Raw genomic sequence first — 57,671 nt, 5'->3', positions numbered from 1 at the left:
CTCGCGGACCTAAGGCGAAAGGTGCCATCCGAGCGGCCGATCTGCGCGAGGAATGGTCGCCCGCCTCGGAGTCCTCGGCGGAGGTACTCGAACATCTGCTCGCCGAAGGGGTGGAGGGCAAACGCGTCGCCGTGCAGCTGCACGGCGCGACCACCGAATGGGAGCCTGTTCCCGACTTCTGCGAGGTGTTGCGCTGCGCAGGAGCCGAAGTGGTTCCGGTGCCGGTGTACCGCTGGACCGCGCCCGACGACCAGAGCCCGATGGACCGCATGATCGAAGCCGTCGTCGTCGGCGATCTCGACGCCCTCAGCTTCACCTCGGCACCGGCGGTGGCGTCGATGCTGATGCGCGCCGACGAGAACGGCGTGCTCGAACCTCTGCTGCAATCCATGCGATCGAGGGTGCTGCCGGTGTGCGTCGGACCGGTCACGGCCGCGCCCCTCGAGCAACTGAACGTGGCCACCACGCAGCCCGCACGGGCGCGTCTGGGGGCACTCGCGCGGCACATCGCCGAGGAACTGCCGAGGCGAACCGGCCGGCTGCATGCCGGCGGGCACGTCGTCAGCGTCCGCGGTAAGTGCGTGGTGGTCGACGGTGAAGTTCGACCGGTGTCCCCGGCAGGCATGGCACTGATGAAGACATTGGCCCGCAATCCCGGACGCGTCGTCTCCCGTGAGGACCTGTTGGCCTCGCTGCCGGGCGGAGGCGGCGACACCCATGCGGTGGAAACCGCGATGACCAGACTCAGGTCATCGCTCGGCGCGCCGAAAGCGATCCAGACCGTGGTCAAGCGTGGCTATCGCATCGCACTCGATCACATAGAGACCGAAACGGACTGCGATCCCGACGAGCCTGCCGTGCACGCACGTGCGGCCGTCGTAGAAGGGGGAAAGTACTGATGACACCGACTTTGGTGTTGGTTGCACACGGCACCCGGAACCCTCGTGGTGTCGAGATGATCGCCGCACTCGCCGATGCCGTGTCGACGCAGATCGGTACCACGCGCGTGGCATTCGTCGACGTACTCGGGCCGTCCCCGGCCGAGGTGCTGCGTGACACCCCCGAGTCGGCGGTGGTGGTTCCCGCTTTCCTTGCGTCGGGTTACCACGTCCACACCGATGTGCCGCGAGAGATCGCCGACAGCGCCCACACGTCGGTGGCGGTCACCCGCGCTCTCGGACCCGACCGGGTGCTGGCCGAGGTCATGCTGGACCGATTGCGCGATGCAGGATGGCAGGCGGGTGACTGCATCGTGCTCGCTGCCGCAGGATCTTCCGACGCCCGTGCGTTGGAAGAACACCGGCGCGCGGCAGCGATGCTGGCCGACGTCGCTCGGGTCCCGGTACGGATCGGGTACGTCGCCACCAGTACTCCCACCGTGTCCGACGCGGTGTCGACTCTGCGCGAAGCCGGGCACACACGTGTGTTCGTGGCGTCGTATCTGTTGGCGCGCGGGCTCTTTCACACTCGTTTGGGTGACGCCGGGGCCGACGGCGTCGGTGAACCGCTCGGAGTGCATGCCGCGATCGTCGATCTCGTTGTCGCTCGGTATCGCGAGGGTGTTCGCTCTCTCGGTGGATCTAGCGGTGCGGCAGCGGAAGAATTGTCACCGGCTCGTCGGCGCTGACCTCGGCAGGAATCACAGCCAGTGCGTCGCGGCCGACGAGGTGACCCAGGTGCGCCGTGCGGACCTGGGTATCTGCTCGCCACCGCGTGCCGTCCGCGGTGACCGGGACGATGCGGGGAGTCGCGGACCGAACCTCGGCGGCGTTGGACAACAGGCCGATCCGCGATGGGCCCACCGTTCTCCCGGTCAGGGCATCGACGATGGCGGGCGCGGTGAGCATCGCGGTACCGACGGCCGCCAGCGGGTTCCCCGGTAGGCCGAGCACGACCGTGCCGTCGGGCAGTGCCGCGGTGATCTGAGAACCGCCGGGACGCATGCGCATTCGTCCGACGACGGTTTCGGCATCGATGCCGGCGAGGGTCGCGCGGAGCTGATCGGCCGCCCCGCCTCCGGTTGCCCCGACGACGACGATCACGTCCACGTCCTGGGTTCGGGTCAGCACGTCTCGAAACCCCGTCGCAGAGTCGTCGAGCAGCGTCACATCGACGACGGTGATGCCGCAGTGTGCAAGGTACTCCGGCAACACCGACCCGAGAACGTCCCTGGTCTGGCCGGGAGCGAGTGGTCCGGTGGATCGAATCTCGTTGCCGCTGATGATTACTCGTCCGCGTACCGGACCGCGCACCGCCACCTCGAACACCTCGGCACTGGCGGCGAGTGACCTTACGGCCGCATCGATCGGGGTGAATGCTGCGACGAGTTCGGTCCCGGGCAGCCAGTCCTCGCCGCGCCGACGCGTGTCGTCGGATTGCGGTGCCGTCGGAATCCGCCGAGCCGAATGGTCGGACTCGCGGGTCATGTGTTCGTCGCGAACCACCGACGTCGCTCCGGGCGGAAGCGCAGCGCCGGTCGCGATGCGCACGGCCGTTCCTTCGGTGAGTCTGGCGATGTCGGCGCTACCGGCGTACGCGATGTCGGACCTGAGCGTCCATGGTTCGGTGCCGCAGACCGCGTACCCGTCCATCGCGGAGATGTCGACTGCGGGCAACGCGGTCTGGGATACGAGGGGTTCCGCGAGGACGGTTCCGGCGCTGTCCTGCAGGGGAATTCGCCTGATCGGCAGGGCGGGGATCCGGCTCCGAATGCGGTGGAGTGCGTCGCCGAGCTCGAGTGTCTCCGACGGCCGTGCGGCCAGGCGGGCGGCGAGAAGATCGGCGCGGGTGTCGCAGTCCTCGACACCGGAGACTGCGATCACCAGATGATCGGCCGGAAGGATGGTGCGCATGGGCGCGCCATCCACCGAATCCAGCTGTGCCACAGCGGAACGCAACGCGGCATACCGCCAGACTCCCAGCAGGAACTGCGTGCGACCCGCATCGTCGCGCGCGAAGACGGCGTCGGCCTGCGTGTTCTGCATCGAATCGATCAACGAAACGACCGCCTGGGCGTCGAGAAACGGGATGTCCGACGCGATGACCACCACCAGATCTGCAGTGCCCTCCGGATCTGCACGGTCGTCGAGTGATCGCAGTCCCGCGGCGAGAGCGGCGACGGGCCCACCGCCCGCGGGGGACTCCCGAGTCTGCACCACGTACTCGGGTACTCCGGTACGGGTCGGGCCCACGAGAACCGTTCTGCGGCAGACCGATACGGCGTCCACGGCAATGTCGACCATGCGACGACCACCGACGGTCATGGCAGGCTTGTCGACCTCCTGCGGCGCAGTGGGGTGCTCGGGATCTGCCATCCTGGATCCTCGGCCGCCGGCGAGGACGATCGCGTCGCAGACCGGCTGTGTCACGGTGCGAGCTCTGTCATGTCGGCAGCGGCACGTTCTGCAGGCGAACCTGCCCGCGTGCAATGACTTTTCCGCTGTCCGAGGCGGTGATCGTCACCAGCCACAGTTGCTGAATTCTGCCTTGCTGCAACGGTTCCGCGACAACGTCGACGCGGCCGCCTTTGCTGGCGCGCAGAAAGTCGGTGCCGTTGTGTACGCCGACCGCGAACTCGCCACGATCCTTGACCGCTTCGCTGGCACCGATGCTGGCGGCGCTCTCGACGGCAGTGGTGTAGACGCCGCCGTGGACGACGCCCCACGGCGTGAAGTGCTCGTCCGTCAAATCGATGTGCCCCGCCACTCTGGTACCCGAGACCTCGTCGACGACGAGACCGGCGGAGGCGACGAAGGTGCTCGCCTTCGACAGCGCGAACTTCGCCGTGGGGCGTGGATCGAACTGCTCGAGTGCGTCCCTGATGTTCATTCTCCGAGATTAGTGGTCGGTGCAGGTGACGGTGGGAGCGCCCCGAAGTCGAATCGAATCGAGCTCACTGGCACCCGCCCGTCGTGAATCTGCACGCCTTCGCTGCGCAGAGTCTCGAGCTGCCTCGAGGCCAGGTGCGGGGCGGGTCTTCCGCTTGCGCCGAGGACTCGATGCCAGGGCAGGTCGGCGGAATCGGTGCGCATGATCCATCCGACGATGCGAGGGCTCGACAGGTCGGCAGCGGCCGCGATGTCTCCGTACGTGGCGACGAATCCCGAGGGAATGGACGCGACCAACGCGCGAACTCGCTCGACCTGGTCTTCGGTGATCGGGGCCATCTAGAGCACGGATCGCACCAGCTCGGCCACCTCGACCGGCTTGGCCTGGCCGACCATGTGATCGCAGTCGAGTTCGACGGTACGCAGGTTATCGCCCAGTCGATCTCGCAGCGCCGAGAGAAATTCCTCTGTGACATAGGGAGGTTGGACGCGCATGGCCCGCACCACGATGGTCGGGACGGACTCGGCGGGGACCACGATCGGACGTGCGAGCTCGCCCCATGTCGCGACGATCGCCGGAATCGACATTCGCCATGCGACCTTGCCGCCGTCGGCGGGGACCAGGTGATCGGCGACCTCGCGGTCGAGCAATTCGGTCGGTACATCCGCCCACGCCCCGTGGATCTTCTCCGAGCGCGCCTCGTCGGCGTCGGTGTAGTCGGGGGATTTCGCGGTCGCTTCGGCCACCTCGAGCAATTCCTCCGGCGGCAACGCGATCGCGGGATCGAGCAGAACCAGGGCACGTACCGCTTCGGGGAATCGCTGCGCGAGATGTACGGCCAGCGCGCCGCCGTACGAATGTCCGAGGACCACGACCGGGCCACGTGCATGGGCGTCGAGCACGGATTTCAGAGCAGTGACCTGCGCGTCGATGTCCCAGGGCGGAGTGGACGGGGAATGCCCGTGGCCGATGAGATCCGGAGCCAGAATCCTGGCTTCGGGGAGGTGATTGTCGGCGAGGTCCCACCAGCGGGCACCATGGCCGGTCACACCGTGAACGGCGAGGATTTCGGGACCGTCTGCGGGTCCGAACGTATGCAGATTCAACTCGGGCACGCCGACCACTATGCCGTACGGACGGCCGCGACTCCGGTCCGACGGGTATCGACGACTGCCGTGGTCCGGTCTGTCGGTGGCTCGTGATTGCATCTGTGTCATGAGCTCGGACGGCAGACACGGCGCGACGGTGACTCTCGTCCGTGCACCCAAGGTCGCTCGCCCGGCACGTGAGTGGACCGGCTCGGCAGCTCGGCTGCTGTCGTCGATACCCGACTCGGCAGCAGAAGCCGCGAAAGGCGCTCCACGATGGAATCCGTGGCAGATCCTGGGTGGCCCCGGCACGGGTAAGACCTCGCTCGTCGCGGACTACGCCGTCTCGCGCATCGTCACCGGTGATCCGGAGTCGGTTCTGGTGCTCACGCAGTCCAAACGGGCGGCAACCGCGGTGCGCGAGGTCATCACCTCGGGTCTCTTCAGCGGCGATCACGCACTGCGGGCGACTCGTGAGCCGTTGGTACGCACCGTGCACTCCTACGCCTTCGCGGTGCTGCGGCTGCAGGCCTCCCTGTACGGCAATCCGCCACCGCGATTGCTGACCGGTGCCGAGCAGGACGCCGTGGTGCGCGAGATGCTGCGCGGCGATCTCGAGGACGGGGCAGGCGACTGGCCGGAGCGGCTGCGTCCGGCACTGGGCACCGCGGGATTCGTCACGGCGGTGCGAGACATGATGCTCAGGTCCGCCGAACGCGGGATCGGTCCGGAAGACCTCGTCAAACTCGGTCGCAAACACGGCAGGCCCGAGTGGGTTGCCGTCGGGAGATTCGCTGCCGGATACGAGCAGGCCATGTTGTTGCGCGGTGCCGTCGGAGTGGAAGCGGCAGGAGCGACGGCACCGGGTCTGGACGCCGCCGAGCTGATCGGTGCCGCGCTGATGGCGTTCGCCACCGATCCCGAACTGCTGCGCAGCGAACGCGCCCGCATCCGGCACCTCGTCGTCGACGACGCGCAGCACCTCGATCCGCAAGCGGCACAGCTGGTTCGGCTGATCGGCACCGATACCGAATCCACCGTCGTCGCCGGAGATCCCGATCAATCCGTGTTCACTTTCCGGGGTGCTGATCCCGCCTTCGTGGCCGACCTGGTCGAGGTGGACTCGCCGCGCCGCGTCGTGCTCACTCGCAATCACCGGTCCGTGCCCGAGGTCGCGGAGCTGACCGACATCATCGCCGGACGGCTGCCCGGGCTCGGTCGGCACCGCTGTCCGGAACCGGTGGGCACCGCCCGCTTCGGTGAACCGACAGCGCGAGTGCACGTCGTGTCCTCGCCCGCGAAGGAAGCGGCGATCATCGCCGACGCCATGCGTCGTGCCCACCTGATCGACGGCATGCCATGGTCCGAGATGGCGATCGTGGTGCGTTCCGTGCCGCGCACCCTCGCGCCGTTGCGTCGGGCTCTGCACGGCGCAGGGGTGCCGATGATCACCCCGACCTCGGAGCTACCGCTGCACCGCCAGCACGGGGCCGTGGGTCTCCTGCTGGTACTGCGGGCGATCTCCGACCCGAGCTTCGACGGTGAAGATGCACTGGCGTTGCTCTCCGGGCCGATCGGCGGAGCCGATCCGGTGGGTCTGCGACGATTGCGCCGGGGCGTGCGCAGGCTCGAACTCGCATCGGGCGGCGAGCGCGACTCGGCCGAGCTGCTCAGAGTCGTCCTCACCGACGACGCGCGGGGGAGCGCCGGGTGGACCGGCGGACTCTCGGATGTGGAGTCCGCCCCGTTGCGCAGAGCCCTGGGTGTGATCCGGAAGGCACGAGCGCTCGCCCGCGCGGGCCGCGGTGTCGAGGACGTGTTGTGGGCGGCGTGGCAGGCCTCGGGGCTCGAGCGGCGTTGGTCCACCGCGTCCGCCTGGGGTGGCTCGGCAGGTACTCAGGCCGACCGCGACCTGGATGCGGTGGTGGCGCTGTTCGACGCGGCGGCAGCATATGTCGACAGGTTGCCGCGGGCTCAGATCGGTGGATTCCTCGATTACATTGCGCAGCAAGAGATTCCCACTCTGAATTCACACCGCCCCACGGTCCGGGCCGACGCGGTGACGCTGCTGAGTGCGCATTCTGCTGCGGGTCGGGAATGGGAGCTCGTCGCGGTTGCCGGGGTGCAGGAAGGGCTGTGGCCCGGCCTGCGGTCGCGTGGCAGCCTCCTGGGCACCGACACCCTGGTCGACCTCGTATCCGGCAAGGTCGATGCGGCTGCGGCGCTCGACGGGCGACTGTCGAAGTCGGCACCGCTGCTGGCCGAGGAGCGCACGCTGTTTCTGGTGGCGTGCAGTCGCGCTCGATCGATCTTGCTCGTCACGGCCGTCGATTCCAGTACCGGAGATGCCGACCTGGTCCGGTCTCGATTCGTGGACGAACTACGCGGCATCGACGGCGGAGGCGAGTCGGATCCGGCACTCGAGCTGCCCGGGCCGGAGCCTGCACACCGAGTGTTGGCGTTGCCCATGCTGGTGGCCGAACTCCGGAGTGTGGTGTGCGATCCCGTTGTCGCCGAGCAGGATCCGGACAAGCGAGCCCGAGCGGCGCGGCATCTGGCCACACTCGCCGCGGCCGGTGTCCGCGGCGCGCATCCCGACGAGTGGTTCGGGGTGGCAGGGCCGAGCACCGACGCGCCGCTGTGGCAGCTCGGCGACGGCCCGGTGCCGCTGTCCCCGTCGACGGTGGAACAACTCACCACCTGTCCGCTCCGGTGGATGCTCGAACGTCACGGCGGCAACGACGGCACCAACACCCATGCGGTCACCGGCACGCTCGTGCACACTCTCGTCCAGGCGGTGGCCGGTCGGATACCTTCGGAGCAACTCCGTCGCGCTCTCGAAACAGCATGGGATGCAGTGGATCTCGGATCGCAGTGGTACTCACGGCACGAGCTCGACCGAACCGGGGCGATGCTCGAGACGTTCGAGACGTGGTTGCAGGGCAGTCGAGGCGAGCTCACCGAGGCCGGAGTCGAAGTGCGCGTCGACGGCATACTCGAGGCTCGCTCGGAGGACGAGCCGGCGGTGGCGTTGCGCGGTCGCATCGATCGGCTCGAGCACGATCCCGACGGCCGACCGGTGATCATCGACGTCAAGACGGCCAAGACCGTCATGTCCAAGGAGGATGCCCAGGGCCACCATCAGCTGGCCACCTACCAGGTCGCCGCGGCAGCCGGTGCCATCGAGGGCGAGCCTGCGGGCGAGCCGGGCGGAGCGCGGCTGGTGTTCGTCGCCAAGCCCCACAACAAGGACGGGGCCACGCAGCGTGTCCAGGAAGTGCCGACACCGGAGAAACTCGAGGAGTGGCGAGACACCGTGCACCAGGCCGCATCGGCAACACAGGGACCCACGTTCGAGGCGCGGATCAACGACGGCTGCAGGCACTGCCCGGTCAAATCCAGTTGCCCGGCACACGAGACGGGTAGACAGGTGACCGAGCAGTGACGTCATCGACGAAGACACGGACCGGTTCGGTGCGGGTGTCGCCGGTCGAGCTCGCCCGGGCGCTCGGGCAGAAGCATCCACCGACCGACGAACAAGCCGCGGTGATCGCAGCGCCGCCCGGCCCGACACTCGTCGTCGCGGGGGCAGGTGCCGGCAAGACCGAGACCATGGCTGCCCGCGTGGTGTGGATGGTGGCCAACGGTTTCGTCGACCCGGATCAGGTTCTGGGTCTGACCTTCACCCGAAAAGCGGCACAGCAGTTGACCTCTCGGATCAGAGCTCGGCTGGCTCGGCTGGCCGGATCCGACCTGGTGCGCGCACTCGACCCCAGCCTGGCACTGCGCGAGCGAATCCTCGGTGCCGAGCCGGAAGTGAGTACCTATCACTCCTATGCAGGTCGACTGCTCACCGAGCACGGTTTGTTGTTGCCGATCGAACCGTCCGCGACACTGCTCTCGGAAACCGAACTGTGGCAGCTGGCCCACCGTGTCGTCAGTACCTGGGACGGCGACCTCGACACCGACCGCAACCCCACGTCGGTGACCGAGGCCGTACTGGCACTCTCCGGTCAGTTGGCCGAGCATCTGGTCGATCCCGAGGATCTGCGCCACGCGCACGTGGAGCTGGAGAAATTGGTGCACACTCTCGGGCCGGGGCCGCGACAACGCGGCGGCCCCACCAAGGAATTGCTGAACATCCTCGACGCGCAACATCAACGAATCGGGTTGTTGCCGTTGGTGGAACGGCTGGCGCAGACACTGCGGCGCGAGGGCGCACTGGATTTCGGCTCGCAGATGTCGATGGCGGCGCGGGTCGCTGCCGAGCATGCCGAGGTGGGAATCGCCGAACGGCAACGCTTCCGGCTCGTGTTGCTCGACGAGTACCAGGACACCGGGCATGCCCAACGCGTCCTGTTGTCGTCTCTGTTCGGTTCCGGCAGCGACCCGCAGTTGGCCCTGACCGCCGTCGGCGACCCGATGCAGTCGATCTACGGGTGGCGCGGCGCATCGGCAGCAAATCTGCCTCGGTTCGCCACCGATTTTCCGAAGGCCGACGGAAGTCCGGCACCTCGACTCGAGCTGCTCACCAGCTGGCGAAATCCGCCCGAGGCCTTGACGCTGGCCAACCTGATCACCGACCCACTGCGCCGCGTCGGTGTGCCGGTGCCGACCTTGCGGGCCCGGCCGGGTGCGGTTCCCGGCGATGTACGACTGGCCGTCACCGACACCGTTCTTGACGAACGAGAGTGGATCGCCGACCGGATCGCGGGGGAGTACCGCGCTGCCCTGGAGCAGGATCGCACCCCGCCCACCGCCGCGGTTCTGGTGCGCCGCAACGCCGATGCCGAGCCGATCGCGGAGGTGCTGCGCAGCCGCGGGTTGCCGGTGGAGGTCGTCGGGCTCGGTGGATTGCTGCACGTTCCCGAGGTGGCCGACATCATCGCGATGCTGCGGCTGGTGGCCGACCCCACTGCCGGTAGCTCGGCGATGCGCATCCTCACCGGCTCTCGGTGGCAGATCGGGCCGACGGATCTGCGGGCACTCTCGCAGCGGGCCCGAGAACTCGAGATCCGCGGCGGTTACGGCACCGCGGGGCGCGTCGACGACCCGGAGGCACTCGATGCGGCGCTCGGTAGCGCCCTGCCCGGCGAGCAGTCGGAGCAGGCCGGCCTGGCCGACGCGATAGCCGATCCCGGTCCGGCCGAGCGGTACTCGGAGGTGGGGCATCGCCGGATCGTCGCCCTGGCAGGCGAGCTGCACCTACTGCGCGATCGAATCGGTCAGCCGCTGACGGAATTGGTCGGCGACATCGAACGGATCATGGGCATCGGTGTCGAAGCTCAGGCCCGCACACCGATCAGCACCGACGGTGCGGTCGGTCGTGAACATCTCGACGAATTCGCCCATGTGGTGGCCGATTACGCCGACAATCCGTCCGCCACGGTCACCGGATTCCTGTCGTTCCTCGCCGCTGCGGAGACGGTCGAGGACGGCCTCGCCCCCGGAGAGGTCGATGTCGCCCCCCATCGCGTGCAGGTGCTCACCGTCCATTCTGCGAAAGGCCTCGAATGGGAGTTGGTGGCGGTCCCGCACGTGGCGAAGGGCGTGTTCCCGTCCTCGAACGCATCCTCGACCTGGCTCGGGGCGATGGCCGAGCTGCCGCCGTCGTTGCGCGGTGACCGCGCACTCGACGGCGAAGGCTCGGAAGGGGTTCCGGTTCTCGAACTCGACCGGCTGCACAACCGCAAGGACCTCGAGGACGCCGTCAAGGGTCACAAGGATGCGCTGGCGAGGCGTCGACTCGCCGAGGATCGCCGACTGTTCTACGTGGCACTCACCCGAACCGAACGGGTGCTGCTGGTATCTGCGCATCACTGGGACGAGACCGCCACGAAGCCGCGTGGGCCATCGGAATTTCTCGACGAGTTGCACACGCACATCGAGCAATTCGCCGACACAGCAGTGATCGAGCAGTGGGCCCCGGCCCCGGACGACGGGGCGTCGAACCCGCTCGGGGCGGTACCGCACACCGCGTCCTGGCCACGCGATCCACTCGGTCCCAGACGCGGAGCAATCGAGAGCGGTGCGCAGGAGGTACTGCGCGCGCTGGCAGATGTCTCGGCCACACCGAGCGAAGAGCGTGACGGCGACCAGGATCGAACCCAGGACGACCCCGAGAACTGGGCCGCGGACGTCGATACTCTGCTGGCCGAGCGGGCCGCGAGATCGGTCGCGGGAGTCGACGTCGCTCTTCCCGGCAACCTGTCGGTGACGCAGCTGGTCGACCTCGCGGCGGACCCCGATGCGTTGGCGTCGCGCCTGCGGCGGCCGCTCCCGTTCCCGCCGAACCCGTTGGCGCGTAGAGGAACCGCGTTTCACGCCTGGATCGAGCGGCGGTTCGGCGCGACCCGACTGCTCGACCTCGACGAATTGCCGGGCTCGGCCGACACCGGGGCCTCGGCCGACGTGGACCTCGAAACCCTCCAGCAGGCGTTTCTCGAATCGGACTGGTCGCTCCGCAGCCCCGTCGAAGTGGAAGTGCCGTTCGAGACCTCCGTGGCGGGAACAGTACTGCGCGGGCGCATCGACGCAGTCTTCGCTGACCCGGACGGCGGTTGGACCGTCGTCGACTGGAAGACGGGCGCAGAGCCGACGGCGTCGGAGCGGCGGGCGGTGGCGATGCAGCTTGCGGCCTACCGGCTGGCGTGGGCCGAGCTGATGTCGATCGGGCGCACCGAACCGGTTCCGCTCGATCGAGTGCGCGCAGCGTTCCACTACGTGCGCAGCGGTCACACCATCTCGCCCGAGAACCTGCCGGACGCAACGGAATTGGCCCAGCTGCTCGAGGGGCCGGCCGGGTCCGAGCGGCCGGGGGCTACGGTGCGTTCCGGCGAGCCTTCAGAGCCTCGGTGACCAGTGGGATCTGCAGCGGAAGTCGGGCGAGCATCGCTGCTTTGAGAGCCGGCGAGGTCTTGGGGCTCTGCACGTACTTCCACGCCAGGTTGATGTTGGCGGGGAAGACCACGACGAACAGGGCCGCTGCGAGTGCACCGCCCAGTCGACGGGTCCGCGGTGCGGCAAGCGTTGCGGCCACGGCGAGTTCGGCGACGCCCGAGACCTGCGTGTAGGTCCGCGCCGAGCCGGGCAGGGCCGTCGGTACCTGGGCATCGAAGAACTTCGGCGTGGCGAAGTGCAGAACTCCCGCTCCGGCCAGCAGTCCCGCGAGGCGCAGTGCGGCTGCCTGACTCGATCTCTGTGTCATGCCCATACCGTGCCACACCCAGCGTCGTCGGCACAGAAGCCTGGCATGGGGTTACGCTGCGTGCCGTGAATGATCTCGACTTCGGTGAGTACCTCGGCGGGCGACGTGGCAGGTAGGTTGCGGGCGCGCCTGAGCGACAGTGGCGCGCTGACCGACAAGCCCGACTTCGCGCTCGTGGGAGTGCTCCGGGTACCCGAACTGGAATCGAGTCCGTGGCGCGCCATCTACAAGCGAGTTCTGATGGCGCTGGGGATCCTGTTCCTGGCGGCGTTCGTCGTCTATCTCGATCGCGACGGTTACAGCGACAACCAGAACGGCGAATTGTCCTTCCTGGACGCCTTCTACTACGCAACCGTGTCGCTGTCGACGACGGGATACGGCGATATCGCACCGATGAGCCCGTCGGCGCGACTGGTCAACATCCTGGTCATCACACCCCTCCGGGTCCTATTCCTCATTCTGTTGGTCGGTACCACGCTGTCGGTTCTCACCGAGCGGTCCCGGCAGGCATTCAAAATTCAGCGATGGAGACGCAGCGTGCGCAATCACACCGTGGTCATCGGTTTCGGCACCAAGGGCCGTACCGCAGTCGACGCGATGCTCGGAGACGGCGTGTCGGCGTCCGACATCGTCGTCGTCGACACCGATCAGACGGTTCTCGACGCCGCATCGGCCCTGGGCCTGGTCACCGTTCACGGTTCGGCGACCAAGTCCGACGTGCTCAGACTCACCGGAGCTCAGCATGCGGCGGCCATCATCGTCGCGACCAACCGGGACGACACCGCGGTGCTGGTGACTCTGACCGCCCGCGAGATCGCTCCGAAGGCCAAGATCGTCGCGGCCATCAGAGAAGCGGAGAACACGCACCTGCTGCGTCAGTCCGGTGCCGACTCGGTGGTCGTGTCCTCGGAGACTGCGGGCCGCCTGCTCGGGATCGCCACGTCGACCCCCTCCGTGGTGGAGATGATCGAAGATCTGTTGACCCCGGAGGCAGGCTTCGCCATTGCCGAGCGCGAAGTCGAACGCGACGAGGTGGGTGGATCTCCGCGGCACCTCACCGACATCGTTCTCGGAGTGGTGCGGGGCGGCAAACTGTTCCGAGTCGGCACTCCTGAGGTCGATGCAGTCGAGGCATCCGATCGCTTGCTCTACATCCGTCGCGTGGGTGACTAGGCGAGGCCAAGTAGGGTCGTGCGCGTGCCGAACTTCCAACTCGCCCACCCACCTCGACTGTCCCGATCGCCACTGAACAGGGCAGAGGAACTGCGCCGAGACACCGCAGCGTTGGCAGCGGGTTGGCCGACTGCTCGCATCCTGAACGTGGACGGCAGAGGCAGATTCGCGGTGGACGAGAACGGACTGGTGCTCGGCCCCGCCGCGGACGTCGCTGCCGAGCCGACGGCCGACGCGGTCTTTCTCGGAATTCACGGCGATCGACACCTGTGGGCTCGCCGGGTGGAGATCGTGGCAGGCACGGTCGGCGACTTGCGTACCGACGGTGATCGACTGGACAGCGACGCGTTGTCGATGGTGACCGGTGCCCTGGCGATCCTCAATTGGCATGCGAGCGCGCAGTTCAGCTCACTCGACGGTGCACCGTCGGTTCCGTCGAGCGCGGGGTGGTCGCGGACGAGCACGTCCACCGGTCACGAGGAATTCCCGCGTACCGATCCGGCGGTGATCTGTCTGGTTCACGACGGTGGCGATCGGGTGCTGCTGGCGCGAGCACCTGCGTGGCCCGAGCGTCGCTTCTCGGTGCTGGCAGGCTTCGTCGAGGCCGGTGAATCGCTGGAAACCTGTGTGACGCGGGAGATCAGAGAAGAAGTGGGCCTCGACGTCTCCGACATCGAGTATCTGGGTAGCCAGCCCTGGCCGTTTCCGCGTTCGGTGATGATCGGGTTCTCCGCCGTCGCCGACCCGGAGCAACCGCTGCACTTTCAGGACGGCGAGATCGCCGAGGCCCATTGGTTCGATCGAGCAGAAGTTCTCGCCGCGCTCGAGCTGGGCGACTGGGGATCGGAATCGACCTCCCGGTTGCTTCTCCCGGGCTCGATCTCCATCGCTCGGGGAATGCTCGAGGCGTGGGCGGCGACGGCCTGACGCCGATCAGAGCGACAGTGCGCGCTTGACCTCGGCCAGAGTGGGGTTCGTCGCCGTCGATCCGTCGGCGAAGAGCACGGTGGGCACCACATGGTTGCCGTTGTTGACGCTGCCGACGAAGTCGGCCGACTCCGGGTTCTGCTCGATGTCGATCTCGGCGTACTCGATTCCGGCCTGGTCGAGCTGGGTCTTGAGCCGACGGCAGTAACCGCACCACGTGGTGGAGTAGACGGTCAGCGCGGCCGGGGTCTGCGGGGTGTTCTCGGTAGTGGTCACGCCAACAGTCAACAGGAGCGCCGACCCGATTGTTCCGACCGACACCTGCATCGGCCGACTCGCCGCCCGGTTCGGCCCCGGGTGGAACTGTCGGTACGCACTGACACAATGGACCTCATGGCTGACGACGCGATGACCGCCGGACTCGATCCGGAGCAATCCGCGGCGGTACTGGCTCCCCGCGGCCCGGTCTGCGTTCTGGCCGGTGCAGGCACGGGAAAGACGCGCACGATCACCCGACGCATCGCCCATCTCGTCTCGGCCGGGCACGTGTCCTCGGGGCAGGTGCTGGCGGTGACGTTCACCGCGCGCGCGGCCGGCGAGATGCGTGGCCGTCTGCGCGAGCTCGGCGTCGGGGGAGACGGTCCTCCGGTGCAGGCTCGCACGTTCCACGCCGCGGCCATGCGCCAGCTCAAGTACTTCTGGCCGCAGGTGGTCGGCGACACCGGGTGGCAGCTTCTCGATCGCAAGTTCACCGTCGTCTCGCAGGCGGCGAACCGCGCCGGGGTGTCGACGTCCACGGACGCGATCCGTGATCTCGCGGGAGAGATCGAATGGGCCAAGGGATCGTTGATCGCACCCGAGGACTATCCACGCATCGCGGCGAGCAATCGCCGTGACGTTCCGATGGACGCGAACAAGGTCGCCGCCGTGTACGCCGGCTACGAAGAGCTCAAGTCCCGCGGCGGCGATGGGATGTTGCTCGATTTCGACGACCTTCTGCTGCACACGGCCGCCGCGCTGGAAGAACATTCGTCGGTGGCCGACGAGTTCCGCGAGCGCTACCGCTGCTTCGTCGTCGACGAGTACCAGGACGTGACGCCGTTGCAGCAGCGGGTGCTCGACGCCTGGGTGGGCGAGCGTGACGATCTCACCGTCGTCGGCGACGCGAACCAGACCATCTATTCCTTCACCGGCGCATCTCCGCGGTATCTACTCGACTTCTCACGGAAGTACCCCGAGGCCACTGTGGTTCGGCTCGAGCGCGACTACCGTTCGACGCCCGAGGTGGTGTCGCTGGCGAACCGCGTCATCGGAGCCGCTCGCGGTCGCATCGCCGGCACCCGACTGCAATTGATCGGTCAGCGTGAGCCGGGACCCGAGCCGGAGTTCTTCGAGTACGACGACGAGCCTGCGGAAGCCGACGGTGTGGCGCGTGCGGTCAAGAGGCTGATCTCGAAGGGCGTCGAGCCGGCCGAGATCGCAATTCTGTACCGCATCAACGCACAGTCGGAGGCACACGAACAGGCGTTGACCGAGCTGAAGATTCCCTATCAGGTGCGCGGCGGCGAGGGATTCTTCACCAGACCCGAGGTGCGGCAGGGAGTCAACGCGCTGCGGCAGGCAGGCGGTCGAGACGATCTGCCCGACGGCGCGCAGGCGGGCGAGGGACTACCGGCTCTGGTGCGAGCGGTGCTGGCCCCGCTCGGACTGACGGCGACCGAGCCGACGGGCGCGCAGGCCCGCGAGAAGTGGGCCTCGCTCGGCGGTCTGGTGCAGCTCACCGAAGAACTTCTGGTGCACGAGCCGGAGCTGACCCTCGAGAAATTGTTGGGGGAGCTCGCCGCACGTGCCGAGGCGCGGCATCCACCGACGGTCCAGGGCGTCACCCTCGCCTCGCTGCATGCTGCGAAGGGTCTCGAGTGGGACGCGGTGTTCATCGTCGGTCTCGCCGACGGCACGTTGCCGATCTCGCACGCGATCGGCAACGACCCCAGCGCCAACAACGAGGCGGCCGTCGAGGAGGAACGCAGGCTCCTCTACGTCGGTGTCACGCGAGCTCGCGTCCACCTGCACCTGTCCTGGGCGCTGGCCCGCAACGAGGGCGGACGCAAATCGCGGCGCCGGTCGAGGTTTCTCAACGGTCTGATTCCCGAGGACTCACCGGCCTCGCGTATCGCCGCGCCTGCCGCCAAGAAGTCCGGTCCCAAGTGCCGGTTGTGCGGCAAGCCCCTGATCGGCACGTCCGCGACCATGCTCGGTCGATGCGACAGTTGCCCGTCGAACGTCGACATCGCCCTGCTCGACGCGCTGAAGTCGTGGAGATTGGACAAGTCCCGCGAACTCAAGGTGCCCGCGTACGTGGTGTTCAGCGACAACACGCTGACGGCCATCGCGGAACAGCAACCGCAGGACGAGCGTGGGCTGGTGGCGATTCCGGGAATCGGGGCCAAGAAACTGGAACGGTTCGGAGAAGAAGTCCTCACCGTGGTGCGGGCCTCGGACACGTGACGCGAAGGTAGGGAAATCTCCGCAAAACCGCAGGTAGAAAATAACTTGTGCAGATATCGGCGGGGGGCTTAGTCTGTTTCACGTGCCGCGGGAGATCGCGCACCGTCCAATCCGCCTACGAGACCAGAACAGGAGCTGAAAAAATGATCAACACATTCCACGCCGCCGTTGCCGACGCAACCGTCGCGTTCAGCCCTGTCCTCGGCACGGCACCTTTCGGAGTTGCCCCCCTCGGCACTCATGCCGCCGCCGCAGGCTCTGTTGCGCAGACGTGGATTCGTTCCTCTGCTTTCGGCCCCATGCAGGAGTCCGCATATGCGGTCTCGGGGTCGAATTCCGCCCAGGTCGCCCTGGCACCAGGAGCGAAAGCCGTTGCTCAGGCAGCCCGACGTCACCGCGCACCATGTGCGTCCGTGCTCGACAGCAGATACCGACTTCACTGTCGGTAGACGCTTCGACAAGCCCCACCAGGCCACGGACCCGCACTCGCGGACCGTGGCCTTTCTCGTTCAGGTAGTTCCTCTACCCGAGCGTGAGGCCGACAGGTTCGCATCACCCCTCGAACCGATAACGACGCCGCACGAAAAGTAGAGGAGACCGACGTGTCAACCGCCACGATCCGGACGACATGCCGACCAGAGTCCGAGAGTGCCTACGCTGCACAGTATTCGACCGAATCGGTCGAACTGGCCTTGTCGGTGCCCTGCCGAGCGGCGAACCCAGACATGTGGTTCGCCGACACCCCCGCCGAACTCGAGCAGGCCAAGGCGCTGTGCGCCGAATGCCCCATCCGCCGTACGTGCCTGAGCGCGGCGCTCGACCGCGCCGAGCCGTGGGGCGTATGGGGCGGCGAGATCCTCGAGCAGGGTGTCGTCATCGCCCGCAAGCGTCCCCGAGGACGGCCGCGCAAGAACGCAGCATGATGTCCGAGACCGGTGCCCGGTTTCGCCGAACGAATCAGTCGGTGAAGCCGGGCAGCCACTCGGTGAGGATGGCCATGTACGGCGCGTAGGCGTCCAATTGCGCGCAGATTCCGACCAACCCACCGAGCACTCGGAAGATCATCACGTACTCGGCGGGCATGTTCAACGCGCGAACGGTGCGGAACTGCGCACTGTTGAAATCTGTCGCGGTGCCCGCAGCCTTCTGCAGCCAGGCCCTGGTGAAGTGGAACGATTCGGTGTGAATCGGATCGGTGAAGGGACGCAGATAGTCTTCGATCTCCTTCTCCGTCACCGTTCGGCCCGGCACCACGAAGCCGCTCTCGGTGAACAACACCACGAGCTCGTCGAACTTCTCGTCACGCGCGAGCGAGACCATTCTGCCGAGAACCGGAGGGAGGCCGTCGGGCATCGGAGCGCAGGCACCGAAATCGATGACACCCATGCGTCCGTCGTCGAGCATCATGAAGTTGCCCGGATGAGGATCGGCGTGCAACAACTTCGCCCGCGCCGGAGACACGAATGCGAACAACGCGAGCAGTTCGCCCGCCTGGTTACGTTCCTCGGCCGTTCCGTTCGCGATCACATCGGCCAGCGGCCGACCCGTCATCCATTCGCTGACAACGACTTTGGGTGCGCTGGCGACGATCTTGGGAATGGCGAACTGGGGATCGCCCGCGAATTCCTTGCTGAAGGCACGTTGGTTGGCCGCCTCGATACGGTAGTCGAGCTCGTCCTCGGTACGAGCCGTCAGTTCTTCGAGCACCGGCTTGACGTCCGTGCCTGCGAGCACCGTACTGAACAGGTTCGCGAACCGCGACAGCGTCTTGAGGTCGGAGCGCAATGCATCGTCAGCACCGGGGTACTGGATCTTGACCGCGACATCGCGTCCATCCGACCACGTTGCTCGGTGCACCTGCCCGATGCTCGCAGAGGCGATCGCTGTGTCGTCGAAATCGAGAAAACGTGACCGCCACGCAGTTCCGAGTTGCTGGTCCAACACCCGATGCACGGTCTTCGCGGGCATGGGCGGGCCCTGCGCCTGCAGCTTGGTCAGCGCCTCGCGGTACGGCTCCGAATACTCCTCCGGAACGGCCGCTTCCATCACCGAGAGCATCTGCCCGAGTTTCATGGCACCGCCCTTGAGTTCCCCGAGAACGGAGAAGAGCTGTTCTGCTGCTTTGGCGGCCATATCCGCATCGATTTCGTCGCGATTGCCGCCCGCGAGCTTCTTCCCGAACCCTACGGCGGCACGACCGGCCATTCCGAGGGGAATGCTGGCCAGTTTGGCAGTACGAGTCGATCCACGGCGCGGTATGTCAGACACAGCTCCATCATGGCTGAACCTTCCGACAATTGCTCGGACCGCCCCGCGCCGACCCCTATCGGTCGAGGTGAACTCGCCGCGAGCGCGATTCGTCAGTACCAGCAATCGCAGTGCGGGTGCTTGGACCACGGTCGTTTGTGCACGGTGGTTCCGGTTGCTGCGAAGTCCAGTTCCATCGTGCAGTCCGCAGTCTCGGGAAGCGCGGCGTCGGATCGGCCGATGAGGTTCTCCAACTGAGCGAACGCGAACGCTGCCGTGGCCAACACCGTCGCGCTGCTCGCTTGGCCGACCGAGCCGAGCAGCTGGGCCGACAGATGCGGCCACTCCGGCTCGAAGTCGCAGCGCGTCAGATCAGCGCACCGCAGGCAACTCGTCCGACCGGGCAGCACGAAAGGCCCGACGATGCCCTTCCCGTCTCGTAGCCGCACCTGCAGATGTGGGATGCGCAGACGCACCAGGTCGGTCACCAGCCGAGGTTCGGCGACCAGATCGTCGGCCAGTACCACGACGTCGTAGTTCCACGACCTCACCACCGAGTGCGGGTAGCGCGTCGGAGTCAGACTGGTCCGGGTCACGGTGACGCCGGTGCGACTCAGGCCGGAGGCCAACGCGTCCGAGATCGGCCCCCGCCCCACGAGGTGGACGGTGTTCACCGCCCCCGGTCCGGACTGCGAGGCCCGAAGCGAGGCGTCGGGCACCACCGGTTCGCTCGTGCCGTGCATCAGCAGCCCGGAATCCTCCAACTCTCCGAGCATCGCCGATGTCCGATTGGCGGACAGTCCCAATGTCATTGCGTGACAGACGATGTGAGGTCTGGAATGGCCCGCGGCGAGGAGTCGGAGTATTTCGAGTATCGAGCCAGGCTCGGCACCGGGAGGTGGAGTGACGACGACGCTGGTCTCGGGATTCCAGCCCAACTGAACGGTGCCGTCTCGTCGCGGCAGAATTGCCACCGCTGGATCGAGTCGAACGGTCGGTGTGATCATGAGACACACTCTGACAGCGCCGACAGCGAAGAGCGCCCGCTCGGGGCACGTTATCCACAGGGTGGAAGTGCCTCCGAGCAGGCGCTCGACGCGTTCGATCGAAGTGGTGCGAAACCGGCGGGGTCAGGTTGTGGACGAACCCTTCTCGGGATCACCATCGGTGCCCTTGTCGTCGTTTTCGGCGGCACGCTCGGCAGCCTCGGCTCGCTCCTTGGCTTCCATGGCCTCCATCGCTTCGAGCTGCGCGATCGGGTCGTCGAAGCTCGACGTGCCACCGCCGACGACCCTGTCGATGAACGCCGCGGGGTTGTCCAGGTCCGACGAGTCGGGCAGCAGATCGGGGTGTGCCCACACACCGTCACGTCCCTCGATGTCGGATGCGGCGAGGAGCTGACGCCACAGATCGGCTGCCTCGCGGACTTTGCGGGGTCGCAGTTCGAGACCGACCAGCGTCGCGAAGGTCTGTTCGGCCGGGCCTCCCGACGCCCGACGGCGCCGGATGGTTTCGCCGAGCGCGACGGCACCGGGAAGGCGTTCGCCCAGAGCGGCCGCAACCACCGTCTCGACCCAGCCTTCGACCAGGGCGAGCAGCGTCTCGAGACGCTCGAGTGCGTGCTTCTGCTCCGGCGTGGTCTGTGGCTCGAAGGCACCCTGTTGCAGGATCGCCTCGATCTTCGACGGATCGGTCAGTGCGGACGGGTCGAGTCCTGCGGCGGCCTCCTCGATGGCAGAGAAGTCCATCCGGATGCCGCGCGCGTACTCCTCGACGGTGGCCAGAACCCGCTGCCGCAACCACGGAATGTGGCTGTAGAGCCGCTGATGTGCGGCCTCACGAGCGGCAAGGAACACCAGCACCTCGCGATCGGGCTGCTCGAGTCCTTCACTGAACGACGCGATGGCCGACGGCAGCAACGCCGCCGTTCCCGACGGTCCGAGGGGCAGGCCGATGTCGGTGGACGTCAGAACCTCCTTGGACAGCTGGCCGAGAGCCTGGCCGAGTTGCGAGCCGAACGCCATTCCGCCCATCTGGGTCAGCATGCCCATCATCGGCCCGGCCATCTGCTGGGCCTCGGCGGGAAGGCCGGAGGTCCACATGCCCGAAATCTGCTCGGCGACGGGGTCGCACAGGCGCTTCCAGGTGTCGATCGTGTTGTCGAGCCAGTCGACCGGTGTCCACGCGACGGTCTTCGTGGCACCGGCGGGCAGCGTCGTCGCCCCGTCCAGCCACAGCTCGGCCAGGTGCGCTGCGTCGGTGATGGCCTCTCGTTCGCCTGCCGACACCGGGCTGAAGTCGCCCATCTGCTGGCGTGCCAGCTGCTTGGCCAGGTCGTAGTTCACCGGCCCCGAACCGGTCCCGCCTGCAGCTCCCATTCCGCTGAGCATCTGGCCGAACTGGGTGAGCATCTGGCCCAGCTGTGCTGGGTCGAATCCCTCGCCACCGAACCCGAAGCCGGCAGGGTTGCCCGAGCCGTCCGGATCCTTCTTCTTGTCCGGGTCGTCGTCGGAGGCACCGAAACCAAAATTGCTCATGACTCAACGGTACAAGCCCGGCGAACGGAGAGAGTGGTGGATCGTCACGCTGACGGCGAACAGTGGGACCCGCGAGAAGTCGGCACGGACGCACTCGGTAGGGGCGGTCTGCACCGTCGACCGTATTCGGATCTAGTGTCTACGGAGTGAACCGAAGGATCGCCACTCTCGTCGCTGCCCTGGTACCCGTGGTGGTGCTGGGCGTCACCGGCTCGGTCGTCACCGTTCCGTTCGCCGCCCTCGGCCCCGGCCCGACGTACAACACTCTCGGCGACGTCGACGGGGTGCCCGTGGTGCAGATCGACGGAACCGAGGTCGACCCGACAACGGGTCACCTGAACATGACGACCGTGGCCGTGCGCGATCAGCTCAATCTGTTCGAGGCTCTCGGCTTCTGGGCCAGCGGCAGGCAAGGACTCGTTCCGCGCGAGGAGGTCTATCCGCCGGACAAGACGAAAGAAGAAGTGCAGGAAGGTAATCAGGCGGATTTCGAGGAGTCCGAATCCAGCGCCGAACTGGCTGCTCTGCACCACCTGGATCTGGCGGTGTCACTGGCGGTGGCCAGTGTGGCCGAGGACGGCCCTGCTGCGGGCGTGCTGAATGTGGGGGACACGCTGGTCTCGGTCGGCGGTACGCCCGTCGCGACCGCGTCGGCAGTTCGAGAGGCTGTCAGTTCCAGAGCGCCGGGTGATTCTCTCGACATCGAGTACGTGCGAGACGGCTCGACGCAGACCAGTGCGGTCGTCCTCGGTGCTCGGCCCGACGACGCATCCCTGGGATACCTGGGAGTCACGCCCGAAGAGCAGCCGGACGTGCCGTTCGACGTGAAGTTCAACCTCGCCGATGTCGGCGGACCGTCGGCCGGTCTGATGTTCAGCCTGGCCGTGGTCGACAAGCTCAGTCCCGGTGAACTGAGCAACGGAGAGTTCGTCGCGGGGACGGGAACCATCGATGCCGACGGGACGGTCGGCCCCATCGGCGGCATTCCGTACAAGCTGATCGCCGCCCGCGAAGCCGGAGCCACCACGTTCCTGGTGCCGGACGCGAACTGCGGTGAGGCGCAACAGAACGTCCCCGACGGCCTCAGACTGGTCCGCGTCGAGTCGCTGGACAGTGCGGTCGACTCGCTGCAGGCGATCGGGTCCGGCGGCGACGTACCGTCCTGCAGCTGACCCAGCGCTGTCGCTAGTCGTCTTCCATCACGTCGAACGTTGCGTAGAGGCCGTGCACGACGTTGGGGGCCAGGTCCTCCGCGATGCGAAGATCGATGGGCGCGAACGGATCGGCGTCCTCGTCCGGGTGCAACTGCAGCAGAGTCAAGGACGGACCGTCCTTGAGGACCGCGACGATCAACCGAGCATCCCGTTTCTCGGGGTGGTTCTCGGCGGCCGAGCGCGCGGCCTGGTCGGCCGCATCGGGATCGGCGAGCAACGGCATCAAGGCATCGTCGAGGGTCGATTCGGCAGCCGGGGGGAGTACGACGATCTCCTGAACCAGGGCGCATCCGACGACACCCTCGGGCCATGTCGAGGTGGCGAGGAACTCGTCCAGGGCGGGGGAGCCGCCGGTGATGTCCTCGGGGAGTGAATGCTGCTGGATCGGGGTGAGGGCAGCGCCGTCGGCAAGATCGTCGAGGAGTCCCGGCTCGGCCGCGGCGAGCGCTGCAGTGGGAACCAACGCGAACATCTGTGGTGCCTGGTTCCACCCACCTGCATCGACGAAATCCGCCACCTCGCGGGCACATCGAGCCAAAGCCTCGGCCACGTCCTGCCCACCCGACTCGGGGTCGAACTCGCTACCGAAATCGTCTTGGCCGGGCAGTCCGTTGCTGTCGTTGCTCACCGCACTATCCTCGCATCCGAATGGTTCACTGGATGCCGATGCTCCTGACCTGCGGCCTGGCGCGGACGCAGTACGGGTGTCGCAGCCGTAGGATCAACGTACGTACAGTAGGGCGAAACGGACATGCGGCGCACGGCGAGTGCGCCGCCGAAGTCATCTGCGGCGCCGTCGGCGTCGCCCGAAGTTGGAGTGTGGCACGTGGGCATGAGGCCCCCCACCGGTATGCCGTCCTTGTCACGGCGCAGCCGGATCTTGCTCGTATTGGCCTTGGTAGCAGCAGGTTTGCTGCTCATCGGTCCCCGTCTGATCGACATCTACACCAACTGGCTGTGGTTCGGAGAGGTCGACTTCCGCGGCGTCTACACCACCACACTGCTGACGCGATTGGCGATCTTCGTCGTCGTCGCACTGGTCGTCGGACTCATCGTGTTCGCGGCGCTTGCCGTGGCGTACCGCAACCGTCCGGTGTTCGTGCCCGTCGCCGGGCCCAACGATCCGATTGCGCGGTACCGCACCACGGTGATGAGCCGATTGCGCCTGTTCGGCATCGGAATTCCAGTGGTGTTCGGGTTCCTGTCCGGCATGATCGCCCAGACCAATTGGGCGACCGTGCAGTTGTTCCTCCACGGCGGCGACTTCGGGATCACCGATCCGCAGTTCAATCTGGATGTCGGCTTCTACTCGTTCGACCTCCCGTTCTACCGCTTCGTTCTCAACTGGCTGTTCGTTGCCATCCTGGTTGCGTTCTTCGCGAACCTGGTCACTCAGTACGTGTTCGGCGGGATCAGACTGGCCGGACGCGAGGGTGCTCTGACCCGCGCCGCACGCATTCAGCTCGCCGTTCTGGCCGGCACCTTCGTTCTGCTCAAGGCCGTCGCATACTGGTTCGACCGGTACACGCTGCTCTCGAGCAGTCGTAAGGAACCCACGTTCACCGGTGCCAGCTTCACCGATATCAACGCGGTGTTGCCGGCCAAACTGATCCTGCTGGCGATCGCGGTGATCTGTGCGATCGCCTTCTTCGCAGCCATATTCCTGCGTGATCTACGGATCCCGGCGTTGGCCACGGCTTTGCTGGTGCTCTCGTCGATCCTCATCGGTGCCGTCTGGCCGCTGGTGATGGAGCAGTTCTCGGTGCGCCCGAACGCGGCCGACAAGGAGAGCACATACATCGAGCGGAACATCGCGGCCACCCGAGACGCGTACGGGTTGACCGACGAGCAGGTCACCTACCGGGACTACTCCGGTGAGGCGACTCTGAGCCCGGGCGAGGTCGCAGCCGAGTCTGCGACGATGTCCAACATCCGACTGCTCGACCCGAACATCCTCGCCCCCACCTTCACTCAGCAGCGTCAGATCCGTAACTTCTACGGGTTCCCCGACACGCTCGCCGTCGACCGCTACCCGGATGCAGACGGAAACCTGCGCGACTACGTCGTTGCAGCTCGCGAGATCTCACCGCAGACGCTCGACGCGAACCAGCGTGACTGGATCAACCGCCACACCGTGTTCACGCACGGAAACGGCTTCGTCGCAGCGCCGGCCAACTCCGTCGACGAGGCCGTCGCCGACGAATCCAGCGGTGGGCGTGGCGGTTACCCGAACTACCAGGTCAACTGGATCGAGAACGATTCCGAGGGCACCATCCGTAAGGACGGCCCCGGCGACCTGGACCAGCCGCGTATCTACTTCGGCCCGGTCATCGCCAACTCCGACGCGGACTACTCCATCGTCGGTTCCACCGGCGAGCCCCGTGAGTACGACACCGACAGCAAGAGCTACACCTACACCGGTGCAGCAGGCGTCGACGTCGGCAACTTCTTCAACCGACTCGTCTTCGCCAGCAAGTACGCCGAGCGCAACATCCTGTTCTCGAGCGTCATCGGCGACGAGTCGAAGATCCTGTTCAACCGTGACCCCCGCGACCGCGTACAGAAGGTCGCACCGTGGTTGACCACGGACGGATCGACCTACCCGGCGATCGTCGAGGGCAAGCTCGTCTGGATCATCGACGGGTACACCACGTTGGACAACTTCCCGTACGCCCAGCGGATGTCGCTCGAGGACGCCACTGCCGACAGCATCGAGTCGACGACGACGCGTGCGCTGCCGAGCCGAGAGGTGTCGTACATCCGCAACTCGGTCAAGGCCACCGTCGATGCGTACGACGGCACCGTCAAGCTCTACGAGCAGGACGAGAACGATCCGGTGCTCAAGGCATGGGAAGGCGTGTTCCCGGGAACCGTCATCCCGAAGGACCAGGTGTCCGACGAACTCCGCGACCACTTCCGCTACCCGGAGGACCTGTTCAAGGTCCAGCGTGAGTTGCTGACCAAGTACCACGTCAACGATCCGCGGGAGTTCTTCACGAACAACGCGTTCTGGGAGGTTCCGACCGACCCGACCGCAGAGAACACCGCGGCGAAGCAGCCGCCGTACTACGTGGTCGCCTCCGACATCTCCAACGAGGAGAATCAGCCGTCGTTCCAGCTGACCAGCGCGCTCGTCGGTTACCGCCGAGAGGTGTTGGGCGCATACGTCAGTGCGGATTCCGATCCGGAGAACTACGGCAAGATCACGGTGCTGAGGTTGCCGACGGATACCTCCACTCAGGGTCCGAACCAGGTGCAGAACCAGATGACGACCACCACGGACGTATCCGAGAGTCTCGGCATCGTGCGCCGTGAGAACACCGTGGAGTTCGGCAACCTGCTGACCCTTCCGGTCGGTAACGGCGGGTTGATCTACGTGGAGCCGGTGTACGCCTCGCGTACCAACGAGGCCTCTGCGTACCCGCAGTTGATTCGAGTGCTGGTCTCGTACGAGGGCCGCGTCGGGTATGCCGCCACATTGCCCGAAGCCATCGAGCAGGTCTTCGGAGCAGGTGCCGGTCGTACCGTCACGGCACCCGGTGAGACCGACGGAACCACGCAGCCAGGTGCCGTACCGGAGACGACACCGTCCGACGGCGGGTCGACCCCGGCCACTCCTGCGCCGACCACCGGCGGTTCGACGACCAGGGATGCTGCCGTCACCGGTTTGAACGCTGCACTCTCCGCTGTGCGCACGGCGCAGCAGAGTGGAGATCTGGCGGAACTCGGCACTGCGCTCGAGAACCTGCAGACCGCGGTCGACACGTACAACAGCACCGGCAGTTGATCGACACGTTCACCGCACGATGATGTGAACGAGAAAGAGCCGCCTCACCGAAACGGTGAGGCGGCTCTTTTGTTGTTCGTCACCTGGCTCGTGCGCGGGGCACAGCGGCAAGGTGTGTGGCAGTTCGACGAACTGCCGGGTGGATCAGCGTCCGATGGGCGCGAGCACCGGGGCGTTGGCAGCAACGAGGTGCTGGAACTGGGTGCTCAGGCCGTACTGGTCGGCAAGCTTGGACGCGGCGTCGAATGCGCCCTGTGCAGCCTGCGTGGCCGCTGCGGCCTCGGGAGCCACGGCCGGTGCCGGTGCCGGTGCGGGAGCCGGCTGCGGTGCCGGTGCGGGAGCTGCCTCGGGCTCGGGAGCGGAGGCACCCTTGCTCAGCTGCTGACCGCACACGGGCCATGCGCCCGGTCCCTGGGTCTGAAGAGTGTTCTCCGCGACGCGGATCTGCTCGGCCTTGGATGCGTTGGCCGGTGATCCGGATCCGCCGTTGGCCGTCCAGGTGCTCTGCGAGAACTGCAGGCCACCGTAGTAGCCGTTTCCGGTGTTGATGCTCCAGTTGCCACCGCTCTCGCACTGCGCGACCGCGTCCCAGTTGTTCGGGGCTGCGTTGGCGGTTCCGGCCGAGAGGCCGAGGGGGATTGCTACGGCGGCACCTGCGATGGCGGCCAATCCGAGTGCACGCTTGCCGACATTGTTCAGTGTGGTCATTCGGGGTGAATCCTCTCCGCGCTCTACTGGCGCGACTGGCCTGCAATCGTTTCGCCGGTGTTGATGGCGTTGGCGACCAGGCACTTCGTATCGTCGCGGCTCTGCCCCCGTACGTATTGGGGACCACACCCGCGGGGCAGAGCGAAAGGAGCGGCGGGGTGGTGCAGGCCCAGCGGTTTAGGGCCGTCCGTGAAGGTAGTCGAGGATCTGCTCACCGTCACTGAGCCGGAATGGGATGACAGGTGTCCACATGTTGGGACAAAAGTAGTTGTTTTCGCAGCTCAGACCAACTTGTGGCGGTATTGTTTCAAGTCTGTAACCCCACCGTTATGTGACTCGAAACACGCATCAAAAGAGACGCGGAGCACTATTTTGAACCGCCTCCGACGTGATAACCGCGCGCTGTGACGCGTTGTCATGCACTCGTTCGAGCGCGTAAGAGCGCCGAGAAGTCATGTGATTTGCATTGGCTGTACACACGGGAGTAACTTCGTAATTGCAACGCGGGGTGGAGCAGCTCGGTAGCTCGCTGGGCTCATAACCCAGAGGTCGCAGGTTCAAATCCTGTCCCCGCTACCACCGAAAAAGGCCCAGGACAGATGTCCTGGGTCTTTTTTCATGCTCTGATAGACGCATGACCGGCCGTTCGGGCGGCGGCCGAACGCGACAACGCTGGGAGGATCGACTCACATGATTCTTCCCGCCGTCCGAGACTCTCGCCTCGTCACCGTGCGTCGCGGTGGACTTCTGACCGACGACGATCACCGGAGTCTCGCGCTCTGGGCGGCCGAGTGCGCGGAACATGTTCTCCACTTGTTCGAGACTGTCGCACCCTCCGACTCGCGGCCGCGTGAGGCAATCGAGGGCATTCGGGAATGGACGCGCGGCGAACTCGCGATGATGGCTACCCGCGCTCTCGGTGGCCATGCCATGGGTGCGGCACGGCCGCTGAGCGGTGCCGAGCGCTTCGCCGCATATGCGGCCGGCCAGGCGGCGTGTGTAGCTCACGTACCCGAGCACGACCTGGGGGCGGCTGCCTACGCCATCAAGGCGGTACGGGCCGCCGCACCTGCAGGTGCGGAGACGAACACGGGCCGCGAGGAACTGCGATGGCAGCGAGAACGACTACCGAACAGTGTGCGGGAGTTGGTACTGGAAGATCAGCAGAGAAGAAACAGTATCTGCTGGTCCGTGTTCGACGACTGAGCCGTCCACTGCGGCCGCGGACGGCGGTCCGTCATGGCGTCAGTCCGAGACCTGCTCTCGCGCATCGTCGCTGGTGACCGCTTCAGGGGTGTCGCCGTCGGTCGTGTCTGCATCGTCAGCTGTGAGGTCGACGGTGTCCACACCCTCGAGTGCGGTCAGTTCCTGCTCTGCCTCGGCGATGAGGCCCTTCGCGTTCTCTTCGATCTTCTTGATCCACTCGGCCATGACGGTCACACCCTTCGCTCGATCGTGTACCACCGGTCTACCAGACTTCTTCCGCCTAGGATTCACGGTGTGCGAACACGAACCTCGCGTCTCGATCTCGACGAGCCGGTCGGCACGGATCTCGATGCGCTGTACGCGATCTGCAGCGACCCGCAGTCGTGGACACACTTCCCGAGCCTGCGGCACACCGATCCCGGTGCAACCGAACGAATGTTGCAGAGCTGGGCGGAGCAGTGGCGGCGGGACGGACTGTCCACCTGGATCATTCGTGAGCGCGGCAGCCGCACGATCAGTGGCTACGGCGGATGCTCGAAGCGGCGGAACACCTTCTGGAATCTCGGGTATCGCCTCCATCCCGACGCACAGGGCAACGGGTACGCCGCGGAGATGTGTGAGATCGCAGTCGAGTGCGCGCACGGAACCGAGCCCGAATTGCCGATCGTGGCGTACCTCCTCGAGCACAACGTCGCGTCGGCCCGGGTGGCCGAGCGCGCGGGCCTGGAGCTGATCGCCCGTGGACCCGACGTCGGCAATCCCGACGCCGACGCAGTTCGCTCGGTGTACGCAGACCGCCCGTTGACAGCAGGTCAGGTGGACGTGGTGCTGTCGGCCTGAGCGCGGCAGGTGTTCACCTCCGCGAGCCGACGTCGTAGCAGGCGCTTCTCCGGTGCGGTTCGGGCGAAATCCAACGCTCGTCGATAGTCCACAGCCGCCTCCTCGAACCTGTCGAGTCGTTGCAGCAGATCGGCTCTCGCCGTCGGATATGGGTGATAGCGGCGCAGTGACGGCTCATCGGCGAGCAGATCCAATTCCTGCAGCCCGGCTGCTGGACCATCGCGCATCGCAAGCGCTACCCCCCGATTCAGCGCGACGACCGCGCTCGGTGCCCGCGTCATGAGCAGGTCGTACAGCGCAACGATCTGAGGCCAGTCCGTGCTGTCGGCGTCCGGTGATTCGTCGTGCAGTGCAGCAATGGCAGCCTGCACGGCGTAAGGACCGCTCTGGCCGCCGCCGAGGGCCTCGACCACAAGGTTCGTACCCTCGGCGATGAACGCGGCATTCCAGAGTCGACGGTCTTGGTCGGCCAACAACACGATTTCACCGTCCGGTCCGATTCGAGCATCGCGTCGTGCGTCGACGAGCAACATCAGCGCTAGTAGACCGGTCACCTCGGGCTCGCCCGGCAATGCGGCGTGCAGGAGTCGGCCCATCCCGAGTGCCTCATGGGTGAGATCGATTCGTCCGACGTGATCACCCGACGTCGCAGAATAGCCCTCGGTGAAGGTCGAATAGACCACCTCGAGCACCATCGGCACCCTGTCTGCCAATTCGTCCGGGCCCGGGAGGCGGAACGGGATCCGTGCGACGCGAATCTTGTTCTTGGCTCGCACTATTCGCTGCGCTGCCGTGGCCGGAGGGATCAGCAGCGCCCGCGCCACCTCGCCGGTGGTGAGACCGGCCAGGCATCGGAGAGTCAGTGCGAGCCGGTCACCGGCGGCGAGGGCCGGATGCGCGCAGGTGAAGAACAACTGCAGTCGGTCGTCGGGCAGACTGTCGTCGAGCGAATTCAGGTGACTCGGTTCGCTACGATCCGTATCAGCCTGCAGCACTCCGACTTTCGCGGCCAGTCTCTGGTCGCGCCGCAGGCGATCGACCGCCTTCCGCCGGGCAGTGGTGAGCAACCAGGCACCAGGCCTGGCCGGGACACCATCGACCGGCCAGTGTTTCAGCGCCGATTCGATGGCGTCCGAGGTCACTTCTTCTGCGAGGTCGAGATCGCGATACCGCTGCACCAGCGAGGCGAGCAGAATCGAGCGCTCGGCTCGGAAGACCGAGTCGAGCGCTCGACGAACCTCGGCATCGGTCACTGAAGAACCCGGTACGTCGGGTTTCGGCGGTTCAGAACTCGGCAAGGGGACGGACGATCACCGTGCCGCCGTCCTTGGAGCCCGGGCATCGGGCCGCCCATTCGAGTGCAGCGTCCAGGTCGGGAACGTCGATGACGTCGTAGCCGCCCAGTACTTCGTGTGACTCGGCGTACGGTCCGTCGGTGACGGTGCGTTCTCCGGTGGTGGCATCGACGCGCACGGCCGTGGCAGTGGTGAGATCCGCCATGGCGTGACCGGATACGTAGACGCCCGCCTCCTTCATCTCCTTCTCGTAGGTCATCCAGTCCTCGACACTGCTGCAGCCCGGTGCTGCTCCGGGTGCGGTGTTTGCGTTGATCAAGAGGATGTACTTCATGGTGCGCTCCTGGGTTCGGTACCTCGGTGTCGCGGCGCGAGTCGCCGTACACGATGACGACGTTCGACAGACCACGATATCGACATCGGCTCCGGAGTTTTCTTTCTTGCGCACGCACAACGGCACCGGACGCAGTGTCCGGTGCCGTTGTGTGGTTGGTTCTCGGCTCGACGACGAGCCAGGAGTCACTTCAGTTCTGCCGAGGACTTTCCGAGCACTCGACGAGCAACGATCAGCTGCTGAATCTGCTGGGTTCCCTCGAAGATGTCGAGAATCTTGGAGTCGCGGCTCCACTTCTCGAGCAGTGGGCGCTCCGAGTAGCCGTACGTGCCTGCAAGTTCCACTGCCTTGAGCGTGATGTCGACGGCCGAGCGACCGGCCTTCGCCTTGGACATCGAGGCCTGCAAGGAGTTGGGCTCCTTGTTGTCGGCCATCCACGCCGCACGCAGTGCGAGCAGATGCGCTGCCTCCCAGTCCGCTTCGAGGCGCAGGAACTCTGCGGCTGCCGCGTGCTGGTTGTAGGCGGGCGTCTCGTACGAGATGTCGACTCCGGCGTCCACCAGGATGGACCGCAGCTCTTCGAGTGCCGCGCGAGCGACGCCGATTGCCATACCTGCCACCAGCGGGCGGGTGTTGTCGAAGGTCTGCATGACGCCGGCGAAGCCCTTTTCGACGTTCACCTCGGCGGTGCCGAGCAGATTGTCCTTCGGGATGCGGCAATCCTCGAGCAGCAGGGCTGCGGTGTCGGAGGCCTTGATGCCCAGCTTGTGCTCGAGGCGGGCAACCGACAGGCCCGGAGCGTCACGCGGGACGACGAACGACTTGATGGCCGCGCGGCCGAGCGACTTGTCGACCGTTGCCCACACCACGATGTGGGTGGAACGCTCACCGGCGGTGACGTAGATCTTCTCGCCGTTGAGCACCCACTCGTCGCCGTCGAGGACAGCGGTGGTGGTGACGGCCGCGGAGTCCGATCCGAAGCTGGGCTCGGTGATGGCCATCGACGCCCACACCTTGCCGAAGCGCTCGAGCTGCTCGTCGGTGGACACCGCCGCGATAGCCGAGTTGCCGAGTCCCTGGTAGGGGATCGACAGCGTGAGGCCGACATCGCCCCAGCAGGTCTCGATCACGTTCACCAGAGCGGACATGTTGCCGCCGTTGGCATTCGCGGTCTTGCTGGGCTTGGCCGACTCGCTGTCCTTCTCGCGGCCACCGGCGGCTCCGCCGATTTCGCCACCGGCGTCGGACATGCCTTCGACCATCGACGCCATGGTGTCGAGCTCCACCGGGTACTCGTGCTCGGCGAGGTCGTACTTGCGGGAAATCGGGCGGAAGATCTCGGCAGCGACCTGGTGAGCCTGATTCGCCTGCGCCCGAAGCTTCTTGGGAAGTTCAAGATTGATCATCGTGTATGTCCTTGGGTGAGTGCCATGGAATTCGGGGCGGCGAGCTAGATGAGAACGATGCCCTCGGCGACGCCGACGGACCGCAGATCGCGGTACCAACGCTCGACCGGGTGCTCCTTGGTGAAACCGTGACCACCGAGCAGCTGCACGCCGTCGGAACCGATCTGCATGCCCTTCTCGGATGCGAGTCGACGAGCCAGCGCGGACTCACGAGTGAACGACAGTCCCTGCTCGGCGCGAGACGCACCGCGCAGCGTGACCAACCGCATGCCATCGAGCTCGATGGCGATGTTGGCGACCATGAAGGCCACGGCCTGACGGTTGCTGATCGGCTCACCGAAGGCAACACGGTCGTTGACGTACGGAACGACGTAGTCGAGTACGGCCTGGCTGGTGCCGACGGCCAGTGATGCCCAGCCGAGGCGCGCCAGTCCGATGGCGGCGCTGTACTCGGCGGCCCGCTGATCTGCGTCACCGTCACCGAGCAGTGCCGACTCGGGAACTGCGACGTCGGTCAGGATCAGGCGACCCAGGCCTGCTGCGCGCAGGCCCATGCTCGGGTCGGCTTCGACGACAAGGCCCTTGGAGTCGGACTCGACGATGAAGAATGCCGGACGGCCTTCGAGTTCTGCGGCGATGACGAACAGCTCGGAGCTGCCGGCAGCGGGTACGAGACTCTTGACTCCGTTGAGCTTGTAGCCGCTGGGGGAGCGAACGGCCTTGGTCTGCAACGCGTACGGATCGAACAGTGCGCGGGGCTCGTTGACGACCACTGCTGCGTTCGGCACCTTCTCGCCGACGAATGCGGGGAGGTAGGTCTTCTGCTGTGCGTCGGTGCCCCACTGGGTGAGCGCGACGGCGACACCGCTGGGCGCGAGGATGGGCAGTGCCAAGCCCATGTCGCCGTGGGCGAGTGCCTCGGCGACGAGAGAATTGGTGACCGCGCCACGCTCGCTGGCGGCACCGTCGAGTTCCTCGGGAACGTTGATGAGCGTGATGCCGAGCTCGGCGGAACGACGAACCAGATCCTCGGGCGACGAGGCGCTGTGGTCTGCGTCGAAGGCGGCCGGGCGGAGGATCTCCTCGGCGAACTCCTTGACCGTCTCGACGATCATGCGCTGTTCGTCGTCGGGCGTCAGGTCGAAGTAGCTGAGGTTCTTGGCGGCACCGTCGTCGAGACGCTTGGGCTTGCCGCCACCGGTGACCTTGGCGAACGTGCGATTGGCAGCGCCGAGGGTCTTGAACCCGGTCTTGGTGCTCTCGTACGTCACCCGGTCGATGGTCTGGCGGAGGTTGTACTTCTCCGCCAGTTCCGATCCGGTGATGGCGGTCAGAACGCGCATGGCGGTTCCGATCGCATCTCTCTTGAACGGGTTCAGGCCAACCGCAGAAGTATCGCGGGGCACCTTCTGGGCCTTCGCGTCGACCACACTGTCTTGCTTGCTCATGATCACCAGTTCCTCGGCGTCGGGCACGGACTTCACAGATCTTACTCCCGAGTAAGTTAGCTGTCTACTGTCGAGTAAGTACCGGTGGCGCTCGACACTCGAACGACCTTTCGTATCACCCGTCGTATCGGTGTGACAGGCTGTTCGCGTGCATCCGATCGCCCAGGTCTTCGCCGCCCTCGCCGCGGCCCTCCACGTCGCCATCTTCGTCATGGAAAGCGTGCTCTGGTCCAAGCCGGCCGTATGGGCAAGGTTCGGCGTGGCCAGCCAGAACGACGCCGACATCACCAAGCCGATGGCCTTCAACCAGGGCTTCTACAACCTGTTTCTGGCCGTCGGCATCGTGGTGGGCCTCGTCGTCGGCGGATCCGCGGGAGACGCCATCGTCTACTTCGCGTGCGCGAGCATCGTCGGCGCAGCGCTCGTTCTGGCCACCGGCGGAGCAAAGTATTTCCGGCCCGCATTCGTGCAGGGCATCACGCCGCTGATCGCGCTGATTCTGGCTGCAGTTCTCTAGGCGAGATTTTTCGCGCTGGGGGACAGGAGTGCGAGGATCTGGTGTTGCAGTAGGCCGTTGGTGGCCACGGCGCTGCCCCCGTGCGGTCCTGCGCTGGCGTCGAGCGCGGTGAAATCGCCCCCGGCCTCGCGTACGAGAACGTCGAGGGCGGCCAGGTCCCACAGCGAGACCTCGGGTTCGGCGGCGATGTCGACTGCCCCCTCCGCGACGAGGCAGTACGAGAAGAAGTCGCCGTAACCGCGCACCCGCCACACGGCGTCGGTCAGATCGAGGAACCGATCCCTGATGCCCAGTTCGGCCCACCCGCTGAGGCTGGAGAAACTCAGACTCGACGACGCCACCGAATCGACCTTCGAGACCTCGATCCGGCGCGGGGTGCCCCCGTCCGATGCCGTCCAGGCTCCCAGATCGAGTGCCGCCCACCACCGCCGGTTCAGAGCAGGCGCGCTCACCACTCCGACGCGAGGTATGCCGTCGTCGAGCAGGGCGATCAAGGTCGCCCACACCGGAACGCCACGGACGAAATTCTTCGTGCCGTCGATGGGATCGACGACCCACTGGCGGCCGCTGAAGGTGGCCGTGCCGCCGTACTCCTCGCCCAGCAACGCGTCTGCCGGACGCTCCGAGCCGAGTTCGGCGCGAATCATCGTCTCCACCGCCAGATCCGCGTCACTGACGGGCGTGAGATCGGGCTTGGAATCGACCGACAGATCCATGGCCAGAAAACGTCGACGGGTGATGGCGTCGGCCTCGTCGGCGAGTCGGAGGGCGAGAGAGAGATCAGCGGCGTAGTCGGTCACGGGAGAAGACTATCGCCGCGCATACGGCGTCTCGCATACGGCGATCTGTGTGGTCGGGCCTATCCGGTGACTTCGTTCAGCTTCCCGGTTGCCACATCGAAGACGAAGCCTCGGATGGATTCGTGCTTCGTGACGAACGGGCTCTGCTCGATGCGTGCCAGCGATTGGCGAACATCGCGGTCCAAGTCGGAGAACGACTCCGCGGCCCAGTTCGGTTCGATGCCGGTCTCGTCCTGCAGATCTTTCTTGAACTCGTCGTCGGTGAAGGTGAGCATGCCGCAGTCGGTGTGATGGATCAGGATGATCTCCTTGGTGCCGAGCAGACGCTGACTGATGGCCAGCGAGCGGATCTCGTCGTCGGTGATCACGCCACCGGCATTTCGGATGACGTGGGCTTCTCCGTCGGCGAGACCGAGAATACGGTAGACGTCGAGTCGGGCGTCCATGCACGCCACCACGGCGACGTGCTTCGACGGCGGGAGCGGTAGGGGACCGTCGAACGTCGCGGCGTAGGCCTTGTTGTTCTCGAGGTACTGGTCGGTGACGGTCATACGACGCTCCTGTGGACTGCGGGTGTGGCCGGCACCGGGCGGTGACAGGCATGTCGACATGCGAATATGCCGATGAGCCGAAAGCTAGCAGTCGACCGGTGGCCCGGCGAGAGTTGAAATCACCGCGGTTCGAACCCTTTACGACGGTCTCCGTCCGGCTCGTGCGGGCCGGCGGAATCGGGGGCGGTCGGGCTCGGGTTCGCGTGCCGGTAACCTTGACTCTCGTGCATCCCGACGTTTCTGCAGACCTCGCCGAGCTCGACACCACTCTCTCCACCGTCGAGTCGGTTCTCGACGTCGAGGAACTGCGGCGACGCATCGACGAACTCGAACATCAGGCGGCCTCGCCGGACCTGTGGAACGACCAGGAACACGCTCAACAGGTGACCAGTCAGCTCTCCCACGCGCAGGCCGAGCTTCGCCGGGTCGAAGAGCTCCGTCAGCGCCTCGAGGACATGCCCGTTCTGTACGAGCTCGCCGAGGGAGAGGAGGGCGAGGCGGCCGCATCGGCCACCGCCGACGCCGACGCCGAACGCGCCTCGCTCCGAGAGGACATCGCAGCCATGGAAGTGCGGACCCTGCTGTCCGGCGAATACGACGCGCGCGACGCACTGGTCAACATCCGGTCCGGCGCAGGTGGAATCGACGCCGCCGACTGGGCGGAGATGCTCATGCGCATGTACATCCGCTGGGCCGAGAAGCACGGCTACGGCGTCGAGGTCTACGACACGTCCTACGCCGAAGAGGCCGGTATCAAGAGCGCGACGTTCGCCGTCAAGGCCCCGTACACGTACGGCACGCTGTCGGTCGAGCAGGGCACGCATCGGCTCGTGCGCATCAGCCCCTTCGACAACCAGGGTCGACGCCAGACCTCCTTCGCCGAGGTGGAAGTTCTTCCGGTCGTCGAGACCACCGACCACATCGAGATCCCCGAGAACGACATTCGCGTGGACGTCTACCGCTCGTCCGGCCCGGGCGGGCAGTCGGTCAACACCACCGACTCCGCCGTTCGACTGACACACATCCCGACCGGCATCGTGGTGACCTGTCAGAACGAGAAGTCGCAGCTGCAGAACAAGGTGTCGGCCATGCGAGTGCTGCAGGCCAAGCTGCTCGAGGTCAAGCGCAAGGAAGAGCGCGCCGAGATGGACGCGCTCAAGGGCGACGGCGGCAGCTCCTGGGGCAATCAGATGCGCTCGTACGTACTGCACCCGTACCAGATGGTCAAAGATTTGCGTACCGAGTACGAGGTGAACAATCCGTCTACTGTTCTCGACGGGGACATCGACGGATTCCTCGAATCCGGAATCCGCTGGCGCATGCGAGGGGAGCAGTAGATGACCGGTCATTGCGCAGGCTCCACTCCAACGATCCGATGACGGCCTGGCTCAACGTGACGGACGAGGTCAAGCTCAACGGCCTCGGAATCGTGCTGTACATCCTCGGCGGACTGCTGGCCGCGCGCTTCGTCACCTGGACCGGATCTCGGATCACTGCCCGCATCGACCAGAACTACCAGCACAGCGACGCGCTCGTGCGATCCGAGGCCGCGAAACACCGTCATGCGCTGGCTCAGGTCATCACCTGGGTGCTGGTCACTCTCATCTACATCCTCGTCACCATCGAGGTACTGCGCCGCTTCGGCTTCGGCGTCGGCGGTCTTGTCGCACCCGCGACGGTCATCGGTGCCGCCCTCGGCTTCGGTGCTCAGCGCGTGGTTCAAGACATCCTGGCCGGCTTCTTCATCATCACCGAACGTCAGTACGGCTTCGGTGACGTCGTACAGATCGCCGTCAACGGCTCCGCCGAAGACGCCGAGGGCACGGTCGAGGACGTCACGCTCCGAGTGACCCGGGTTCGTAGCGTCGACGGCGAGGTCATCACGGTCCCCAACGGGCAGATCGTCAAGGCGATCAACCTGTCGAAGGATTGGGCGCGCGCCGTCGTCGATGTTCCTGTCCCCAGCACCGCCGATCTCACCCAGGTCAACGCGCTGCTCCGTGCAGTCGGCCGTGACGCATTCGCCGATATGCGGTTGCGTCCGCTCCTGCTCGACGAACCGACCGTGATGGGCGTGGAGAGCATCGAGGTGGGGCAGGTCAACGTGCGGCTGGTCGCACGGACACTGCCGGGCAAGCAATTCCAGGTGGGGCGAGAGCTTCGAGTGAGAGTGGCCGCTGCGCTGCAGCCCGAGGGCATCAACGTTGCCCCCGACGTGAGTACGGCCGGAGTCGCACCCGAATCGTCAGGACGAGATCGGACGGAAGACCAGTGAGTACACCCGACACCGGAACCGAACGCTCGCAGCGAAATTGGCGGCAGTGGCGCATTCCGAACAAGATCTACGGCCGGGTGCGCACGTCCACCGTCGCGTTCGGGATCTGCTTCGTGCTCACAGGCCTGCTGTACGGGCAGGTCAGTGCCGACATCGCAGAACGAGACGCCGAACCAGTGCAAGGCCCGGTCGCCGTAGACCCGGATGCAACCACCCCTTACATCCAACCGCAGACCTCCGAGCCGCGATTCTCGACAACCACGGTCTCGCCCACTCCGACGGCCACCGCCGATCCGGATGGGTCGGGAAGCGTCGACGAATCCGGCCAGCCTGCGACCACGACGACTGTGCCGTCGACGACGACCGCGCCGTTCGGCGTGCCGATTCCCCCGGCGATTCAGTCGCTGATACCCACCCAACCTGCGCCGACATCCGCGCGCTGAGGCGGCCTTTACCGTCTCTCGGGACTCGCCGCGACGCCCCAGCGGTTCCGGCGGTTACCGGCGAGTAAGGACTACACTGGCGACCCGTGATCAGCACCTCGAATGTCTCCAAGTCCTACAAGACCTCCACCAGGCCTGCCCTGGACAAGGTGACGGTCTCCATCGACAAGGGTGAGTTCGTGTTCCTGATCGGTCCGTCGGGTTCGGGTAAGTCGACGTTCATGCGGCTGCTCCTCAAGGAGGAGACGCCCACCTCCGGGGACATCCACGTCGCCGATTTTCACGTCAACCGGTTGGCGGCCCGACGCGTGCCTCGGCTGCGGCAGAGCATGGGCTGCGTGTTCCAGGACTTCCGCCTGTTGCAGCAGAAGACCGTCGTGGAGAACGTGGCGTTCGCGCTCGAGGTGATCGGCAAGCCACGCTCGATGATCAAGCGCACCGTTCCCGAAGTTCTGGACCTCGTGGGACTCGGCGGCAAGTCGGATCGTCTGCCCAACGAGCTGTCCGGTGGTGAACAACAGCGCGTGGCCATCGCTCGGGCGTTCGTCAATCGTCCGCTCGTACTGCTCGCGGACGAGCCGACCGGCAACCTCGATCCGGATACCAGCCAGGACATCATGCTGCTGCTCGAGCGCATCAACCGCACCGGAACGACGGTGCTCATGGCCACCCACGACAACCACATCGTCGACTCGATGCGCCGACGCGTCGTCGAACTCGACAACGGACGAGTCGTTCGTGACGAGGCCCGCGGGGTCTACGGCGTCGGTCGCTGACGCCGCCGCCGTTTCAGGACCGCACAGACTTCACGACCGAACGAATCGAAGGGCTCGGATTCCGCGATGCGCGCAAGTTTCATCTTCAGCGAGGTCTTCACCGGACTTCGCCGCAACATCACCATGACAGTCGCCATGATCTTGACGACCGCTATCTCCCTCGGCCTGTTCGGCGGCGGACTGCTCGTGGTGCAGATGGCGGGAAAGACTCAGCAGATTTTCCTCGATCGGGTGGAGGTGCAGATCTTCCTCACCGACGACATCTCGGCGAGCGATGCCGACTGTGCGCAGGAGACCTGCGCGACGTTGCGCTCGGATCTCGAGAACACCCCATCGGTGGTCTCCGTGCAGTACCTCAACCGTGAGGACGCGGTGAAGGACGCAACCGAGCGAGTGTTCAAGGATCAGCCCGAACTGGCCGAACTGGTCAGTGCCGACAGCTTTCCCGCGTCGTTCAAGGTTCGTCTGAGTGACCCCGAACGGTTCGGGGTGATCAACGACAACTTCGAGAACCGACCGGGCGTGCAGAGCGTGCTCAATCAACGTGATCTGGTCGAGCGATTGTTCAGCGTGCTCAACGGTGTGCGGAACGCTGCCTTTGCGATCGCCACGGTGCAGGCGATCGCCGCAATTCTCCTGATCGCCAACATGGTTCAGATCGCCGCGTTCACCAGGCGAACTGAGGTCGGAATCATGCGGTTGGTCGGTGCCACTCGCTGGTACACCCAGCTGCCGTTCCTGCTCGAGGCGGTGGTGGCGGCATTGATCGGATCTGCGCTCGCCATCGCCGGCCTGTTCACCGCGAAGAACATGTTCATCGACGACGTGCTCTCGGATGTGTATCAGGCGAATATTCTGGCCCGGATATCGAATAGTGACGTTCTCCTCGTCTCGCCGTTCCTCGCGCTGGTGGGAGTCGGCATGGCGGCGGTGACGGCGTACATCACGTTGCGTCTGTACGTGCGCGAATAAATTCGCTTGCCGTTCGGTTCTATGCTGGAGCGGTTGCCCGTGGAACCGATCCATCCGGCGAACGCTCGAGAAAGGGCCCTGCAGTGAGAGAGAAGGGCCGCAAGGCCATCGCGACCAATCGCAAGGCGCGGCACAACTACTCCATACTCGACGTCCTCGAGGCCGGAGTTGCCCTCGTCGGAACCGAGGTCAAGAGTCTGCGTGACGGCAAGGCCTCGCTGGTCGACGCCTTCGCGACCGTCGACGACGGTGAGATCTGGCTACGCGGACTGCACATCGCCGAATACACGCTCGGTAGCTGGACCAACCATGCGCCGCGGCGGAACCGCAAACTGCTCCTCCACCGTCGCGAGATCGATCGTCTTGCAAGCAAGGTCAAAGAGGGAAACCTGACGCTGGTGCCGTTGTCGATGTATTTCTCCGACGGCAAGGTCAAGGTCGAACTTGCGCTGGCCAAGGGCAAGCAGGATTACGACAAGCGACAGTCGTTGGCCAAGCGCACCGCCGAACGCGAGGTCACTCGTGAGCTGGGGCGTCGTGTGAAGGGAATGCGCTGACCGCTGTTCTGCTCGCTCTGGTAGCTGCCGTCGGCTACGGGGTGAGCGATTTCGTCGGCGGTGTCGCATCCCGCCGGGTTGCCGCCCTCCGGGTGGTCATCGTGTCCTACCCGCTGTCGCTGGTGATCGTTCTGTTCGTAGCTCCATTCGTCGGTGGCACCATCGAGCTGCAGGCGATGCTGTGGGGACTGGCCTCGGGTGTCGCAGGCGGCGTTGCGGTGTGGTGGTTCTACCTTGCCCTCGCCGCCGGGCCGATGGCTGTGGTCTCGCCTGTCACCGCAGTACTGGTCGCCGGTATCCCGGTGCTGGTCGGGCTGTCGATGGGCGAGCGTCCCGGCATCATCGCGTTCGTCGGCATCGCCGTCGCCCTGGTGGCCGTGGTGCTGGTCAGCAAGGAATCCCCGGACGAGGTGACCGGTGAAGTGGCAGGCGGTCGGGAGATGAAGTTCACCCGAACCGTGGCCTGGTTGACGGTCGGTTCGGGTGTGACGTTCGCTTTCGCGTTCATTTTTCTGCACCAGATCGGTGACGGCAGTGGACTGTGGCCGCTTGCGGCGTCGCGTGCGTCGGCAACCGCAGTGGTCTGGGTAGTAGCTCTGGCGTCCGGGCACTTCTCGCCCCCGCATGGCAGCGTGCTCAAGCTTGCGGCATTCGTCAGCGTGCTCGACGTGGTCGCCAACGCCGCCTTGATCTACGCCTATCAGGACGGTCTTCTCTCGTTGGTGAGCGTCATCGCCTCGCTGTATCCGGCCGCGACGGTATTGCTGGCCATGGTGATGCTCGGCGAGAGAGTCGGCACTCTGCAGAAGATCGGTATGGCGTTGGCGCTCGGCGCGATCGCGATGATCGCCCTCGCAGGTTGAACTGGACCGCTCGGGGGTAATGACCTCGTTTATGACAGCTTCCGATTCGCCGTCCGACATCCCCGTGGTTCAGGACGACGGACGCCCTCCCCGCGTTCTGGTCACCGGTGCCACGGGATACCTGGGCGGGCGTCTGGCACCGCGTCTGCTCGACGAGGGGTACCGGGTCCGAGTGCTTGCTCGCACCCCCAGCAAGCTCGACAACGTGCCGTGGGCGGCGAATGTCGAGATCGTTCAGGGCGATCTGAGCGATCGGGAATCGTTGAAGGAAGCGCTCAGCGGAGTCGACATCATGTACTACCTGGTGCACTCGATGGGCACCGCAGGGCACTCGGATTTCGCCGACACCGAACGCGACAGCGCCGAGAACGTCGCGGCCGTTGCTGCCGAGTGCGGCGTCGGTCGCATCGTCTACCTCGGCGGGTTGCATCCGCCGACCGGTGAGCTCTCGCCACACTTGAAGTCTCGTGCCGAGGTGGGTCGCATTCTGATCGAGTCGGGCGTTCCCACCGTGGTGCTGCAGGCGGGGGTCGTGATCGGATCCGGCTCGGCGTCGTTCGAGATGATCCGGCACCTGACCAACCGGCTTCCGGTGATGACCACACCGCGGTGGGTACACAACCGCATCCAACCCATCGCTGTGCGCGACGTGTTGCACTACCTGATCGGGGCCGCGAGTGCGCCGATCACCGAATCCAGAACGTTCGACATCGGTGGTCCCGACGTCATGCAGTACGGCGAGATGATGAACATCTACGCCGACGTCGCGGGTCTGCGGCAGCGTCGAATCATCGTGCTCCCAGTGTTGACGCCGCGTCTGGCAGGCCACTGGATCGGGCTGGTGACTCCCATTCCGCGCGGGCTGGCGATGCCGCTCATCGAATCACTGCAATACGACGCCGTCGGCCACGAGATGGACATCGACGCCGTCGTACCCCGTCCGGACGGCGGCCTGACCGGCTACCGCGACTCCGTGAGATTGGCACTGCGCAAGATCGACGACGGTGAGGTGGAGACGCGGTGGACCGACGCCACCGGCACCGCGGCACCGTCGGACCCGCTGCCCTCGGATCCGGCGTGGGCAGGCGAGGTCGTCTACACCGACACCCGCGTCGCCCGAAGCGCAGCGAAGTCGACCGCGATCCGGCCCGCACTCGAACGATTGGCCGACGCCGACGTTCTCACCGGCTGGCACCGCGACGTCACCGGACCCGACGCATCCGCGTCGGGCACCGAACACACCACTCGGCTCAAGTCCTCCACCCGACTGCCCGGCGAGGCCTGGCTCGACCTGACGGTCGGCGGCACGGCGAAGCAGCCGACGATCGAGCAGCGGTTGGTGTTCTTCCCCCGTGGTCTGGCCGGTCGCGCGGTCTGGTACGCCTCTCTGCCGGCACGGTTGGTCGTGGCGCGCCGAATGCTGCGCACGGTGGTGCAGCGTGTGGACGCCGATGCCGCATCGCGCGCGACGGATCGCCGTGCCGGCAGTTAATGGGATGAAAGTGGCCATGCGAGGCGTTACACTGAACAGCCCGGACACAGTGTTCGGGAACATACGGGGCTGAACGGTTTCGACTTTGTATGTTGAGTCAGGGGAAGCGTGTCGGTGCAGGCGAGAGACCACCGTAAGCGTCATCGCAACCTTATAAGCGCCGATTCCAATCAGCGCGACTACGCACTCGCTGCCTAAGTAGCGACTGCGTGTCTGTCAGTCCGGGCTTGCCCTCGGTCCGGGTACTGGCATCAGCTAGAGGGCTCACCGATTCATCCGGCCGCGGGATGATGAGGAACATCAAACAGTGGCTGGGATCGTCATCCTGACTTGTTCGCGAGATCGGGAGATCCAAGTAGAGGCATAGCGGACTGCACACGGAGAAGCCCTGGCAATGCAGCAGAGGACCCGGGTTCGATTCCCGGCAGCTCCACCGACGAAGACCGGGCCGAGAGACACACTCTCGGCCCGGTCTTCTTTCTCTGTCGGACAGGTCACAATCGCCCCGTCCGAACCGATCCCACCCGAAGCGGCCGCGGTGCCGAATAACCGGCATGAGCAACGAGCCGACTCCAGTTCTGCGCACCGGCAGAAGAGTGTCCGAGCCTGCACTGGTCGTGTTGGTCCTCGGCGGCGGCAAGGACGTGAGCCGGGCGCGCAGTAGGCCGTGGCACCTCGCCGGTCTGCGGATGTGGCCGTTCACCTGGATGCTTCGGCGCGTGGGACGCGCACACGACATTTCGGTGCAGCAGTTGCAGTACCGGTTCCGCGGCTGGAACGCCCCCGAACGGTCTCCGGTCGAGGACGCCCGGTGGGCGCTGAACCGAATCCGCGCGGAGCATCCCGACGTTCACGTGGTGGTCGTCGGCCATTCGATGGGTGGCCGCACCGCAGCTGCCCTGATCGACGACCCTTCTGTCGTGGGAGTGGAGCCTGCAGGAACGACCCAGAAAATCTCGGGTGTCGTCGCCTTGGCCCCGTGGTGGCCGGAGGGTGTGGAGGCCGACGGATTCGGCGCGCATCATGCGTTGCTCGTCGTTCACGGGACTGCAGACAAGTGGACCGATCCGAGAACCTCGCGCCGTGCGGTCGAACGTGCGGCGGCGCGAGGGGCTTCCGCTCGCTACCTTTCCGTTCCGGGTGGGCACTTCATGCTCCGCAATCCGCAGCTCTGGTCGAGGGCGACGCGTGACTTCGTTCTCGGTATCGCCGCCGATGCGCAGGCCGACTGCATGGGCAAACCGTCGTGACGCGCCGTCGTATCGCGGTGGTCGGGAGCGGTATCGCAGGCCTGACGGCCGCATACGAACTGTCGAAGAACTCGTCGGTGACGCTGTACGAGGCGGACTCTCGGCTCGGTGGTCACGCGGACACGCACTATGTCGACGGCCCCGACGGTCCGGTAGGCGTCGACACCGGGTTCATCGTGCACAACGACCGGACGTATCCGACTCTGCTGCGCCTGTTCGACGAACTGAACGTGCCGACGCAGGATTCGGACATGAGCATGTCCGTGCGCTGCGACGGGTGCGGGCTCGAGTACTCGGGCGGCCAGGGCATGAGCGGAATCCTCGCGCAACGTACGGCGGTGTTCAAGCCACGATTCGTCTCGATGTTGCTCGACGTCAAGCGTTTTCATCGCCTGGCCAACGAACTGCTGGACAGTGCCGAACCGGTGGAGTCCGAGACGACTCTCGCGCAGTTTCTCGAAGATCACTCGTTCTCGGCGTACTTCGAATCCCACTTCATGACTCCGTTGGTGTCCGCGGTGTGGTCGTGCGATCCGGATACTGCTCTCGCCTACCCGGCTCGCTACCTGTTCACTTTTCTCCGCCACCACGGAATGCTCACCGTCACAGGATCACCCACCTGGCGCACCGTCACCGGCGGGTCCATCGAATACGTTCGCCGGGTTGCCGAGCACATCGACGAGGTACTGCTCGATACCCCGGTGCGCGCGGTCTACAGGTCACCGGATTCCGTGCAGATCCGCGACGGCCACGACCGCCTGCGCACGTTCGACGCGGCCGTGATCGCCGTGCATCCCGGTGCCGCGCTGAAAATGCTCGCAGAACCGACGGCCCTCGAGCACAGCATCCTGGGAGCGATGCCGTACTCCACCAATCACACGCAACTGCACACGGACTCGTCGGTGTTGCCGAAGAACACCAGGGCGCGTGCATCGTGGAACTACCACCTCCCGTCGTGCGCGGCCAGGCCCGATCGGGTGCTGGTCAGCTACGACCTGACCAGGTTGCAGCGCCTGGGCAACACCGATCGCAGAATGCTGGTCACCCTCGGTGGAGCGGATCGGATCGACCCGAACGCGGTACTCGACGAGATGACCTACGAACACCCTCAGTACACCCCCGAATCGGTTGCAGCGCAGCGTCGACTTCCCGAATTGGATACCGACACAGTGGTATTCGCCGGTGCGTACCACGGCTGGGGATTTCACGAGGACGGTGCGTTGTCGGGCGCGCGCGCCGCACAACGGGTGGGGGCCACGTGGCTCTGACATCGGTTCTGCCGACCACCCGCGCACACGGGGCGGCGTTGTATCGCACTCGGATCGACCACGTTCGACGCGCGCCGATTCGAAACACGTTCTCGTACAAGAGTTACAGCTGGTTCGTCGATCTCGACGCTCTTCCCGAATTGCCCCGGATACTGCGACCGCTGGCCTCCTTCGATCCCCGTGACCACCTCGGTGACCCCGACGCCACCATCCGCCAGAACGTCGACGCGTTCCTGGCGGAGAGCGGTATCGACCTCGGCGGCGGACGGATCACGATGTTGGCCAGTGCGCGGGTGTTCGGGCACACGTTCAACCCATTGAGTGTGTACTGGTGTCACGATCGCGACGGAGAGCTCCGCTGCGTGGTGGCGGAGGTGCACAACACCTACGGCGAGCGATACCGGTATCTGCTGCACACCGATCATCGCGGTGCGGCCCGCACGACCAAGGAGTTCTACGTATCGCCGTTCAACGACGTCGACGGCGAATACTCCATGCGGCTACCCGAGCCGGACGCCGCACTCCGTCTGTCGATCGTCCTGGAACGACCCGGTCGGCCTCCGTTCGTGGCGACCGTACACGGCCGTCGTCGAGAGGTGACGTCGCGGTCCATTCTCCGCACCGCACTCGAGATTCCGTGTGCGCCGTTACGGGTGGTGATACAGATCCGCTGGCAGGGCATTCGGCTCTGGGCGCGGGGTCTGAAGATCGTGCAGAAACCTGCCCCTCCCGGGGCGCGAGAATTCCAGAAGGAAGGGGCCAACAGATGACAACTGTGTCGAAGGCCGATTCTGTGTCGAACCCGTACGGTGGTTCCGCTGTCGGTCCGCGCCCGCTGGTGGATCCACGGGTCTGGCCTCAGATCGCCCAGGTTCCTGGTGGCATGAAGGTTGCAGCCGCAGCACCCGTCGCCGACTTCCTCTTCCGCCGCGCGGTCGCGCGATTGCAGGTCCGAGTGGCGATGCCCGACGGCGAGGTCATCGGGGCAGGCTCGGCCGATGCTCCGTTGATGACCGTCTATCGACCACACGACTTCGCCGCACGGGTCGGCGACAGCGGACTCATCGGATTCGGTGAGGCATACATGGCCGGAGACTGGGATGCCGAGGATCTCACTGCCGTGCTCGACGTCTTCGCCCGGCGCATGGCGTCCCTGATTCCGAAGTCCCTGCAGCGCCTCCGAGGGCTCTATATCCCCAAGCCTCCACGGAGCGAGCGGAATACGACCAAGAACACGCGATCCAACATCTCGCGCCACTACGACCTGTCGAACGACCTCTTCGAACTCTTCCTCGACGAGACGATGACGTACTCCAGTGCGTTGTTCGCCGAATCGGGAAACGACGACGACAGTGAGGAGCTCGCCGACGCCCAGCGTCGCAAGATCGACCGGCTACTCGACCGGGCGGGCGTCGGCGAGGGAACCAGGGTGCTCGAGATCGGTACCGGATGGGGTGAGCTGGCAATCCGTGCGGCAGCTCGTGGTGCGACGGTCCGGTCGGTGACATTGTCGACCGAACAGCAGGACTTGGCGCGTAAGCGCTGTGCCGCTGCCGGCTACGGAGACCGAATCCAGATCGATCTCCTCGACTACCGCTTGGTCGACGGCGAGTACGACGCGATCGTGTCGGTCGAGATGATCGAGGCCGTCGGGCATCAGTATTGGGCGACGTACTTCGAGACGATCGACGCGCTGCTCGCACCGGGTGGGCGGGTTGCCCTCCAAGCCATCACGATGCCGCACGACCGAATGCTGGCTACCCGAAACACGTACACCTGGGTCCACAAGTACATATTTCCCGGCGGATTCCTGCCGTCCGTGCGGGCCATCGAGGAGGTGACCGAGCAGAGCACTTCGCTTCGGGTTCGCGAGCGTCTGTCGATGGGCGATCACTACGCGCGAACCCTCGCTCAGTGGGACAGGCGCTTCCGTGAATACCGCAGCGAGGCCGAGGAGCTCGGTTTCGCCGAGGTGTTCGCGCGAATGTGGCATTTCTACCTGTGCTACTCGGAGGCCGGATTTCGATCCGGATACCTCGATGTTCAGCAGATCGTGCTCGACCGAAGGGACAACCGATGACCACCTCGACACTTTCCGTCGACCGGACCGACCGCAGTGTCGGTGTCGCACACCGGATTGCCGAGCTGATCGAACCCCTGGTTGGTGGTCCGCTTCCCGTTCGGCTGCAGGCGTGGGACGGATCCGTTGCGGGAGATGCGTCGGCACCGCGAGTGCTGTTGCGGAGCCCGAGCGCCCTTCGTCGATTGCTGTGGAGCCCTGGCGAACTCGGCGCTGCACAGGCGTACGTCACCGGGGAGCTGGACGTCGACGGCGATCTCGCCGCGGCCCTCGATCACGTCTGGGGTGTGGTGCGTGAGCGCCGACTCTCGGCGATACGACCGGGGCCGGCGTCGCTCCTGCGGTTGGCGAAACTGGCCAAGGATCTCGGAGTGTTCGGCCGTCCTCTGCCGCCGCCCGTGTCGCAGGCATCGGTGAAAGGGCGGCTGCACTCGGTGCTTCGCGACCGCGCCGCGATCAGTCACCATTACGACCTGTCGAACGACTTCTACGAATTGGTGCTCGATTCCCACATGGCGTACTCGTCGGCGTACTGGACCTCGGATTCGCCGGACTACACCCTCGACGATGCCCAACGCGACAAACTCGACCTCGTTTGTCGAAAGATCGGTCTCGACAAGCGTGCCGGGCAACGCTTTCTCGACGTCGGCTGCGGCTGGGGGTCCCTGAGCCTGCATGCGGCTCAGGAGTACGGAGCGCAGGTCGTCGGAGTGACCATCTCGCGCGAACAGAAAGCCTTCATCGACAAACGAATTGCCGACCGAGGACTGCAGGACAACGTCGAGATCCGAATTCAGGATTATCGAGAGATTCCGGACGGGCCCTTCGACGCGGTGGCGTCGATCGAGATGGGTGAGCATGTGGGGGAGGCCAATTACCCGACCTACACCGCCGCACTGCACACCAACGTCAAGCCGGGTGGACGCGTGTTGATTCAGCAGATGTCGCGAAGAGAAGGTGACAACCCCGGCGGCGGAGCCTTCATCGAGTCGTTCATCGCGCCGGACATGTACATGCGCCCCGTCGGGCGGACCGTCGCGATGATCGAGGAGGCAGGGCTGGAGGTTCGCGACGTTCACGCCCTTCGGGAGCATTACGTGCGGACCGTCGATGTCTGGACCGAGCGCTTCGAGGCGCGCTACGACGAAGTGGTGGCGATGGTCGGCGAAGAGGTCGCGCGCGTGTGGCGGCTGTACCTGATCGGCGGCGGAATGGCCTTCCGGGACAACAGGATGGGCGTCGACCAGATTCTGGCAGTTCGGTCCGAGAACGGGACGTCCGAGATGGAACCGGTGCGGCCGGTGTGGGTGGGCCCGCGGTGAACTGGTCCGACTTCCTCACGGTATCGCTTTCCAGCCTCGGCGGTACCGCCGTCCTGATGATCGTCACCGCCCTCATCGGCGCGCGCATCGGACGCCACAACGTCGTGGACGTGACGTGGGGCGGCGGGTTCGTTCTGATCGCGCTGATCTCGGCTGCGACCGGAACAGGCGAATTGTGGCGTCGAATACTTCTGCTCGTCCTCGTCGGTGTGTGGGGACTTCGTCTCGCAGTGCACGTCTTTCGACGCTCGCGTGGGCACGGTGAGGATCCGCGCTACACCGAACTGCTCGCCAAGGCCACCGGTAACAAAACCCTGTACGCCCTGCGGAAGATCTACCTGACGCAGGCGGTTGCATTGTGGTTCGTGTCCCTGCCGCTGCAGGTTTCCGCTGTCGCACACGGATCCGTTCTGCCGGTCGTCGTACTCGGCGTAGTGGTCTGGATTCTCGGATGGACGTTCGAGGCAGTGGGGGATGCGCAGTTGACGGCCTTCAAGGCCGACGCGTCGAACAAGGGCAAGATCATGGATCGTGGGCTGTGGTCCTGGACGCGGCACCCCAACTACTTCGGTGACTCGGCAGTCTGGTGGGGACTGTTCCTCGTCTCGGCGTCGGCGTGGCCCGGAGTGTTCACGCTGCTGTCGCCCATGGCGATGACGTACTTCCTGGTGTTCGCCACCGGTGCGCGGTTGCTCGAGCGCAGCATGGAAAAGCGTCCGGGGTATCGCGAATACCAGCAGCGGACCAGCTATTTCCTCCCACGGCCTCCGAAAGGACCCAGCAAGTAGCTCGTGGGGGAGGCAGCGGCGCTAGGGTTGGTCGAGGATTTCGGTTCGTCGATCAACGAGGAGGCGCATCGTGGCGCACGAGAGAGCTGGAACCACTGCACTGCCGGAGGATCTGGTAGATCTTTCGCAGCTCGTGACGGCGTACTACTCGCGAGTTCCCGACGTGTCGGAACCCAGCCAGCAGGTGGTGTTCGGCACATCAGGGCATCGAGGATCCAGCTTGGATTCGGCGTTCAACGAGGCACACATCGTGGCGACGACGCAGGCGATCGTGGAGTACCGCGCTGCGCAAGGCATCACCGGGCCGTTGTTCATCGGCCGGGACACCCACGCGTTGTCGGAACCCGCCTGGACGACGGCTCTGGAAGTGTTGGCGGCCAACGACGTCGACGTACTGGTCGATTCGGGGGATCGGTACACCCCGACCCCGGCAGTCAGTCACGCCATCCTTCGGTACAACGAATCGGGCCCCGCGGCGAAGGCCGACGGCATCGTGGTGACTCCGTCGCACAACCCGCCCAGGGACGGCGGCTTCAAGTACAACCCTCCGCACGGCGGTCCTGCCGACAGTGATGCCACATCGGTCATCGCCGCTCGCGCGAACGAGCTTCTGCGCACCGGCATTTCGGGCATCGAGCGGGTGACGCTCGCGCAGGCGTTCGCGGGGAGCGTCTCGCGCTACGACTTCCTCGGCACCTATGTGGACGACCTGCCGAACGTGCTCGATCTCGATGCGATCCGTGCTGCCGGAGTTCGCATCGGCGCAGATCCGCTGGGCGGCGCGAGTGTCGATTACTGGGATGCCATCGCCGAGCGGCACAATCTGGACCTGACCGTGGTGAACCCGTTGGTGGACGGCACATTCCGCTTCATGACTCTCGACACCGACGGCAAGATCAGGATGGATTGCTCGTCGCCGAACGCGATGGCGTCGCTCATCGCAGCCCGCGATCGGTTCGACATCTCGACGGGCAACGATGCCGACTCCGACCGGCACGGCATCGTCACTCCCGACGGTGGCCTGATGAATCCCAATCACTTCCTCGCCGTCGCCATCGACTACTTGTTCACGCACCGACCCGATTGGTCGCCCACGGCGGCAGTGGGCAAGACGTTGGTGAGCTCGTCGATGATCGACCGGGTCGTCGCAGCTCTCGGCCGTCGTCTGCTCGAGGTGCCGGTCGGGTTCAAGTGGTTCGTTCCGGGTCTGCTCGCAGGCGAGCTCGGATTCGGCGGTGAGGAGAGCGCAGGAGCGTCGTTCCTCCGACACAACGGCCGAGTCTGGACCACCGACAAGGACGGCATCGTTCTCGCACTGCTGGCGTCCGAGATCACCGCCGTCACCGGATCCACGCCGTCGCAGCGCTACGGCGAGTTCACTGCGAAGTTCGGGAATCCGACGTATGCCCGCGTCGATGCACCGGCAACCCGCGAGCAGAAAGCCGTTCTCGCCAAGCTCTCGCCCGACCAGATCACCGCCACCGAGTTGGCAGGCGAACCGATCACGGCAACGCTGACCGAGGCTCCGGGAAACGGAGCCGCCCTCGGTGGCCTGAAGGTGACGACGGAGAGCGCCTGGTTCGCTGCGCGCCCGTCCGGAACCGAGGACGTCTACAAGATCTACGCAGAGTCGTTCCAGGGCGAAGAGCATCTCGCCCGGGTGCAAGCCGCAGCACGTGAACTGGTGTCGTCCGCACTCGAGAGCTCGTGACCGACTCACCTCCACCCGACAACGACAGTTCGGCTCCCGAGCCGGCATTCCGACCCGGAGGCAAGCTCCCACCGGAGATCTGGGTTCTGGTGTCGGCGGCGTTCGTCATCGCGCTCGGATTCGGCATCGTCGCGCCCGCTCTGCCACAGTTCGCCCGGGAATTCGGCGTCGGGTACACGGCGGCGTCGGCGGTCATCAGTGCATTCGCTCTCATGCGGTTGCTGTTCGCACCCGCCAGTGGTGCTCTGGTGCAGCGGCTCGGCGAGCGGCCCGTGTACCTGATCGGACTGCTGATCGTTGCGGTGTCCACCGGTGCGTGCGCTCTGGCCCAGACGTATTGGCAGCTGCTGGTGTTCCGCGGACTCGGCGGCATCGGCTCGACGATGTTCTCGGTGTCGGCACTGGGACTGCTGATCCGGATCAGTCCTCCGACCAGTCGTGGCCGCATCTCCGGCCTGTATGCGACCGCCTTCCTGTTGGGAACCATCGGCGGTCCGCTCGTCGGCGGCGCGCTCGTCGGATTCGGTCTGCGGGTGCCTTTCGTCATCTATGCCGTGGCTCTGGTGATCGCCGCGGCCGTCGTGTATTTCACCCTGGGCAATTCCGACCTCGTCAAGCCGGAGAAGGGCTCGGCACCGCCGACGATGTCATTGCTTGCCGCGCTGCGGATCCCGTCGTATCAGGCGGCGCTGGCATCGAATTTCGCCAACGGTTGGGCTGTGTTCGGTGTTCGGGTGGCCTTGGTGCCGTTGTTCGTGGTGGAGGCGATGCAGCGATCCGAGGTGTTCGTCGGTATCGCGCTGACAGTGTTCGCAGTGGGAAATGCGCTGGTTCTCACCAGTGCAGGTCGCCTGTCCGATGTGCGCGGACGCAAGCCCTTCATGGTGGGTGGGTTGGCGGTGTGCGGCCTGGGGACCGTCGTGATGGGGTACGTCCACGATCCCGTGCTGTTTCTCGTGGTGTCGTTGATCGCCGGCATCGGATCGGGTCTGATGAGCCCCGCCCAGCAGGCCTCGGTTGCCGACGTGATCGGCTCGAAGGCGCGCGGAGGGCCCGTACTGGCTGCATTCCAGATGGCCTCCGATGTCGGCGCGGTCATCGGCCCGATCGTGGCCGGGATGATCGTCGAACAGGTCTCGTTCGGTCCGGCTTTCGCCGTGACGGGAGCGCTGCTTCTCCTGGCAGGACTCTGGTGGTCGCGAGTTCCGGACACCCTCGGACGCGAGCGCGCCTGACGGGCGCAACCGTAGTATTCGCTGTGTGAGCCAGAAGAAGATATCGAGTACGAAACACACACCCGAGGCAACCTCCAATACGATGACCTACGTATTGGGTGGCATCGCATTCGTCGTAGTGGTGATCGTCATCGCGGTGGCGATCATGTGGCAGAGCGGAAGCGACGCTCCACGCAACGATGGCTACGGAACGGTCAAGAATCCGGTGGTCGAATTGTCGTTGCCGGGTGACGGGGTGGTGCAGCTGTCGCGTCCGGAAGCGCAGCGGGTCATCGATGTCTTCGAGGATCCGATGTGCCCGTTCTGTGGCGACCTCGAAGTGAAACACGGCCAGGAGCTGGCTCAGAAAATCGACGACGGTGTCGTCTCGGTGAATTACCACCTGGTCAATTTCCTGGATCCGCAGTCGCCGTCCGGTGACTATTCGACGCGTGCCGTCGCGGCGTCGCACTGCGTGGCAGCGACAGAGAACGCGCGGGTCTACTCCGCATTTCACGCCGGGCTGTTCGACCCGGAATTTCGCCCCGAAGAAGGTGGTGACTCCGACCGAACCGATGCCGAACTTGCGGAACTCGCCCGATCCGTCGGAGCCAGCGATCTGGCAACGGAGTGCATCGCCGCCGGTGCGCAGCGCGACGCAGCAGTAGCGGATGCGAACACCGGACGGGACGCGTTGGCGGCGTCGGGTGCCCGTGGAACGCCAGGGGTCCTCGTCGACGGTCAGGTCGTCGATGCGCTCGGTGACTCGGAATGGCTTGCGTCGATCAACTGATCTCCTGGGCGTGGGTGCGGTCGGTGATCGAGGATTCGGTACCGGCCGCACCAGGTGATTTGTTGCTGCTGCGACCGATGGTGTAACTTCGTTCGAGCAACCGCATGAGCGGGAGCACGCAGTACTCGGGGCTATGGCGCAGCTGGTAGCGCACCACACTGGCAGTGTGGGGGTCAGGGGTTCGAGTCCCCTTAGCTCCACCGTGAAGGACAAGCTCGTTTTCGGTCAATGAAAAAGCGTCGCCCCCGGGCGACGCTTTTCTTGTTTCGGTGTCACCGACCGCCGAGTCGGCATCCGAGCGTCCCGCCCGGAGCCGATTCGTCGATCGACGGCTCAGTGTGCTGCGTCGAACGCCTGCTCTACCTCGGCGGGGATTCTGCCTCGCGCCGAGATGTTGTGGCCGTTCGCCTTGGCCCATTCTCTGATGGCTTTGGTCTGATTGGCGTCGCGCTTGGCGCCGGTTGCGGGAGTGCTCGACTTCTTCGTTCGCTTTCCACCGACCTTGGTGGAGTGCTCGATGTAATAGTCGAGCTTGCGGTGAAATTCCTTCGCGTTCTTGTCGCTCAGGTCGATTTCGTAGCTGACTCCGTTGACCGAATAGGTTATGTGTTCGCCACCGGATTCGATCGGTTTTTCGTCGATGTCGTCGACTAGTTGCACATAGACTTTTCTGGCCATGCTGAAGCTCTCCAATGATGCAGGGGATGATGCGGGGATGTCCAGATCGAACTGAAGCGACTATACGGCTGAACAATGTGGTTATCCACGCGGGCCGGGGAATTGTTACGTAATTCCCAGAATTGTCTCGAAATCGGATCGTGTGGTTACCGAAACGTCGATATGCATGCGAGAACATTGTCTCGCTGCGACCGTGTGTCATAAAGGAGACAAAAGACGAACCGGCCGGTTCGAAGGCGGTTTTCCATCATCGAGTCGGTTCGTGGTCGTTTCGGTGGGGCCGTGGACGATCTCGGCGTGAAACGACCATTCGTGTCGGCAACGAATCGGTCACGGAAGGCACTCATTTCCCTAACGAATCATTGTGCGAGTCTCCCCGGGGCCGTCTTCTGCTTCACTTGAGGCGCAAGTGTCTGTTGTGACGTGTGGTGCCCCGCGATGCGGTGACCGCTCGGATCAGCGGTGTCCGAGGGGCCGAGAGGGGAGTAGCGCAGCGAGCTCCACCGTTGCGCCCACGACGATATGAAATCTGCACCGATGACAAGGTCGGCAGTAACGGCGCTGATGTGCGCCGGAGTGCTCGGTGTCGGAGTGCTCGTGTCGGCGCCGGCCATCGCCGCACCGTCCAGCACAGCGCCCGCCGCCGGCACCGAGTTGTCGGGGAAGACAGTGTTCCTCGACCCGGGTCACCAGGGCACCGCACACTCGGAGAATCTGCAGCGGCAGGTGAACGACGGGCGGGGAGGCACCAAGGATTGCCAGACCACCGGTATGACCACACTGGACGGCGTGCCCGAGCACACGATCAACTGGAAAGTCAGCGAGCTGGTCCGATCGAGCCTGGAGAGTCTGGGTGCGACGGTCGAGACGAGTCGAGCCGACGACACCGGCTGGGGCGGATGCGTCGACGACAGGGCGCGGGCCGCCAGCGAGTCCGGTGCCGACGTGGCCGTGAGTATTCATGCGGACTCCACGAGTACGACGACCGATGCGGACAAGCACGGGTTCCATCTGATCGTTCCCACTCTGCCGATTCCGAGCGCGGCTGCCGATGCTGCCCAGTCCGAGGGGGGACGGTCGGCATCGACGCTGATGCGAGACTCCTACGTGCGCGCAGGCTTCGAGCCCGCGAACTACGCAGGGGTCGAGAACGGGATACAGGAACGATCCGATGTCGCCGGGCCCGCGCTGACCACGGTGCCCCTCGTGTTCGTCGAGATGGGCAACGGATCCAACCCCGGCGACGCAGCTCTTCTCGAGAGCTCGGACGGTCAGCTGAAGCATGCGATCGCGATCTCGACGGGGATCATCGACTACCTCCTCGGGGCCGAAACCGCCTCCACCCCAGCGGACGCCGTCACCACGACTGCGGCTACCCCCGCCGCGACAGCGACGACCGACACCGCCGCGCCCGCAGCGACGTCAACCGGCCCCGCAGGCCCCGCGGCCGAGGGGCGTAGCGCATTGTCGAGGTTGCTCGAGAGCGTGTCCCCGTACGTGAATGCATTCGGCGTCGACGGCCTGGCAGGACTCGCGACCCCGGACAACGTGAGCAGTGTGTCGACGTTCGCTCGAGGCCTGCTGAAACAGATTCTCATCGACCGGTAGTCTCGGACGCCGTGGCGCGTCGACGAATTCCGGTGGTGATAGTTGCGGGCTTTCTCGGAGCAGGTAAGACCACGCTTCTGAACCACCTGCTGCGCAATGATTCCGGCATCCGAATAGGGGTCGTGGTCAACGACTTCGGGGCGATCAACATCGACTCGATGCTCGTGGCCGGCCAGGTCGATTCGATGGTCTCACTCGGTAACGGCTGCATCTGTTGCGCCGTCGACATCAGCGATATGGACGCGATGTTCGACGCCCTCGCGCACCGTCGGTCCGCCATCGACGTGATCGTGGTGGAGGCCAGTGGCCTGGCCGAACCCCGCAATCTCATCAGAATGGTTCGGGGTAGCCAGAACGAATTCATCGTCTACGGCGGGCTCGTCGGTGTCGTCGACGCGGTGGAGTTCCCGCGGACCCGCACGCGCCATCCCGAGATCGACCAGCACCTGCAATTGGCCGACCTGGTGGTGCTGAACAAGTCGGATGCGGTGACCGAGTCCGAGCGCTCCGCGGTGGTGTCGACGGTGCAGTCCGTCGTAGGAGACGTGCCCGTCGTACCCGTGGCCTTCGGTCGGGTCGACCCGCTGCTGCTGTTCGATCGGCGTGACGATCACTCGGTGGATTCGGCAATGGCGGTGCAGCTGTCGTTCGACGAGCTACTCCGGGAGAACCACGATCACGACCACGATCATGACCATCACCTGCACGCGCAGTACTCACACACCGAATTCGTCACGACGGTTCCCGTCGAACCGCGCCGTCTGATCGAGTTCTTGGAGAATCCTTCCGGAAACCTCTACCGCATCAAGGGATTCGTGCACTTCGGCATCACCGGCTACACGCAGAAGTTCATCGTGCACACGGTGGGCCGACACATCCGATTCGAGGCTGCGTCGTGGGCCCGGGGTGAGCCCGAGCAGACGTCACTGGTGCTGATCGGTACCGATCTCGATGCGTCGGCCGTCGAGCAGCGGTTGCGTGCCTGCGTGAGAGGACCGGACGACGCCGACGACGCCTCCGCCATGCTTCCGGTCCATCGTTATCTCGAGACCGGTTAGTTCCTTTACAGCCCGACCCACTCGGTACGTCCGCCCTCGAATCCCTGACGCTTCCAGATCGGGACCTCGGCTTTGATGCGCTCGACGAGTCGGGCGCAGGCTTCGAACGCTTCGGCGCGATGAGCCGAGCCGACGGCCGCGACGAGCGCGAGGTCGCCGACCCGTAGATCGCCGACGCGATGTACTGCGGCCACTGCCAATCCCGTCTCTGCCGATACCTCCGAGCAGCAGCGGCTCAGGAAGCGTTCCGCGTCGGGATGTGCGCGGTATTCCAGAGTCTCCACCGCATGCCCGCCGTCGTGATCGCGCACGATTCCGCTGAACAGTACAACGGCACCGTGACGCGAATCCTGAACTGCCACCTCTACTTCGGCAGTGCTCAACGGTTCGTTCGAGATACGGGCGACGAGCTCACTCATCGTGGGGGCCTCCTCCGGCGATCTGGGCCAGCACATGGTCGAGGAGCGGGTCGAGAACGGAGAGTCCGTCCTTCACGCCACCCGGCGAGCCCGGCAGGTTGACTACGAGCGTGCGTCCGATCAGACCCGAGACACCGCGGCTGAGCACCGCATGAGGTGTCGCAGATGTTCCGCGGGTTCGGATCGCATCGGCTATCCCCGGCATGTCGATGTCGAGGAGCGCCGCCGTCGCCTCGGGGGTTGCATCGGTGGGGGATACGCCGGTGCCGCCCGTGCTGACGATCAGCGACGGTTCGCCGCGTAGGGCGTCCTGCAACCCCGTAGCGATGTCGGCATCGGCGTACACCAGTGGGCCACGCACGGCGAAGCCCCGGTCGGTCAACCAGGACGCGATGGTGGGGCCGGTGGTGTCCGGGCGAGATCCGTTCGCGCCGCCGGTCGAGGCGACCAGAACCGCTGCGGACCGTGAGGAATCGAATATCG

54 protein-coding genes, 2 tRNA genes and 1 other RNA gene (2 of these 57 cut by a window edge) are annotated in these 57,671 nt (G+C 65.5%); 35 read left to right on the top strand and 22 right to left on the bottom strand.

The annotated features are described in order from the left end of the window. Both CH295_RS25065 and CH295_RS25060 read left to right on the top strand, forming a co-directional pair. On the top strand, positions 1-899 hold the 3' portion of the coding sequence (locus CH295_RS25065; RefSeq protein ID WP_094742136.1) for a uroporphyrinogen-III synthase. The gene continues 313 nt to the left of window position 1, outside the view; the window shows 899 of its 1,212 coding nt (coding positions 314-1,212); the start codon falls outside the window, past its left edge; the stop codon is at positions 897-899. After that, on the top strand, positions 899-1,627 hold the full coding sequence (locus CH295_RS25060; RefSeq protein WP_094742135.1) for a sirohydrochlorin chelatase: 729 nt from the start codon (positions 899-901) through the stop codon (positions 1,625-1,627). The genes CH295_RS25065 and CH295_RS25060 overlap by 1 nt, the downstream gene beginning before the upstream one ends. Here CH295_RS25060 and CH295_RS25055 read toward each other — a convergent pair. Genes CH295_RS25055 through CH295_RS25040 form a run of 4 tightly spaced genes read right to left on the bottom strand, consistent with a single transcriptional unit; the run spans position 1,581 to position 4,943 of the window. Beyond that, the gene (locus tag CH295_RS25055) at positions 1,581-3,368 is read right to left on the bottom strand and encodes an NTP transferase domain-containing protein (RefSeq protein WP_094742134.1); all 1,788 of its coding nucleotides are present in this window, start codon (positions 3,366-3,368) and stop codon (positions 1,581-1,583) included. The genes CH295_RS25060 and CH295_RS25055 overlap by 47 nt on opposite strands. Positions 3,369-3,381: 13 nt before the next feature. Beyond that, positions 3,382-3,828 (bottom strand): PaaI family thioesterase, encoded by a 447-nt coding sequence (locus CH295_RS25050; RefSeq protein ID WP_037189865.1) that lies wholly within the window; start codon positions 3,826-3,828, stop codon positions 3,382-3,384. Then, complete coding sequence (locus tag CH295_RS25045) at positions 3,825-4,166, bottom strand: MGMT family protein (RefSeq protein WP_094634148.1); 342 nt, start codon at positions 4,164-4,166, stop codon at positions 3,825-3,827. The genes CH295_RS25050 and CH295_RS25045 overlap by 4 nt, the downstream gene beginning before the upstream one ends. After that, positions 4,167-4,943, bottom strand: coding sequence for an alpha/beta hydrolase (locus tag CH295_RS25040; RefSeq protein ID WP_037190235.1), 777 nt, complete (start codon positions 4,941-4,943; stop codon positions 4,167-4,169). It lies immediately after the preceding gene. Between the two features lie 100 nt (positions 4,944-5,043). On the opposite strand from CH295_RS25040, the gene CH295_RS25035 reads away from it, so the two are divergent. Continuing rightward, entirely contained in the window at positions 5,044-8,361 is a 3,318-nt protein-coding gene (locus tag CH295_RS25035; RefSeq protein ID WP_094742238.1) for an ATP-dependent helicase, read from the top strand. Then, complete coding sequence (locus CH295_RS25030; RefSeq protein ID WP_094742133.1) at positions 8,358-11,774, top strand: ATP-dependent helicase; 3,417 nt, start codon at positions 8,358-8,360, stop codon at positions 11,772-11,774. Before CH295_RS25035 ends, CH295_RS25030 begins: the two co-directional genes overlap by 4 nt. On the opposite strand, the gene CH295_RS25025 is transcribed toward CH295_RS25030, so the two are convergent. Further along, positions 11,737-12,123 carry a DoxX family protein gene (locus tag CH295_RS25025; protein WP_037190232.1) on the bottom strand — a complete coding sequence of 129 codons (387 nt, stop codon included), beginning with the start codon at positions 12,121-12,123 and terminating at the stop codon, positions 11,737-11,739. The two genes, CH295_RS25030 and CH295_RS25025, sit on opposite strands and share 38 nt — an antisense overlap. 105 nt (positions 12,124-12,228) lie before the next feature. Between CH295_RS25025 and CH295_RS25020 the strand changes: the two genes are divergently transcribed. Both CH295_RS25020 and nudC read left to right on the top strand, forming a co-directional pair. After that, a complete protein-coding gene (locus CH295_RS25020) occupies positions 12,229-13,296 on the top strand; it encodes a potassium channel family protein (protein WP_032398311.1) in 1,068 nt (355 codons plus the stop codon). Between the two features lie 24 nt (positions 13,297-13,320). Beyond that, entirely contained in the window at positions 13,321-14,223 is a 903-nt protein-coding gene (gene nudC / locus CH295_RS25015; protein ID WP_094742237.1) for an NAD(+) diphosphatase, read from the top strand. A gap of 6 nt (positions 14,224-14,229) precedes the next feature. Here the strand turns inward: nudC and CH295_RS25010 are convergent, their stop codons facing one another. Next, positions 14,230-14,499, bottom strand: a complete 270-nt coding sequence (locus CH295_RS25010; RefSeq protein ID WP_032398313.1) for a mycoredoxin — start codon at positions 14,497-14,499, stop codon at positions 14,230-14,232. 117 nt (positions 14,500-14,616) lie between these two features. Between CH295_RS25010 and CH295_RS25005 the strand changes: the two genes are divergently transcribed. After that, positions 14,617-16,731, top strand: coding sequence for an ATP-dependent DNA helicase UvrD2 (locus CH295_RS25005; RefSeq protein WP_371828427.1), 2,115 nt, complete (start codon positions 14,617-14,619; stop codon positions 16,729-16,731). Positions 16,732-17,333: 602 nt separating this feature from the next. Then, the gene (locus CH295_RS25000; protein WP_037189857.1) at positions 17,334-17,654 is read left to right on the top strand and encodes a WhiB family transcriptional regulator; all 321 of its coding nucleotides are present in this window, start codon (positions 17,334-17,336) and stop codon (positions 17,652-17,654) included. Between the two features lie 34 nt (positions 17,655-17,688). Here CH295_RS25000 and CH295_RS24995 read toward each other — a convergent pair whose 3' ends face one another. The 3 genes from CH295_RS24995 to CH295_RS24985 form a co-directional block, all read right to left on the bottom strand. Continuing rightward, positions 17,689-18,999 carry an ABC1 kinase family protein gene (locus tag CH295_RS24995; RefSeq protein ID WP_037189855.1) on the bottom strand — a complete coding sequence of 437 codons (1,311 nt, stop codon included), beginning with the start codon at positions 18,997-18,999 and terminating at the stop codon, positions 17,689-17,691. Between the two features lie 92 nt (positions 19,000-19,091). Beyond that, positions 19,092-19,985, bottom strand: coding sequence for a hypothetical protein (locus CH295_RS24990; RefSeq protein WP_094742132.1), 894 nt, complete (start codon positions 19,983-19,985; stop codon positions 19,092-19,094). A gap of 123 nt (positions 19,986-20,108) precedes the next feature. Further along, positions 20,109-21,515: a zinc-dependent metalloprotease gene (locus CH295_RS24985; RefSeq protein ID WP_037189851.1), complete on the bottom strand. Its 1,407-nt coding sequence runs from the start codon at positions 21,513-21,515 to the stop codon at positions 20,109-20,111. Between the two features lie 146 nt (positions 21,516-21,661). Between CH295_RS24985 and CH295_RS24980 the strand changes: the two genes are divergently transcribed. Continuing rightward, positions 21,662-22,687, top strand: a complete 1,026-nt coding sequence (locus tag CH295_RS24980) for a YlbL family protein (RefSeq protein ID WP_094742131.1) — start codon at positions 21,662-21,664, stop codon at positions 22,685-22,687. 13 nt (positions 22,688-22,700) lie between these two features. Here the strand turns inward: CH295_RS24980 and CH295_RS24975 are convergent, their stop codons facing one another. Beyond that, positions 22,701-23,279, bottom strand: a complete 579-nt coding sequence (locus tag CH295_RS24975) for a PPA1309 family protein (protein WP_094742236.1) — start codon at positions 23,277-23,279, stop codon at positions 22,701-22,703. Between the two features lie 276 nt (positions 23,280-23,555). On the opposite strand from CH295_RS24975, the gene CH295_RS24970 reads away from it, so the two are divergent. Continuing rightward, positions 23,556-26,516 (top strand): UPF0182 family protein, encoded by a 2,961-nt coding sequence (locus CH295_RS24970; protein WP_170946050.1) that lies wholly within the window; start codon positions 23,556-23,558, stop codon positions 26,514-26,516. Positions 26,517-26,660: 144 nt separating this feature from the next. Here the strand turns inward: CH295_RS24970 and CH295_RS24965 are convergent, their stop codons facing one another. After that, entirely contained in the window at positions 26,661-27,224 is a 564-nt protein-coding gene (locus tag CH295_RS24965) for a transglycosylase family protein (protein WP_037189848.1), read from the bottom strand. A 502-nt stretch (positions 27,225-27,726) separates the two neighbouring features. Between CH295_RS24965 and CH295_RS24960 the strand changes: the two genes are divergently transcribed. Together CH295_RS24960 and CH295_RS24955 are read left to right on the top strand one after the other, a co-directional pair. Next, positions 27,727-27,803, top strand: a tRNA-Met gene (locus CH295_RS24960). Between the two features lie 111 nt (positions 27,804-27,914). Next, positions 27,915-28,430 (top strand): putative immunity protein, encoded by a 516-nt coding sequence (locus tag CH295_RS24955; RefSeq protein ID WP_094742130.1) that lies wholly within the window; start codon positions 27,915-27,917, stop codon positions 28,428-28,430. A gap of 39 nt (positions 28,431-28,469) precedes the next feature. Here the strand turns inward: CH295_RS24955 and CH295_RS24950 are convergent, their stop codons facing one another. Next, positions 28,470-28,655, bottom strand: a complete 186-nt coding sequence (locus CH295_RS24950; protein WP_094634524.1) for a hypothetical protein — start codon at positions 28,653-28,655, stop codon at positions 28,470-28,472. A 69-nt stretch (positions 28,656-28,724) separates the two neighbouring features. On the opposite strand from CH295_RS24950, the gene CH295_RS24945 reads away from it, so the two are divergent. Next, positions 28,725-29,270, top strand: coding sequence for a GNAT family N-acetyltransferase (locus CH295_RS24945; RefSeq protein ID WP_094742129.1), 546 nt, complete (start codon positions 28,725-28,727; stop codon positions 29,268-29,270). Here CH295_RS24945 and CH295_RS24940 read toward each other — a convergent pair. From CH295_RS24940 to CH295_RS24925, 4 genes are all read right to left on the bottom strand, one after another. Then, a complete protein-coding gene (locus tag CH295_RS24940) occupies positions 29,243-30,523 on the bottom strand; it encodes an RNA polymerase sigma factor (RefSeq protein WP_094742128.1) in 1,281 nt (426 codons plus the stop codon). The genes CH295_RS24945 and CH295_RS24940 overlap by 28 nt on opposite strands. A 31-nt stretch (positions 30,524-30,554) precedes the next feature. Further along, positions 30,555-30,899, bottom strand: a complete 345-nt coding sequence (locus CH295_RS24935) for a YciI family protein (RefSeq protein WP_094634157.1) — start codon at positions 30,897-30,899, stop codon at positions 30,555-30,557. Positions 30,900-31,084: 185 nt separating this feature from the next. Beyond that, positions 31,085-32,305 carry an acyl-CoA dehydrogenase family protein gene (locus CH295_RS24930; RefSeq protein ID WP_032397698.1) on the bottom strand — a complete coding sequence of 407 codons (1,221 nt, stop codon included), beginning with the start codon at positions 32,303-32,305 and terminating at the stop codon, positions 31,085-31,087. A gap of 44 nt (positions 32,306-32,349) precedes the next feature. Continuing rightward, positions 32,350-33,759, bottom strand: a complete 1,410-nt coding sequence (locus CH295_RS24925; RefSeq protein ID WP_094742235.1) for an acyl-CoA dehydrogenase family protein — start codon at positions 33,757-33,759, stop codon at positions 32,350-32,352. Positions 33,760-33,901: 142 nt separating this feature from the next. Here CH295_RS24925 and CH295_RS24920 point away from each other — a divergent pair, with 142 nt between their 5' ends. Beyond that, positions 33,902-34,270, top strand: coding sequence for a DUF1304 domain-containing protein (locus tag CH295_RS24920; RefSeq protein WP_037189835.1), 369 nt, complete (start codon positions 33,902-33,904; stop codon positions 34,268-34,270). Here CH295_RS24920 and CH295_RS24915 read toward each other — a convergent pair. Both CH295_RS24915 and CH295_RS24910 read right to left on the bottom strand, forming a co-directional pair. Then, positions 34,267-35,070, bottom strand: a complete 804-nt coding sequence (locus CH295_RS24915) for an inositol monophosphatase family protein (RefSeq protein ID WP_037189834.1) — start codon at positions 35,068-35,070, stop codon at positions 34,267-34,269. The two genes, CH295_RS24920 and CH295_RS24915, sit on opposite strands and share 4 nt — an antisense overlap. Positions 35,071-35,129: 59 nt before the next feature. Beyond that, complete coding sequence (locus CH295_RS24910; RefSeq protein ID WP_094742234.1) at positions 35,130-35,621, bottom strand: beta-class carbonic anhydrase; 492 nt, start codon at positions 35,619-35,621, stop codon at positions 35,130-35,132. A 224-nt stretch (positions 35,622-35,845) separates the two neighbouring features. On the opposite strand from CH295_RS24910, the gene prfB reads away from it, so the two are divergent. The 18 genes from prfB to CH295_RS24820 all read left to right on the top strand — a co-directional run bounded on the left by prfB (position 35,846) and on the right by CH295_RS24820 (position 53,425). Further along, on the top strand, positions 35,846-36,958 hold the full coding sequence (gene prfB / locus CH295_RS24905) for a peptide chain release factor 2 (protein WP_027496571.1): 1,113 nt from the start codon (positions 35,846-35,848) through the stop codon (positions 36,956-36,958). Between the two features lie 38 nt (positions 36,959-36,996). Next, entirely contained in the window at positions 36,997-37,896 is a 900-nt protein-coding gene (locus CH295_RS24900; protein WP_094742127.1) for a mechanosensitive ion channel family protein, read from the top strand. Continuing rightward, positions 37,893-38,339 (top strand): Rv3103c transmembrane domain-containing protein, encoded by a 447-nt coding sequence (locus tag CH295_RS24895; RefSeq protein WP_094742126.1) that lies wholly within the window; start codon positions 37,893-37,895, stop codon positions 38,337-38,339. The genes CH295_RS24900 and CH295_RS24895 overlap by 4 nt, the downstream gene beginning before the upstream one ends. Before the next feature lie 86 nt (positions 38,340-38,425). Then, positions 38,426-39,115 (top strand): cell division ATP-binding protein FtsE, encoded by a 690-nt coding sequence (gene ftsE / locus CH295_RS24890; protein ID WP_027496574.1) that lies wholly within the window; start codon positions 38,426-38,428, stop codon positions 39,113-39,115. 66 nt (positions 39,116-39,181) lie between these two features. Continuing rightward, positions 39,182-40,087 (top strand): permease-like cell division protein FtsX, encoded by a 906-nt coding sequence (gene ftsX, locus CH295_RS24885; protein ID WP_037189832.1) that lies wholly within the window; start codon positions 39,182-39,184, stop codon positions 40,085-40,087. 83 nt (positions 40,088-40,170) lie between these two features. After that, a complete protein-coding gene (gene smpB, locus CH295_RS24880; RefSeq protein WP_032397704.1) occupies positions 40,171-40,644 on the top strand; it encodes an SsrA-binding protein SmpB in 474 nt (157 codons plus the stop codon). Next, entirely contained in the window at positions 40,641-41,507 is an 867-nt protein-coding gene (locus CH295_RS24875; RefSeq protein ID WP_502694544.1) for an EamA family transporter, read from the top strand. The genes smpB and CH295_RS24875 overlap by 4 nt, the downstream gene beginning before the upstream one ends. A gap of 31 nt (positions 41,508-41,538) precedes the next feature. After that, positions 41,539-42,999 (top strand): SDR family NAD(P)-dependent oxidoreductase, encoded by a 1,461-nt coding sequence (locus CH295_RS24870; RefSeq protein ID WP_052047534.1) that lies wholly within the window; start codon positions 41,539-41,541, stop codon positions 42,997-42,999. 65 nt (positions 43,000-43,064) lie between these two features. After that, positions 43,065-43,435: a transfer-messenger RNA gene (ssrA, locus tag CH295_RS24865) on the top strand. A gap of 118 nt (positions 43,436-43,553) precedes the next feature. Beyond that, the gene (locus CH295_RS24860) at positions 43,554-44,249 is read left to right on the top strand and encodes an alpha/beta fold hydrolase (RefSeq protein ID WP_037189829.1); all 696 of its coding nucleotides are present in this window, start codon (positions 43,554-43,556) and stop codon (positions 44,247-44,249) included. Further along, a complete protein-coding gene (locus tag CH295_RS24855) occupies positions 44,228-45,517 on the top strand; it encodes an NAD(P)/FAD-dependent oxidoreductase (protein ID WP_502694543.1) in 1,290 nt (429 codons plus the stop codon). The genes CH295_RS24860 and CH295_RS24855 overlap by 22 nt, the downstream gene beginning before the upstream one ends. Beyond that, on the top strand, positions 45,508-46,287 hold the full coding sequence (locus CH295_RS24850) for a DUF1365 domain-containing protein (RefSeq protein ID WP_094742124.1): 780 nt from the start codon (positions 45,508-45,510) through the stop codon (positions 46,285-46,287). Before CH295_RS24855 ends, CH295_RS24850 begins: the two co-directional genes overlap by 10 nt. After that, positions 46,284-47,597: an SAM-dependent methyltransferase gene (locus CH295_RS24845; RefSeq protein WP_094742123.1), complete on the top strand. Its 1,314-nt coding sequence runs from the start codon at positions 46,284-46,286 to the stop codon at positions 47,595-47,597. Before CH295_RS24850 ends, CH295_RS24845 begins: the two co-directional genes overlap by 4 nt. Continuing rightward, entirely contained in the window at positions 47,594-48,919 is a 1,326-nt protein-coding gene (locus tag CH295_RS24840; protein ID WP_094742122.1) for an SAM-dependent methyltransferase, read from the top strand. The genes CH295_RS24845 and CH295_RS24840 overlap by 4 nt, the downstream gene beginning before the upstream one ends. 56 nt (positions 48,920-48,975) lie before the next feature. Next, positions 48,976-49,707, top strand: a complete 732-nt coding sequence (locus CH295_RS24835) for a DUF1295 domain-containing protein (RefSeq protein ID WP_252342180.1) — start codon at positions 48,976-48,978, stop codon at positions 49,705-49,707. Positions 49,708-49,777: 70 nt separating this feature from the next. Continuing rightward, positions 49,778-51,418, top strand: a complete 1,641-nt coding sequence (pgm, locus tag CH295_RS24830; RefSeq protein ID WP_094634164.1) for a phosphoglucomutase (alpha-D-glucose-1,6-bisphosphate-dependent) — start codon at positions 49,778-49,780, stop codon at positions 51,416-51,418. 77 nt (positions 51,419-51,495) lie between these two features. Then, positions 51,496-52,653 (top strand): MFS transporter, encoded by a 1,158-nt coding sequence (locus tag CH295_RS24825; protein ID WP_052047593.1) that lies wholly within the window; start codon positions 51,496-51,498, stop codon positions 52,651-52,653. Positions 52,654-52,735: 82 nt separating this feature from the next. After that, entirely contained in the window at positions 52,736-53,425 is a 690-nt protein-coding gene (locus tag CH295_RS24820) for a DsbA family protein (RefSeq protein WP_094742121.1), read from the top strand. On the opposite strand, the gene CH295_RS27945 is transcribed toward CH295_RS24820, so the two are convergent. Then, on the bottom strand, positions 53,418-53,582 hold the full coding sequence (locus CH295_RS27945) for a hypothetical protein (RefSeq protein WP_155292893.1): 165 nt from the start codon (positions 53,580-53,582) through the stop codon (positions 53,418-53,420). The two genes, CH295_RS24820 and CH295_RS27945, sit on opposite strands and share 8 nt — an antisense overlap. Here CH295_RS27945 and CH295_RS24815 point away from each other — a divergent pair. Next, a tRNA-Ala gene (locus tag CH295_RS24815) sits at positions 53,553-53,625 on the top strand. The genes CH295_RS27945 and CH295_RS24815 overlap by 30 nt on opposite strands. 133 nt (positions 53,626-53,758) lie before the next feature. Here CH295_RS24815 and CH295_RS24810 read toward each other — a convergent pair. After that, entirely contained in the window at positions 53,759-54,103 is a 345-nt protein-coding gene (locus tag CH295_RS24810; protein ID WP_037190211.1) for a histone-like nucleoid-structuring protein Lsr2, read from the bottom strand. A 537-nt stretch (positions 54,104-54,640) separates the two neighbouring features. Between CH295_RS24810 and CH295_RS24805 the strand changes: the two genes are divergently transcribed. Together CH295_RS24805 and CH295_RS24800 are read left to right on the top strand one after the other, a co-directional pair. Beyond that, complete coding sequence (locus tag CH295_RS24805) at positions 54,641-55,711, top strand: N-acetylmuramoyl-L-alanine amidase (RefSeq protein WP_094742120.1); 1,071 nt, start codon at positions 54,641-54,643, stop codon at positions 55,709-55,711. 11 nt (positions 55,712-55,722) lie between these two features. Then, positions 55,723-56,769 (top strand): CobW family GTP-binding protein, encoded by a 1,047-nt coding sequence (locus CH295_RS24800; RefSeq protein WP_094742119.1) that lies wholly within the window; start codon positions 55,723-55,725, stop codon positions 56,767-56,769. 5 nt (positions 56,770-56,774) lie between these two features. Here CH295_RS24800 and CH295_RS24795 read toward each other — a convergent pair whose 3' ends face one another. Beyond that, positions 56,775-57,188: a molybdenum cofactor biosynthesis protein MoaE gene (locus tag CH295_RS24795; protein ID WP_037189816.1), complete on the bottom strand. Its 414-nt coding sequence runs from the start codon at positions 57,186-57,188 to the stop codon at positions 56,775-56,777. Next, positions 57,181-57,671, bottom strand: the 3' end of a protein-coding gene (moaCB, locus tag CH295_RS24790; protein ID WP_094742231.1) for a bifunctional molybdenum cofactor biosynthesis protein MoaC/MoaB. The gene runs 520 nt beyond the window's last position; the window shows 491 of its 1,011 coding nt (coding positions 521-1,011); its start codon lies beyond the right edge, outside the window — the gene reads right to left on this strand; its stop codon occupies positions 57,181-57,183. The genes CH295_RS24795 and moaCB overlap by 8 nt, the downstream gene beginning before the upstream one ends.

This window comes from Rhodococcus sp. 14-2483-1-2, assembly GCF_002259405.1.
In the GTDB taxonomy this organism is placed as follows: Bacteria; Actinomycetota; Actinomycetes; order Mycobacteriales; family Mycobacteriaceae; genus Rhodococcoides.
Note: the sequence above shows the minus strand (reverse complement) of the source record. Positions and strands in the feature narration are given on the sequence as shown.

Excerpts from the sequence above, each read along its gene's own strand:
- CH295_RS24935 (WP_094634157.1), bottom strand. The coding sequence starts at position 30,899 with ATGAAGTACATCCTCTTGATCAACGCAAACACCGCACCCGGAGCAGCA.
- CH295_RS24900 (WP_094742127.1), top strand. The coding sequence starts at position 36,997 with ATGACGGCCTGGCTCAACGTGACGGACGAGGTCAAGCTCAACGGCCTC.
- CH295_RS24845 (WP_094742123.1), top strand. The coding sequence starts at position 46,284 with ATGACAACTGTGTCGAAGGCCGATTCTGTGTCGAACCCGTACGGTGGT.
- CH295_RS24860 (WP_037189829.1), top strand. The coding sequence starts at position 43,554 with ATGAGCAACGAGCCGACTCCAGTTCTGCGCACCGGCAGAAGAGTGTCC.
- CH295_RS24820 (WP_094742121.1), top strand. The coding sequence starts at position 52,736 with ATGACCTACGTATTGGGTGGCATCGCATTCGTCGTAGTGGTGATCGTC.
- CH295_RS25005 (WP_371828427.1), top strand. The coding sequence starts at position 14,617 with ATGGCTGACGACGCGATGACCGCCGGACTCGATCCGGAGCAATCCGCG.
- CH295_RS24910 (WP_094742234.1), bottom strand. The coding sequence starts at position 35,621 with ATGACCGTCACCGACCAGTACCTCGAGAACAACAAGGCCTACGCCGCG.
- CH295_RS24955 (WP_094742130.1), top strand. The coding sequence starts at position 27,915 with ATGATTCTTCCCGCCGTCCGAGACTCTCGCCTCGTCACCGTGCGTCGC.
- CH295_RS24965 (WP_037189848.1), bottom strand. The coding sequence starts at position 27,224 with ATGACCACACTGAACAATGTCGGCAAGCGTGCACTCGGATTGGCCGCC.
- CH295_RS24840 (WP_094742122.1), top strand. The coding sequence starts at position 47,594 with ATGACCACCTCGACACTTTCCGTCGACCGGACCGACCGCAGTGTCGGT.
- CH295_RS24870 (WP_052047534.1), top strand. The coding sequence starts at position 41,539 with ATGACAGCTTCCGATTCGCCGTCCGACATCCCCGTGGTTCAGGACGAC.
- CH295_RS24990 (WP_094742132.1), bottom strand. The coding sequence starts at position 19,985 with ATGATCACACCGACCGTTCGACTCGATCCAGCGGTGGCAATTCTGCCG.
- CH295_RS25035 (WP_094742238.1), top strand. The coding sequence starts at position 5,044 with ATGAGCTCGGACGGCAGACACGGCGCGACGGTGACTCTCGTCCGTGCA.
- CH295_RS24810 (WP_037190211.1), bottom strand. The coding sequence starts at position 54,103 with ATGGCCAGAAAAGTCTATGTGCAACTAGTCGACGACATCGACGAAAAA.
- CH295_RS25050 (WP_037189865.1), bottom strand. The coding sequence starts at position 3,828 with ATGAACATCAGGGACGCACTCGAGCAGTTCGATCCACGCCCCACGGCG.
- CH295_RS24805 (WP_094742120.1), top strand. The coding sequence starts at position 54,641 with ATGACAAGGTCGGCAGTAACGGCGCTGATGTGCGCCGGAGTGCTCGGT.
- CH295_RS25025 (WP_037190232.1), bottom strand. The coding sequence starts at position 12,123 with ATGACACAGAGATCGAGTCAGGCAGCCGCACTGCGCCTCGCGGGACTG.
- CH295_RS24835 (WP_252342180.1), top strand. The coding sequence starts at position 48,976 with ATGATCGTCACCGCCCTCATCGGCGCGCGCATCGGACGCCACAACGTC.
- ftsX (WP_037189832.1), top strand. The coding sequence starts at position 39,182 with ATGCGCGCAAGTTTCATCTTCAGCGAGGTCTTCACCGGACTTCGCCGC.
- CH295_RS24795 (WP_037189816.1), bottom strand. The coding sequence starts at position 57,188 with ATGAGTGAGCTCGTCGCCCGTATCTCGAACGAACCGTTGAGCACTGCC.
- CH295_RS24985 (WP_037189851.1), bottom strand. The coding sequence starts at position 21,515 with ATGAGCAATTTTGGTTTCGGTGCCTCCGACGACGACCCGGACAAGAAG.
- CH295_RS24950 (WP_094634524.1), bottom strand. The coding sequence starts at position 28,655 with ATGGCCGAGTGGATCAAGAAGATCGAAGAGAACGCGAAGGGCCTCATC.
- CH295_RS25045 (WP_094634148.1), bottom strand. The coding sequence starts at position 4,166 with ATGGCCCCGATCACCGAAGACCAGGTCGAGCGAGTTCGCGCGTTGGTC.
- CH295_RS25060 (WP_094742135.1), top strand. The coding sequence starts at position 899 with ATGACACCGACTTTGGTGTTGGTTGCACACGGCACCCGGAACCCTCGT.
- CH295_RS24930 (WP_032397698.1), bottom strand. The coding sequence starts at position 32,305 with ATGATCAATCTTGAACTTCCCAAGAAGCTTCGGGCGCAGGCGAATCAG.